This window comes from Streptomyces sp. NPDC017890, assembly GCF_044328675.1.
GTDB lineage: Bacteria > Actinomycetota > Actinomycetes > Streptomycetales > Streptomycetaceae > Streptomyces.
The window spans coordinates 1-40,894 of record NZ_JBIRHU010000038.1; the positions used below are offsets into that span (position 1 = coordinate 1).

Annotated in this window: 39 protein-coding genes, 1 tRNA gene and 1 pseudogene; 33 read left to right on the plus strand and 8 right to left on the minus strand. The window is 70.5% G+C overall.

The features are described from left to right. The first annotated feature begins 576 nt into the window (after positions 1-576). Entirely contained in the window at positions 577-1,410 is an 834-nt protein-coding gene (locus ACH4F2_RS33280) for a PIG-L family deacetylase (RefSeq protein WP_398136470.1), read from the plus strand. A 455-nt stretch (positions 1,411-1,865) separates the two neighbouring features. Here the strand turns inward: ACH4F2_RS33280 and ACH4F2_RS33285 are convergent. Further along, positions 1,866-1,937, minus strand: a tRNA-Arg gene (locus ACH4F2_RS33285). A 201-nt stretch (positions 1,938-2,138) separates the two neighbouring features. Here ACH4F2_RS33285 and ACH4F2_RS33290 point away from each other — a divergent pair. From ACH4F2_RS33290 to ACH4F2_RS33410, 25 genes are all read left to right on the plus strand, one after another. Continuing rightward, positions 2,139-2,600, plus strand: coding sequence for a response regulator (locus ACH4F2_RS33290; protein WP_398136471.1), 462 nt, complete (start codon positions 2,139-2,141; stop codon positions 2,598-2,600). Between the two features lie 115 nt (positions 2,601-2,715). Then, a complete protein-coding gene (nrtL, locus tag ACH4F2_RS33295) occupies positions 2,716-3,768 on the plus strand; it encodes an ArgS-related anticodon-binding protein NrtL (protein WP_398136472.1) in 1,053 nt (350 codons plus the stop codon). Between the two features lie 18 nt (positions 3,769-3,786). Then, a complete protein-coding gene (gene lysA, locus ACH4F2_RS33300) occupies positions 3,787-5,178 on the plus strand; it encodes a diaminopimelate decarboxylase (RefSeq protein ID WP_398136473.1) in 1,392 nt (463 codons plus the stop codon). A 185-nt stretch (positions 5,179-5,363) separates the two neighbouring features. Then, entirely contained in the window at positions 5,364-6,656 is a 1,293-nt protein-coding gene (locus ACH4F2_RS33305; RefSeq protein ID WP_398136474.1) for a homoserine dehydrogenase, read from the plus strand. Positions 6,657-6,662: 6 nt separating this feature from the next. Next, positions 6,663-7,721, plus strand: coding sequence for a threonine synthase (gene thrC / locus ACH4F2_RS33310; protein WP_398136475.1), 1,059 nt, complete (start codon positions 6,663-6,665; stop codon positions 7,719-7,721). 333 nt (positions 7,722-8,054) lie between these two features. After that, the gene (gene thrB, locus ACH4F2_RS33315) at positions 8,055-8,984 is read left to right on the plus strand and encodes a homoserine kinase (protein WP_398136476.1); all 930 of its coding nucleotides are present in this window, start codon (positions 8,055-8,057) and stop codon (positions 8,982-8,984) included. A 429-nt stretch (positions 8,985-9,413) separates the two neighbouring features. Further along, entirely contained in the window at positions 9,414-11,504 is a 2,091-nt protein-coding gene (gene rho / locus ACH4F2_RS33320) for a transcription termination factor Rho (RefSeq protein WP_398136477.1), read from the plus strand. A 432-nt stretch (positions 11,505-11,936) separates the two neighbouring features. Then, positions 11,937-13,073 (plus strand): LCP family protein, encoded by a 1,137-nt coding sequence (locus ACH4F2_RS33325; RefSeq protein WP_398136478.1) that lies wholly within the window; start codon positions 11,937-11,939, stop codon positions 13,071-13,073. Positions 13,074-13,222: 149 nt separating this feature from the next. Further along, positions 13,223-13,447: a 50S ribosomal protein L31 gene (gene rpmE, locus ACH4F2_RS33330; protein WP_398136479.1), complete on the plus strand. Its 225-nt coding sequence runs from the start codon at positions 13,223-13,225 to the stop codon at positions 13,445-13,447. A 108-nt stretch (positions 13,448-13,555) separates the two neighbouring features. Continuing rightward, the gene (gene prfA, locus ACH4F2_RS33335) at positions 13,556-14,632 is read left to right on the plus strand and encodes a peptide chain release factor 1 (RefSeq protein WP_398136480.1); all 1,077 of its coding nucleotides are present in this window, start codon (positions 13,556-13,558) and stop codon (positions 14,630-14,632) included. Positions 14,633-14,683: 51 nt separating this feature from the next. Beyond that, a complete protein-coding gene (gene prmC / locus ACH4F2_RS33340) occupies positions 14,684-15,529 on the plus strand; it encodes a peptide chain release factor N(5)-glutamine methyltransferase (RefSeq protein ID WP_398136481.1) in 846 nt (281 codons plus the stop codon). 50 nt (positions 15,530-15,579) lie between these two features. Then, a complete protein-coding gene (locus ACH4F2_RS33345; RefSeq protein ID WP_398136482.1) occupies positions 15,580-16,227 on the plus strand; it encodes an L-threonylcarbamoyladenylate synthase in 648 nt (215 codons plus the stop codon). Next, positions 16,224-16,904: a protein-tyrosine-phosphatase gene (locus ACH4F2_RS33350; protein WP_398136483.1), complete on the plus strand. Its 681-nt coding sequence runs from the start codon at positions 16,224-16,226 to the stop codon at positions 16,902-16,904. The genes ACH4F2_RS33345 and ACH4F2_RS33350 overlap by 4 nt, the downstream gene beginning before the upstream one ends. 88 nt (positions 16,905-16,992) lie before the next feature. Next, entirely contained in the window at positions 16,993-18,249 is a 1,257-nt protein-coding gene (gene glyA, locus ACH4F2_RS33355) for a serine hydroxymethyltransferase (RefSeq protein ID WP_398136484.1), read from the plus strand. 130 nt (positions 18,250-18,379) lie between these two features. Then, the gene (locus tag ACH4F2_RS33360) at positions 18,380-19,717 is read left to right on the plus strand and encodes an MraY family glycosyltransferase (RefSeq protein ID WP_398136485.1); all 1,338 of its coding nucleotides are present in this window, start codon (positions 18,380-18,382) and stop codon (positions 19,715-19,717) included. A gap of 289 nt (positions 19,718-20,006) precedes the next feature. After that, positions 20,007-20,441, plus strand: a complete 435-nt coding sequence (locus ACH4F2_RS33365; protein ID WP_398136486.1) for a hypothetical protein — start codon at positions 20,007-20,009, stop codon at positions 20,439-20,441. A gap of 210 nt (positions 20,442-20,651) precedes the next feature. Continuing rightward, a complete protein-coding gene (atpB, locus tag ACH4F2_RS33370; protein ID WP_398136487.1) occupies positions 20,652-21,491 on the plus strand; it encodes a F0F1 ATP synthase subunit A in 840 nt (279 codons plus the stop codon). Positions 21,492-21,561: 70 nt separating this feature from the next. Further along, on the plus strand, positions 21,562-21,786 hold the full coding sequence (gene atpE / locus ACH4F2_RS33375; RefSeq protein ID WP_030545783.1) for an ATP synthase F0 subunit C: 225 nt from the start codon (positions 21,562-21,564) through the stop codon (positions 21,784-21,786). A gap of 40 nt (positions 21,787-21,826) precedes the next feature. After that, on the plus strand, positions 21,827-22,387 hold the full coding sequence (locus ACH4F2_RS33380) for a F0F1 ATP synthase subunit B (RefSeq protein WP_356604592.1): 561 nt from the start codon (positions 21,827-21,829) through the stop codon (positions 22,385-22,387). Positions 22,388-22,392: 5 nt separating this feature from the next. Then, positions 22,393-23,208, plus strand: a complete 816-nt coding sequence (locus tag ACH4F2_RS33385) for a F0F1 ATP synthase subunit delta (RefSeq protein WP_398136505.1) — start codon at positions 22,393-22,395, stop codon at positions 23,206-23,208. 155 nt (positions 23,209-23,363) lie between these two features. Then, a complete protein-coding gene (atpA, locus tag ACH4F2_RS33390) occupies positions 23,364-24,953 on the plus strand; it encodes a F0F1 ATP synthase subunit alpha (RefSeq protein ID WP_398136488.1) in 1,590 nt (529 codons plus the stop codon). A 21-nt stretch (positions 24,954-24,974) separates the two neighbouring features. Then, complete coding sequence (locus ACH4F2_RS33395) at positions 24,975-25,892, plus strand: F0F1 ATP synthase subunit gamma (protein ID WP_398136489.1); 918 nt, start codon at positions 24,975-24,977, stop codon at positions 25,890-25,892. Further along, on the plus strand, positions 25,892-27,328 hold the full coding sequence (atpD, locus tag ACH4F2_RS33400) for a F0F1 ATP synthase subunit beta (RefSeq protein ID WP_398136490.1): 1,437 nt from the start codon (positions 25,892-25,894) through the stop codon (positions 27,326-27,328). The genes ACH4F2_RS33395 and atpD overlap by 1 nt, the downstream gene beginning before the upstream one ends. 130 nt (positions 27,329-27,458) lie before the next feature. Continuing rightward, positions 27,459-27,833 (plus strand): F0F1 ATP synthase subunit epsilon, encoded by a 375-nt coding sequence (locus ACH4F2_RS33405; RefSeq protein ID WP_064729863.1) that lies wholly within the window; start codon positions 27,459-27,461, stop codon positions 27,831-27,833. Between the two features lie 142 nt (positions 27,834-27,975). Further along, positions 27,976-28,422 (plus strand): DUF2550 domain-containing protein, encoded by a 447-nt coding sequence (locus ACH4F2_RS33410; RefSeq protein WP_398136491.1) that lies wholly within the window; start codon positions 27,976-27,978, stop codon positions 28,420-28,422. Between the two features lie 137 nt (positions 28,423-28,559). On the opposite strand, the gene ACH4F2_RS33415 is transcribed toward ACH4F2_RS33410, so the two are convergent. The 3 genes from ACH4F2_RS33415 to ACH4F2_RS33425 all read right to left on the minus strand — a co-directional run bounded on the left by ACH4F2_RS33415 (position 28,560) and on the right by ACH4F2_RS33425 (position 31,578). Beyond that, on the minus strand, positions 28,560-30,389 hold the full coding sequence (locus ACH4F2_RS33415; RefSeq protein ID WP_398136492.1) for a glycosyl hydrolase family 18 protein: 1,830 nt from the start codon (positions 30,387-30,389) through the stop codon (positions 28,560-28,562). Between the two features lie 454 nt (positions 30,390-30,843). Continuing rightward, the gene (locus ACH4F2_RS33420) at positions 30,844-31,158 is read right to left on the minus strand and encodes a hypothetical protein (RefSeq protein ID WP_398136493.1); all 315 of its coding nucleotides are present in this window, start codon (positions 31,156-31,158) and stop codon (positions 30,844-30,846) included. Positions 31,159-31,341: 183 nt separating this feature from the next. Continuing rightward, entirely contained in the window at positions 31,342-31,578 is a 237-nt protein-coding gene (locus tag ACH4F2_RS33425; RefSeq protein WP_398136494.1) for a hypothetical protein, read from the minus strand. 361 nt (positions 31,579-31,939) lie between these two features. Between ACH4F2_RS33425 and ACH4F2_RS33430 the strand changes: the two genes are divergently transcribed. Beyond that, positions 31,940-32,224, plus strand: a complete 285-nt coding sequence (locus ACH4F2_RS33430) for a hypothetical protein (RefSeq protein ID WP_398136495.1) — start codon at positions 31,940-31,942, stop codon at positions 32,222-32,224. A 212-nt stretch (positions 32,225-32,436) separates the two neighbouring features. Here ACH4F2_RS33430 and ACH4F2_RS33435 read toward each other — a convergent pair whose 3' ends face one another. Together ACH4F2_RS33435 and ACH4F2_RS33440 are read right to left on the minus strand one after the other, a co-directional pair. After that, on the minus strand, positions 32,437-33,078 hold the full coding sequence (locus tag ACH4F2_RS33435; protein WP_398136496.1) for a response regulator: 642 nt from the start codon (positions 33,076-33,078) through the stop codon (positions 32,437-32,439). After that, on the minus strand, positions 33,075-34,271 hold the full coding sequence (locus ACH4F2_RS33440) for a sensor histidine kinase (protein WP_398136497.1): 1,197 nt from the start codon (positions 34,269-34,271) through the stop codon (positions 33,075-33,077). The genes ACH4F2_RS33435 and ACH4F2_RS33440 overlap by 4 nt, the downstream gene beginning before the upstream one ends. Positions 34,272-34,423: 152 nt before the next feature. On the opposite strand from ACH4F2_RS33440, the gene ACH4F2_RS33445 reads away from it, so the two are divergent. Together ACH4F2_RS33445 and ACH4F2_RS33450 are read left to right on the plus strand one after the other, a co-directional pair. Then, complete coding sequence (locus ACH4F2_RS33445; RefSeq protein WP_398136498.1) at positions 34,424-35,008, plus strand: hypothetical protein; 585 nt, start codon at positions 34,424-34,426, stop codon at positions 35,006-35,008. Beyond that, on the plus strand, positions 35,005-35,196 hold the full coding sequence (locus tag ACH4F2_RS33450; protein ID WP_398136499.1) for a DUF5708 family protein: 192 nt from the start codon (positions 35,005-35,007) through the stop codon (positions 35,194-35,196). The genes ACH4F2_RS33445 and ACH4F2_RS33450 overlap by 4 nt, the downstream gene beginning before the upstream one ends. On the opposite strand, the gene ACH4F2_RS33455 is transcribed toward ACH4F2_RS33450, so the two are convergent. Together ACH4F2_RS33455 and ACH4F2_RS33460 are read right to left on the minus strand one after the other, a co-directional pair. Then, positions 35,193-35,765: a cob(I)yrinic acid a,c-diamide adenosyltransferase gene (locus tag ACH4F2_RS33455; protein WP_398136500.1), complete on the minus strand. Its 573-nt coding sequence runs from the start codon at positions 35,763-35,765 to the stop codon at positions 35,193-35,195. The two genes, ACH4F2_RS33450 and ACH4F2_RS33455, sit on opposite strands and share 4 nt — an antisense overlap. 13 nt (positions 35,766-35,778) lie before the next feature. Next, positions 35,779-35,964, minus strand: a pseudogene (locus tag ACH4F2_RS33460) (ABC transporter permease); the annotation flags it as partial. Between the two features lie 108 nt (positions 35,965-36,072). Here ACH4F2_RS33460 and ACH4F2_RS33465 point away from each other — a divergent pair. The 4 genes from ACH4F2_RS33465 to ACH4F2_RS33480 all read left to right on the plus strand — a co-directional run bounded on the left by ACH4F2_RS33465 (position 36,073) and on the right by ACH4F2_RS33480 (position 40,737). After that, complete coding sequence (locus ACH4F2_RS33465) at positions 36,073-36,270, plus strand: hypothetical protein (protein ID WP_398136501.1); 198 nt, start codon at positions 36,073-36,075, stop codon at positions 36,268-36,270. Between the two features lie 154 nt (positions 36,271-36,424). Further along, positions 36,425-37,273: a 3-hydroxyacyl-CoA dehydrogenase family protein gene (locus ACH4F2_RS33470; RefSeq protein ID WP_398136502.1), complete on the plus strand. Its 849-nt coding sequence runs from the start codon at positions 36,425-36,427 to the stop codon at positions 37,271-37,273. 183 nt (positions 37,274-37,456) lie between these two features. Next, positions 37,457-37,780, plus strand: coding sequence for an STAS domain-containing protein (locus ACH4F2_RS33475; RefSeq protein ID WP_398136503.1), 324 nt, complete (start codon positions 37,457-37,459; stop codon positions 37,778-37,780). Positions 37,781-38,067: 287 nt separating this feature from the next. Beyond that, entirely contained in the window at positions 38,068-40,737 is a 2,670-nt protein-coding gene (locus tag ACH4F2_RS33480) for an ATP-binding protein (RefSeq protein WP_398136504.1), read from the plus strand. Positions 40,738-40,894 lie beyond the last annotated feature (157 nt).

Consider the following 40,894-nt stretch of genomic DNA (forward strand, 5'->3'; position numbering starts at 1 on the left):
GGGGTTTGCGCCCCCCGGGGGGGGGGGGGCGCCCCCCGCCCCCCCCCCCCCCCCCCCCCCGCGCGGCCCCCGGCGGGGGGGGGGGGGGGGGGGGGCGGGGCCCCCCCCCCCCCCCCCCGCAAGGAACCTGCCCACGCTCGGCGTTGAGATCCGCCCGTGGTCAGCTCGTAGAGCTGACCACGGGCTTCGTCGTTCTGCGCCCGGAGTGCCAGGAAGCGTTCGAACCGGCTCGTGAGACCCCCTGTGCCAAGCGCTATGAGCATCGGTTCCTCAGGCCGCTCGGCGGCCAGTCCCAGCGATGTCTGCCGCGGTCCCGCCGCGCGGCCTCGCCCAGCGCTGCGACGAGGGCAGTGATCGTCGGACTCGCGGCCCCGACGCCCGGAAGACCGAGGCGCGCAGTGGGAACAACCGATTCGCCCGGCACGGTTGCACCGACCGAAGGACCGGCGCCACACGGATGGCGAACACCGGCCCGCGAGCGCGTCCGCCCACCAGGATCCGGGCCCGAGGACGCGACGGGCCCACCGCATCCCGCCGCGTAAGGACCAGGACGTATTCCTACAGAAGGACTGTTTCATGACTGACCGGCCCCTGACGCTCATGGCAGTACACGCCCACCCCGACGACGAAGCCACCGGAACCGGAGGAGTTCTCGCGCGGTACGCGGCGGAAGGCATCCGCACCGTTCTCGTGACGTGTACCGACGGCGGTTGCGGTGACGGACCGGGAGGCGTGAAGCCGGGCGATCCCGGCCACGATCCGGTCGCCGTCGCCGCCATGCGCCGTAAGGAACTCGAGGCGAGCTGTGAGGTCCTGAAGGTCAGCGATCTGGAGATGCTGGACTACGCCGACTCCGGGATGGTGGGCTGGCCCAGCAACGACGCCCCCGGATCGTTCTGGCAGACCCCCGTGGAGGAAGGCGCGGCCCGTCTCGCGGAACTCATACGGCACTATCGGCCCGACGTGGTCGTCACCTACGACGAGAACGGCTTCTACGGCCACCCCGACCACATCCAGGCCCACCGCATCACGATGGCGGCGCTGGAGATGACTGAGCCGGTGCCGAAGGTGTACTGGACGACGATGCCCCGCTCGACGATGCAGCGGTTCGGGGAGACCATGAGTGAATTCCAGGAGGAGATGCCGGAGCCGGACCCTGCCGAGGCCGCCGCGCTGGCGGAGATCGGCCTCCCCGACGACGAGATCACTACGTGGGTGGACACCACCGCGTTCAGCGGTCAGAAGTTCGATGCGCTGGCCGCGCACGCCAGCCAGGGCGAGAACATCTTCTTCCTCAAGATGGGCAAGGAGCGATTCGGCGAGCTGATGGGCATGGAGACCTTCCTGCGTGTCAAGGACGCCACCGGCGCGATCGTGCCCGAGAACGACCTCTTCGCCGGACTGCGCTGATTCTCCCGCCCGGCCCGGGGACCGGCAGCCAACGGTCTCGACGGGCCGGCCCTCCCCGTCCCACTCCGAGGAGCGACCGCGTCCAGGTGGACCAGCCTCCGGTTCCCGGCCACGCCGACCACCACTAGCGACGTTCGCGCCTTTGCATGCAGCGGCTGGCGGTGCTTCAGAGGCGGGCTAGTTGCCAGGATGCCCGTTGCTTCAGTATCGATCGCCTCGTCTGGCGCCGGGTCGCCAGGCGAGGCGAGTCATGGCAGGTGGTTGGGTGTTGGCCTGCGTAGCGTCCAGGTTGGGAATTCGGTGCTCACCAGCGGCGATGCTTCAAGATCCCGTCCACGCCTCGTCCACAGACCCCGACATACGCCCGCTCAGGGCGGCACACGCCTGCACATACGCGAAGACCCCGGCCTCAGCGTTTCCGCTGGTGACGGGGTCTTTGGGCACCTCATACAGGGTGCCCCCGGCAGGATTCGAACCTGCGCACACGGCTCCGGAGGCCGTTGCTCTATCCCCTGAGCTACGGGGGCGTGTCGGTCGCGGTCGGTGTTGCTTGCGGCGACGGGTAGAACACTACCAGCTCCCCCGGGGTGGTCATGAACGGGTTTTCGCGGGTCGTGGGGTGTCCCGTGGGCCTCTCGGGGCGTCAGTCGCGGGGGCGTTGTCCCCCGCACGGGGTGGAAGTGGGGAAAACCCGGACGCGGTGGCCGGTCCGGACCTACTCTCGAGTTGTGCCTAGGGCGTCTGGCCGGGTTCTTGTTGTCGACGACAACAAGGTCATCCGGCAGCTGATCAGGGTCAATCTCGAGCTGGAGGGCTTCGAGGTCGTGACCGCGGCCGATGGTGCCGAGTGTCTTGAAGTCGTCCATCAGGTCCGGCCCGACGTCGTCACGCTGGACGTGGTCATGCCTCGGCTGGACGGGGTGCGGGCCGTTGCCCAGCTGCGTGCCGATCCGCTCACGCGGGCGCTTCCGATCGCCATCGTCAGTGCTTGTACGCCCTACGAGGTCGACGCCGGGTTCGCTGCCGGGGCCGACGCCTTTCTGTCCAAGCCGTTCGAACCCGCCGAGCTCGTCGCTCTCGTACGACAGCTGGTCGAGCGGAAGGCCTGCGGGAGTGCGGCCTCCTTCCGGACGGCGCTCGGTGCGGCCGGGGAGAGTGAAGCGCCGGCTCAGGCCGAGTCGGCCGGGTGACTCCACCCACCTTCACCCACCCCCACCCACGGGCGAAGGGGCGCTCCGTCCATATAGCGGGACCAGTTCCAAACCTGTTCGCCTACCCACCCCCCTCCTCCCATACGCTTGACCCGTGACCCCCGTAGAGCTCTCCCGCACCGTGCTGCACGCGGTGCGTCGCGCCGTCGACGCGGGTGCGCTGGACGTGACCGTCCCGGCGCGGGCCGCGGTCGCACCGCCGGGACCCGGCGGGTGCGGGGACTACGCCACCAACATCGCCCTCCAACTCGCCCGGCCGGCCGGGCAGCCGCCGCGCCGCGTCGCCGAGGTGCTGCGGCCGTATCTCGTCGACGTCGACGGCATCACCGACGTCGTCCTGACCGGCCCCGGGTTCCTCAACATCAGCCTCCACGACACCGCGCCCACCGGCCTCGTCGAGGAGATCCTGCGGTACGGGGACCGGTACGGGTACGCCGACGGGCCCGGCGGAGGAAGCGGCCGCATCGTGCAGCTGCACTGCCCCCACGACCTCCGTGCCGTCGTCGTCGCCGAAGCAGCCGCGAGCGTCCTGCGCTCCCAGGGCGCCCTCGTCCGCACCAGCTGTGTCGCCCCGCCCGAGCCCGAGTGGACCGCCACCCTCGGCGTACGCGTCGACGCGGCCGGCCCGGCGCCCGCCGCCTTGCCGGTCAACGTCCGGCCCGTCCCGGCCCCCGCCGACCCGCTCGTCCTCGGTCGTGACGCCGGCCGCTGGGCCCTGCTCCACCCCGCCGCCCACGACCGGCCCCGGATCGGCGACGAGCACCTCGTGCAGCGCGAGAGCAACCCCCTCTTCCGCGTGCGGTACGCCCACGCCCGCACCCGCGCCCTGACCCGCAACGCCGCCGATCTCCGCTTCGCCGCCGAGCCCGGTCCGCTGACCGGCACGGCGCAGGACCTCCTCGCCGCCCTCGCCGACCACCCCCGTGTCCTCGCCGCCGCCGCGGCACACCGCGCCCCCGACCGGGTCGCCCGGCACCTCGTCACCGTCGCCGATGCCGCGCTGCCCCTCCTGCCCACCGTGCTGCCCCGCGGCGGGGAGAAACCCTCGGCCGCCCACCGTGCCCGGCTGGCGCTCGCCGAAGCCGTCGGGGCGGTGCTGGCCGGTGGCCTGTCCCTCCTCGGTATCGACGCACCCGACCACCTCTGAGAGAGCGCAGTAGACGACATGAGCCGTTCCGCACACCCCGCCGGGCCCCGTCACGCCGACGTCCTCCCCGAAGGGCATTACTCGGCCCCGCCCGCCGACCTCAACGTCCTCGACGCCAAGGTCTGGGCGCAGACCGTCGACCGGGACGCGGACGGAGTCGTCACCGTCGGCGGGATCACCGTCACGCGGCTCGCCGAGGAGTACGGCACCCCCGCCTACGTCCTCGACGAGGCCGACTTCCGGGCCCGGGCGCGGGCCTGGCGCACCGCGTTCGGCGCGGACGCCGACGTCTTCTACGCGGGCAAGGCCTTCCTGTCGCGCGCGGTCGTGCGGTGGCTGGACGAGGAGGGGCTGAACCTCGACGTGTGCTCGGGGGGCGAGCTGGCCACCGCGCTCTCCGCCGGGATGCCCGCCGACCGCATCGCCTTCCACGGCAACAACAAGTCGCCCCAGGAGATCGAGCGGGCCGTCCGCGCCGGCGTCGGGCGGATCGTGCTCGACTCCTTCCAGGAGATCGTGCGCGTCGCCCACATCGCCCAGTCGCTCGGCAAGCGGCAGCGCGTGCAGATCCGTATCACCGTCGGGGTCGAGGCCCACACGCACGAGTTCATCGCCACCGCCCACGAGGACCAGAAGTTCGGGATCCCGCTCGCCGGCGGGCAGGCGGCGGAAGCCGTGCGGCGGGCGCTCCAGCTCGACGGGCTCGAGGTCATCGGCATCCACTCGCACATCGGGTCGCAGATCTTCGACATGTCCGGGTTCGAGGTCGCCGCCCACCGGGTGGTCGGGCTCCTCAAGGACATCCGTGACGAGCACGGCGTCGAGCTGCCCGAGATCGACCTCGGCGGCGGGCTCGGAATCGCGTACACGAGCGATGACGATCCCCGCGAGCCGCACGAGATCGCCAAGAAGCTCACCGAGATCGTCACGCGGGAGTGCGAGGGTGCGAAGCTGCGCACGCCCCGTATCTCCGTCGAGCCCGGACGCGCCATCGTCGGGCCCACCGCCTTCACGCTCTACGAGGTCGGCACCGTCAAGCCGCTCGACGGGCTGCGTACGTACGTCTCCGTCGACGGCGGCATGTCCGACAACATCCGCACCGCGCTGTACGACGCCGAGTACAGCGTCGCCCTCGTCTCCCGCACCTCCGACGCCGAGTCCATGCTCGTGCGGGTCGTCGGCAAGCACTGCGAGAGCGGTGACATCGTGGTCAAGGACGCCTTCCTGCCGGGCGACCTGGCACCCGGCGACCTCATCGCCGTCCCGGCGACCGGGGCGTACTGCCGTTCCATGGCCAGCAACTACAACCACGCGCTGCGTCCGCCCGTCGTCGCCGTCCGGGACGGCGAGGCGCGGGTCATCGTCCGGCGGGAGACCGAGGAGGATCTGCTGCGCCTCGACGTCGGGTGAGAACCCGCAGGCGACCAGGGGGACCGGGCGGCCGGGCGACGGGGGACCAGGCGGGGCGGAAGATCTTTCGCCGTCCACCCCTGCGAAAATGAAATAAACGTCTCACGATCCGGACGAAAGGCAGAAAATCCCGTCCGGTGCGTGAGACTGGTCCAACCGTAGACGGTATGAGGAAACGAGGTCGGATGATGCGTACGCGTCCGCTGAAGGTGGCGCTGCTGGGCTGTGGAGTGGTCGGCTCAGAGGTGGCGCGCATCATGACGACGCACGCCGACGACCTCGCCGCCCGGATCGGGGCCCCGGTGGAGCTCGCGGGCGTGGCGGTGCGGCGGCCCGACAGGGTGCGGGAGGGCATCGACCCCGCCCTCGTCACCACCGACGCCACCGCCCTCGTCAAGCGCGGGGACATCGACGTCGTCGTCGAGGTCATCGGCGGGATCGAGCCCGCCCGGACCCTCATCACCACCGCCTTCGAGCACGGCGCCTCCGTCGTCTCCGCCAACAAGGCGCTGCTCGCGCAGGACGGCGCGACGCTGCACGCCGCGGCGGACGCGAACGGCAAGGACCTGTACTACGAGGCCGCCGTCGCCGGTGCCATCCCGCTGATCCGGCCGCTGCGCGAGTCCCTCGCCGGCGACAAGGTCAACCGGGTGCTCGGCATCGTCAACGGGACGACCAACTTCATCCTCGACGCCATGGACACCACCGGCGCCGGGTACCAGGAGGCGCTCGACGAGGCCACCGCCCTCGGGTACGCGGAAGCCGACCCGACCGCCGACGTCGAGGGCTTCGACGCCGCCGCCAAGGCCGCCATCCTCGCCGGGATCGCCTTCCACACGCGCGTGCGCCTCGACGACGTCTACCGCGAGGGGATGACCGAGGTGACCGCCGCCGACTTCGCCTCCGCCAAGGAGATGGGCTGCACCATCAAGCTCCTCGCCATCTGCGAGCGGGCCGCCGACGGCGGCTCCGTCACCGCGCGCGTGCACCCCGCGATGATCCCGCTCAGCCACCCGCTGGCGAACGTCCGCGGGGCCTACAACGCCGTGTTCGTCGAGTCCGACGCGGCGGGGCAGCTCATGTTCTACGGGCCCGGCGCCGGCGGCTCGCCGACCGCGTCCGCCGTACTCGGCGACCTCGTCGCCGTGTGCCGCAACCGGCTGGGCGGCGCGACCGGACCCGGCGAGTCCGCGTACGCCGCGCTGCCCGTCTCGCCGATGGGCGACGTCGTCACGCGGTACCACATCAGCCTCGACGTGGCCGACAAACCGGGCGTGCTCGCCCAGGTCGCGACCGTGTTCGCGGAGCACGGTGTCTCCATCGACACCGTGCGGCAGTCCGGCAAGGACGGCGAGGCCTCCCTCGTCGTCGTCACCCACCGTGCGTCCGACGCCGCCCTCGGCGGTACCGTCGAGGCGCTGCGCAAGCTCGACACCGTGCGGGGTGTCGCCAGCATCATGCGGGTTGAAGGAGAGTAACCAGCAATGACCCACCAGTGGCGCGGAATCATCGAGGAGTACCGGGACCGGCTGCCCGTCTCCGACAGCACGCCCGTCGTGACGCTCCGCGAGGGCGGCACGCCGCTCGTGCCCGCGCAGGTGCTCTCCGAGCGCACGGGCTGCGAGGTCCACCTCAAGGTGGAGGGTGCGAACCCGACCGGGTCCTTCAAGGACCGTGGCATGACCATGGCCATCAGCAAGGCCAAGGAGGAGGGCGCGCAGGCCGTCATCTGCGCCTCCACGGGCAACACGTCCGCCTCCGCCGCCGCGTACGGCGTACGGGCCGGGATGGTCTCCGCCGTCCTCGTTCCGCAGGGCAAGATCGCGCTCGGCAAGATGGGCCAGGCCCTCGTGCACGGCGCGAAGATCCTCCAGGTCGACGGCAACTTCGACGACTGCCTCACGCTCGCCCGCGCGCTCAGCGACAACTACCCCGTGGCGCTGGTCAATTCGGTCAACCCGGTACGTATAGAGGGGCAGAAGACGGCCGCCTTCGAGATCGTGGACATGCTCGGCGACGCCCCCGACATCCACGTCCTTCCGGTCGGCAACGCGGGCAACATCACCGCGTACTGGAAGGGGTACAAGGAGTACGCCGCCGACGGGATCAGCACCAGGACGCCGCGCATGTGGGGATTCCAGGCCTCCGGCAGCGCCCCGATCGTGCGCGGCGAGGTCGTCAAGGACCCGTCGACCATCGCCACCGCCATCCGCATCGGCAACCCCGCCTCGTGGGACTTCGCGCTCGCCGCGCGGGACGAGTCCGGCGGTGCCATCGACGAGGTGACCGACCGTGAGATCCTGCGCGCCTACCGGCTGTTGGCCTCCCAGGAGGGCGTCTTCGTGGAGCCAGCGTCCGCCGCGTCGGTGGCCGGTCTGCTGAAGGCCGCCGAGCAGGGCAAGGTCGACCCGGGGCAGCGGATCGTGTGCACCGTCACCGGCAACGGGCTGAAGGACCCGGACTGGGCCGTCGCCGGTGCCCCGCAGCCGGTCACCGTCCCGGTCGACGCGGCGACGGCGGCCGAGCGGCTCGGTCTGGTCTGAGGGACTCCCTCCCGGTGAAGCGCGCCCAGCGTACGGGGGCGTAAGCGACGTCCAGCCGGGAAAGTCACCTACAGGGGGTGCACAGGGGGCTTACGACACGCATCGTGCGCCTCCTGTGCGCCCTATGTCGCCACAGAACCTTCCTTCGATAGGCTGTACCGAACCCGCCCGCCGCATATGCCGCGGTGCCGCGCCGTCCCCGCGGTCGGGAAACGGCCGGGAGCCGTGGGGCAGGCAGTGGTCGGCCGTTGGGCAGGCAGCGGAGGGCCCGAGGTTCCGTAAGTCATCGAATGTCATTCGACAGTCACGCAGCTCAAGGAGAGTCATCAAGCGATGGCCGGTCCAGCGTTCCGCGCCGCCGCCGTCCGGGTGCGCGTCCCCGCCACCAGCGCCAATCTCGGCCCGGGCTTCGACGCCCTGGGCCTCGCGCTGGGCTTGTACGACGACGTGGTCGTCCGGGTGGCCGACTCAGGGCTGCACATCGACATCGCGGGTGAGGGCAGCGAGACGCTGCCGCGCGACGAGAAGCACCTCCTCGTCCGCTCCCTGCGCACCGCCTTCGACCTCCTGGGCGGACAGCCCCGCGGCCTGGAGATCGTCTGCGCCAACCGCATCCCGCACGGCCGCGGCCTCGGTTCCTCCTCCGCCGCCATCTGCGCCGGCATCGTCGCGGCGCGCGCGGTGACCATAGGCGGCGAGGCCCGCCTCGACGACACCGCGCTGCTCGACCTCGCCACCGAGATCGAGGGCCACCCCGACAACGTGGCGGCCTGTCTGCTGGGCGGCTTCACCCTGTCCTGGATGGAGTCCGGCGCCGCCCGGGCGATCAGTCTGGAGCCCTCCGATTCCATCGTTCCGGTGGTTTTCGTACCCGGAAAGCCGGTACTGACCCAGACCGCGCGCGGCCTGCTCCCGCGCAGCGTCCCGCACGTCGACGCCGCCACCAACGCCGGCCGCGCCGCACTGCTCGTCGAAGCGCTCACCAGGCGCCCCGAACTGCTGCTGCCGGCCACCGAGGACCGCCTCCACCAGGAGTACCGCGCGCCGGCCATGCCGGAGAGCGCGGCGCTGGTGGAACGGCTGCGCGCAGACGGCATTCCCGCGGTGATCTCGGGCGCCGGGCCCACGGTGATGGCCCTCGCCGACGCCGACACGGCCGACAAGGTCGAGGCGTCGGCGGGCACGGACTGGGCGGCCAACCGGCTCAGCCTGGACCGGCAGGGCGCGAGCGTCCTGCCACTGGCGGCCTCGAGCGACATTTAGACGCGCACGGTTGCCGGATTTCGAGAGGGGGAATATTTGTTGGATCCGGTAGTGTTAATCTCAAGTCTGCACCCGACCCCACCATGGCGAGGTGCCTCGTGTCCCCGTCCGGGACAGACATTCTTCCGGGAGCCCCCCAAGCCGCACTGTGTGGTGGATGCCGTACGTGATCAGTACGGCCGACACGGACACTGAGCGGCCCGCCCGTGGGGGTACCCCCTCTGGGGGAGCTTCGGAACCGGTGCCACCACACCGCAGGACACAGACACCAGGTGCCGCGGCCAGGGGAAGCGCCATCACCAGATATCTCTTCCGCCGTTCAGGCGGACCACCGCCCCGGCACGGTTCGCACAGCAAGGACCGAAGTCGGACAGCACAACCGGTCGCCGAGCCAGACAGGCCGACGTCCGCTCCAGGGAAGGACCCTTCGTGAGCGACACCACCGATCTGATGGGCGCACGTGTCGAGGAGACCGCTGCCGCGCCCTCCACGGACGCCTCCGCGCCTGCCACCGGTGCCGGCTCCCGGCGGCGCCGCGGTACCGGCCTCGAGGGCATGGTGCTGGCCGAGCTGCAGCAGGTCGCATCAGGCCTCGGCATCAGGGGCACCGCGCGTATGCGCAAGAGCCAGCTGATCGAGGTCATCAAGGAGGCGCAGGCCGCGGGCGGCGCCCCCGCCAAGGCCGCGTCCGCCGCGGCGGACACCGCCGGCGAGACCAAGCCGAAGCGCCGCAGCACCTCCCGGGCCCGTACGGGCGACGAGGCCCCCGCCGAGAAGGCGGAGAAGGCCGGCCGGGCCGAGAAGAAGACGGACCGGGCGGCCGCCGACAAGGCCGCCGCCCAGCAGCAGATCGACATCCCCGGCCAGCCGTCCCCCAAGGTCTCGCCCTCGGCCGACCAGGCCGGCGCCCCCGCCGACGACGCCCCCTCCGAGCGACGTCGCCGCCGGGCCACCGCCGACGCGGGCAGCCCCTCCGCCGCCACCGAGACGGTGGCCGTCGAGACGAAGAGCGAGCCGAAGGCCGAGTCCTCCGCCCAGCAGCAGGGCCAGGGCCAGGGCGACGCCCGCTCCGACGGCGAGGGCGGCGAGGGCCGCCGTCGCGACCGCCGGGAGCGCGGCGACCGCGACCGTGACCGTGGTGACCGCGATCGCGGTGACCGCGGACGCGACCGCGACCGCCGGGGCAAGGGCGACGACCAGCAGAACCAGGGCGGAGGCCAGCAGCGCCGGCAGCAGGGCGGCGGCCAGGACCGTCAGCAGCGGGCCGACGAGGACGGGGACGACTTCGACGGCGGACGCCGCGGCCGTCGTGGCCGCTACCGCGACCGCCGGGGCCGCCGCGGACGCGACGAGATCCAGGAGCCGCAGGTCAACGAGGACGACGTCCTCATCCCGGTGGCCGGCATCCTCGACATCCTCGACAACTACGCGTTCATCCGGACCTCCGGCTACCTGCCCGGCCCCAACGACGTGTACGTCTCCCTCGCCCAGGTCCGCAAGAACGGCCTGCGCAAGGGCGACCACATCACCGGTGCCGTGCGCCAGCCCAAGGAGGGCGAGCGCCGCGAGAAGTTCAACGCGCTGGTGCGCCTGGACTCCGTCAACGGCATGGCGCCCGAACACGGCCGCGGACGGCCGGAGTTCAACAAGCTGACGCCGCTCTACCCGCAGGACCGCCTCCGTCTGGAGACGGACCCCGGCGTCCTCACCACCCGCATCATCGACCTCGTCGCGCCGATCGGTAAGGGCCAGCGCGGTCTGATCGTGGCCCCGCCGAAGACCGGCAAGACCATGATCATGCAGGCGATCGCCAACGCGATCACGCACAACAACCCCGAGTGCCACCTGATGGTCGTCCTGGTCGACGAGCGTCCGGAAGAGGTCACCGACATGCAGCGGTCGGTGAAGGGCGAGGTCATCTCCTCGACCTTCGACCGTCCCGCCGAGGACCACACCACGGTCGCCGAGCTCGCCATCGAGCGTGCCAAGCGCCTGGTGGAGCTGGGTCACGACGTGGTCGTCCTGCTCGACTCGATCACCCGCCTGGGCCGTGCGTACAACCTCGCCGCCCCGGCCTCCGGCCGCATCCTGTCCGGTGGTGTCGACTCGACCGCCCTGTACCCGCCGAAGCGCTTCTTCGGTGCGGCCCGGAACATCGAGGACGGCGGCTCGCTGACCATCCTCGCCACCGCCCTGGTGGACACCGGGTCCCGCATGGACGAGGTCATCTTCGAGGAGTTCAAGGGCACCGGCAACGCCGAGCTCAAGCTCGACCGGAAGCTCGCCGACAAGCGCATCTTCCCGGCGGTGGACGTCGACGCGTCCGGCACCCGCAAGGAAGAGATCCTGCTCGGCAGCGACGAACTCGCCATCACCTGGAAGCTGCGTCGCGTGCTGCACGCGCTCGACCAGCAGCAGGCGATCGAGCTGCTCCTCGACAAGATGAAGCAGACCAAGTCGAACGCCGAGTTCCTGATGCAGATCCAGAAGACGACCCCGACGCCGGGCAACGGCGACTGAGGCCGACCGACCGGCACGCATCGCCGAAAGGGCCGCTCCCGTACGGGGAGCGGCCCTTTCGCGTCCGCCCGGCCACCCGTGCCGCTCCGGGCGGACGCGTGGCCCGCCCCCCCCGTGCCGCCCCGGCGTTGCGGAAACGAGACCTTTGCCACACGGAACGTCACCGGCCGGACGGCGGCCACTGGCCGACACCGGGCAAAACCCGCAGGTGAACGCCGTCCGCGTACAGCGTGCGGATACGCACCGGACACGCGCCGGACACGCTCCGTACCCGCGGTGCGCCGGTAGCCCACAGAGCGCTGTGCAACCCTGTGCCGGGTTTCTCCGTCTCAGTCACGGAGGGACGATGGTGAGGTACCGGCCAAATCGCCGGAGCCGGCCAGTCCGACCCTGAGCGCAGGGGGTAGCCGACCGCAGAGGACCGAGGAGCACATGTCCGCCGAGAGCACGCCGGATCCCGCCATACCCGGGAAGTCCCCCGGGCCCCGTCACCGGGGCAAGGGGCGCCGCCGCAAGCCGCGCAGCGGGCGGCGCAAGGGCCTGCTGGTCGCGGCCTGGACCGCCGCGGGCGTCGTGGTCCTGGGCGGTACCGGCGCCGGCGTCCTGTTCTTCAAGCTCAACGGCAACCTCCAGAGCGTCGACATCGACCAGGTCCTCGGCGCCGACCGGCCCGAGAAGGCCGACAACGGCTCCGAGAACATCCTCGTCCTCGGCTCCGACACCCGCACCGGCGGCAACCAGGAGCTGGGCGGCGGCACCGACGACGGCACGGCCCGCTCCGACACGGCGATGGTCGTGCACGTCCACAGGGGCCACAAGAAGGCCAGCGTGGTCTCCATCCCGCGCGACACCCTCGTCGACCGCCCCGAGTGCACCGGCGCCGACGGCGACGAGCACCCCGCCGCCGACGACGTGATGTTCAACTCCGCCTACTCCACCGGCGGTGGCGCCTGCGCCGTGAAGACCGTGGAGTCCATCAGCGGTCTGCGCATGGACCACTACCTGGAGGTCGACTTCAGCGGCTTCCAGCAACTCGTCGACGACCTCGGCGGCGTCGAGGTCACCACCAGCGAGGACATCAAGGACCCCGACAGCCACCTGGACCTGCCGGCCGGCACCCACACGCTCGACGGCGAGCAGGCCCTCGGCCTGGTCCGCACCCGGCACGCCGTCGGCGACGGCTCCGACCTCGGCCGCATCCAGCTCCAGCAGGCCTTCGTCAAGGCCCTGGCCGAGCAGGTCAAGGACATCGGCCTGCTCGGCAACCCCAAGAAGCTGTACGACATCGCCGACACCGCCACCAAGACGCTGACCACCGACTCGGACCTCGGCTCGGTGAACTCCCTGATGTCCTTCGCGAGCGGCCTCAAGGGCATCGACGCCTCGAACATGAACATGGTCACCATGCCGGTCGTCTACGACCCCGCGGACGCCAACCGCGTCCTGGTGGAGAAGACCAAGGCCGACCAGGTGTGGACGGCCCTGAAGAACGACAGGCCCGTCCCGGCGGCCGCGACGGAGGGCACCGCGTCGGGCGGAGCCAAGGGCGTGGTGAACAGCGCCCCGTAGAGGCGCGGCCGGGCGCGGGGAATAGACGACCGCAACCCCCGGTTTTGGGAGAAGACGCCAGTCCTGGCAGACTGGTACGTCGGCCCCGGTTCACGCTCCCGCATCCCGCGGTAGCGACCCGGCGCCCTCCAGGAACAGTAGGAGACACCTTGAAGCGCGACACCCACCCCGAGTACGTCGAGACGCAGGTCAGCTGCACCTGTGGCGCGTCGTTCACCACCCGCAGCACCATCCAGAGCGGCACCATCCGCGCCGAGGTCTGCTCCGAGTGCCACCCGTTCTACACGGGCAAGCAGAAGATCCTCGACACCGGTGGCCGTGTGGCCCGCTTCGAGGCCCGCTTCGGCAAGGCTGCCGCCGGCTCCAAGAAGTAGCGAGGCACCGATCGCCGGTCCACGGCCGCGCCCCCAGCCGGGGGAGCGCCGGGACCGGCGTTTTTGGTCGCCCGTCTTCCCCTTCCCAAGCAGTAGCAGGAGCCCAAGATGTTCGAGGCCGTCGAGGAACTCGTCGCCGAGCACGCCGACCTGGAGAAGAAGCTCGCCGACCCGTCGGTCCACTCCGACCAGGCCAACGCGCGCAAGCTGAACAAGCGTTACGCCGAGCTCACCCCGATCGTCGCCACGTTCCGCTCCTGGAAGCAGACCGGCGACGACATGGAGACGGCGCGCGAGTTCGCCGCCGACGACCCCGACTTCGCCGCCGAGGTCAAGGAGCTGGACAAGCAGCGCGACGAGCTCACCGAGAAGCTCCGCCTCCTGCTCGTCCCCCGCGACCCCAGTGACGACAAGGACGTCATCCTGGAGATCAAGGCGGGCGCGGGCGGCGACGAGTCGGCGCTCTTCGCCGGCGACCTGCTGCGCATGTACCTGCGCTACGCCGAGCGGGTCGGCTGGAAGACCGAGATCATCGACGCCACCGAGTCCGAGCTGGGCGGCTACAAGGACGTCCAGGTCGCCGTGAAGACCAAGGGCGGCCAGGGCGCCACCGAGCCCGGGCAGGGCGTCTGGGCGCGGCTGAAGTACGAGGGCGGCGTGCACCGCGTGCAGCGGGTCCCCGCGACCGAGTCCCAGGGCCGCATCCACACCTCCGCGGCCGGTGTGCTCGTCACGCCCGAGGCCGAGGAGATCGACGTCGAGATCAACCCCAACGATCTCCGCATCGACGTGTACCGGTCCTCCGGCCCCGGAGGCCAGTCCGTCAACACCACCGACTCCGCCGTGCGCATCACGCACATTCCGACCGGAGTCGTCGCCTCCTGCCAGAACGAGAAGAGCCAGCTGCAGAACAAGGAGCAGGCGATGCGTATCCTGCGCTCGAGGCTGCTCGCGGCGGCGCAGGAGGAGGCGGAGAAGGAGGCCGCGGACGCGCGCCGCAGCCAGGTCCGCACCGTCGACCGCTCCGAGAAGATCCGTACGTACAACTTCCCGGAGAACCGCATCTCGGACCACCGCGTCGGCTTCAAGGCGTACAACCTGGACCAGGTCCTGGACGGCGACATCGACCCGGTGATCCAGGCCTGCGTCGACGCGGACTCGGCGGCCAAGCTCGCCGCCGCGTAGGCACCGCCGCACCACTCGCACCGGACCACAGCTCAGCCCCGGAGGACCAGCGTGAACCTGCTGCTCGCGGAGGTGGCCCAGGCCACCCAGCGGCTGGCCGACGCCGGCGTGCCCTCGCCGCGCACCGACGCGGAGGAGCTCGCCGCCCATCTGCACGGCGTCAAGCGGGGCGAGCTGCACACCGTGCCGGACGCGGACTTCGACGCCCGGTACTGGGAGGTGATCGCCCGCCGCGAGGCGCGCGAACCGCTCCAGCACATCACCGGACGCGCCTACTTCCGCTACCTGGAGCTCCAGGTGGGCCCCGGCGTCTTCGTGCCCCGCCCCGAGACCGAGTCCGTCGTCGGCTGGGCCATAGACGCCGTACGCGCCATGGACGTCGTCGAGCCCTGCATCGTCGACCTGTGCACCGGCTCGGGCGCCATCGCGCTCGCGCTCGCCCAGGAGGTGCCGCGCTCGCGCGTGTACGCCGTGGAGCTGTCCGAGGACGCCCTGGTGTGGACGCGCAAGAACATGGAGGGGTCCAGGGTCGAACTGCGCCAGGGCGACGCCCTGACGGCCTTCCCGGACCTCGACGGCCAGGTCGACCTGGTCGTCTCCAACCCGCCGTACATCCCCCTCACCGAGTGGGAGTACGTCGCCCCCGAGGCCCGCGACCACGACCCCCAGCTGGCCCTGTTCTCCGGCGAGGACGGCCTCGACCTCATCCGCGGCCTGGAGCGCACCGCGCACCGCCTGCTGCGCCCCGGCGGCGTGGTCGTCGTCGAGCACGCCGACACCCAGGGCGGCCAGGTGCCGTGGATCTTCACCGAGGAGCGGGGCTGGGCCGACGCGGCCGACCACCCCGACCTCAACAACCGCCCCCGGTTCGCGACCGCCCGCAAGGCGATGCCGTGAGCATCCCCCCGACTTCAACCCCGCAGTACGTGTACGAGGAGGCCCGCTAGATGGCACGGCGATACGACACCAACGACGCGACCGACCGTGTGACCGGTCTGCGCGAGGCCGCGTCCGCCGTCCGCCGTGGCGAGCTCGTGGTCCTGCCGACGGACACGGTGTACGGCATCGGCGCCGACGCCTTCACCGGGGAGGCCGTCGCCGACCTGCTGGACGCCAAGGGCCGGGGGCGCAACATGCCCACCCCCGTCCTCATCGGCTCGCCGAACACCCTGCACGGCCTGGTCACCGACTTCTCCGAGCTGGCCTGGGAGCTGGTCGACGCCTTCTGGCCGGGCGCGCTGACGCTCGTCGCCCGGCACCAGCCGTCCCTCCAGTGGGACCTCGGCGACACCCGCGGCACGGTCGCCGTCCGCATGCCGCTGCACCCCGTCGCCATCGAGCTGCTCACCGAGGTCGGCCCCATGGCCGTCTCCTCCGCCAACCTCACCGGCCACCCGGCGCCCGAGGACTGCGACGCCGCCCAGCAGATGCTCGGCGACTCCGTCTCCGTCTACCTCGACGGCGGCCCCACCCCCGGCAACGTCCCGTCGTCCATCGTCGACGTCACCCGCGAGGTGCCCGTGCTGCTGCGCGCGGGCGCGTTGTCGGCGGAGGAGCTGCGCAAGGTGGTACCCGACCTCGAGGTGGCGAATTGACGGCCCCTGAGACGGGGCGTGGCATAGGCGACGGGGAACGCGCCGCGGAGATCACGACAACGTTCGTCGGGCTCCCGCGCGACAGCTTCCGCATCCTCCACGTCAGCACCGGCAACGTCTGCCGCTCGCCCATCACCGAGCGGCTGACCCGGCATTTCGTGAAGGAGCGGCTCGGCGTGCTGGGCGGCGGACTCATCGTGGAGAGCGCGGGCACCTGGGGCCACGAGGGCGCGCCCATGGAGTCGAACGCGGAGACGGTCCTCGCGGACTTCGGCGCGGACGCGGCCGGCTTCACCGGCCGTGAGCTGCTCGACGAGCACGTGATCCGCGCGGACCTCGTGCTGACGGCGACCCGGGACCACCGGGCGCAGGTCATCTCCATGGGGCACTCGGCCGGACTGCGCACCTTCACCCTCAAGGAGTTCACCCGCCTGGTGAACGCCATCGACCCGGCCACACTGCCGCCCCTGGAGGACGGGGTGGTCACCCGTGCGCGCGCCCTGGTCCGCGCCGCCGCCGCGCTGCGCGGGTGGCTGCTGGCCCCCACGGTGGAGGCGGACGAGGTGTACGACCCGTACGGGGCGCCGTTGCCGTTCTTCCGTTCGGTCGGGGACGAGATACATCAGGCGCTGGATCCGGTGGTGACGGCGTTGACGGGGGTTCCCGCGCGGGCGTAGGCGTGGACGGCCCGCGACGCCGGGCGTCTTCGGGCCCCCGGGCCTACATTGGTCGTACGTCACCGTCGACGCACGCCCGGAGCGCACCATGTCGGTCACCCGCGACCTCCTCGAGGCCGATGACAGCACGCTCGGGGTCCTGCTGCGCCAGGACCCCGAACTGGCGGAGATCCTGCTCGCCGAACGCCGCCGGCAGTCGACGGCGCTCCAGCTGATCGCTGCCGAGAACTTCACGTCCCCCGCCGTGCTCGCCGCCCTCGGCTCCCCGCTGGCCAACAAGTACGCCGAGGGCTACCCGGGCGCCCGGCACCACGGAGGCTGCGAGATCGTCGACGTCGCCGAGCGGCTCGCGGTGGAGCGGGCCCAGGACCTCTTCGGCGCCGAGCACGCCAACGTGCAGTCCCACTCCGGCTCCTCCGCCGTGCTGGCCGCCTACGCGGCGCTCCTGCGCCCGGGCGACACCGTCCTCGCCCTCGGCCTGTCGTACGGCGGCCACCTCACGCACGGGTCGCCGGCGAACTTCTCCGGCCGCTGGTTCGACTTCGTCGGCTACGGCGTGGACGCGGAGACCGGCCTCGTCGACTACGACCAGGTACGCACCCTGGCCCGTACGCACCGGCCCAAGGCGATCGTGTGCGGCTCCATCGCCTACCCCCGCCACCTCGACTACGCCTTCTTCCGCGACGTCGCCGACGAGGTGGGCGCCTACCTCGTCGCGGACGCCGCTCACCCGATCGGGCTGGTAGCCGGGGGAGCGGCGCCCAGTCCGGTGCCGTACGCCGACATCGTGTGCGCCACCACGCACAAGGTCCTGCGCGGGCCGCGCGGCGGCATGATCCTGTGCGGGAGCGAACTGGCCGAGCGGGTCGACCGGGCCGTCTTCCCGTTCACCCAGGGCGGTGCGCAGATGAACACCATCGCCGCCAAGGCGGTCGCGTTCGGCGAGGCGGCGACCCCGGCCTTCGCCGCGTACGCCCATCAGGTGATCGCCAACGCCCGGGCGCTCGCGGCCCACCTGGCCGCCGAGGGTCTGGGCGTCACCACCGGCGGCACCGACACCCACCTGGTCACCGCCGACCCCGCCCCGCTCGGCGTCGACGGGAGGACCGCGCGGGGCCGGCTCGCGGCGGCCGGGATCGTCCTGGACTGCTGCGCGCTGCCGCACGGCGACGCCCGGGGGCTGCGGCTGGGCACCGCGGCCGTGACCACGCAGGGCATGGGGGAGCGGGAGATGCGGGCGGTGGCCACCCTGCTCGCCGGGGTGCTACGGGGCGGGACGGACGCCGTCGCGGCGCGCGACGACGTACGGGATCTGGTCACGGAGTTCCCGCCGTATCCGGACTGAGGACGGGTAGGCGCACACGCGTGCACAGCCGCACGTGCAACCATCGTCGCTACCCGGAAGTCCCCAACCGTATGCGCGCATCGCTAGGGTGAGGGGCTGAGGATGGCCAGCGAGACCTGTGGGGAAGCCTGTGCGTGAATACCTGCTGACGCTCTGCATCACGGCCGCGGTGACGTATCTGCTGACAGGGCCGGTACGGAAGTTCGCGATCGTGGCGGGGGCGATGCCGGAGATCCGGGCACGTGACGTGCACCGGGAACCCACTCCGCGGCTCGGCGGGATCGCCATGTTCTTCGGACTCTGCGCGGGCCTGCTGGTAGCCGATCACCTCACCAATCTCAGTGAGGTTTTCGAGAACTCGAACGAGCCGCGGGCCCTGCTCTCCGGTGCGGCCCTGATCTGGCTGATCGGCGTCCTGGACGACAAGTTCGAGATCGACGCCCTGATCAAGCTGGGCGGCCAGATGATCGCCGCCGGCGTGATGGTGGTGCAGGGCCTGACCATCCTGTGGATCCCGGTGCCCTGGGTCGGCACGGTGGCGCTCACGCAGTGGCAGGGCACCCTGCTGACGGTGGCGCTGGTCGTCATCACCATCAACGCGGTCAACTTCGTGGACGGCCTGGACGGTCTCGCGGCCGGCATGGTGTGCATCGCGGCGGCGGCGTTCTTCATGTACGCCTACCGGATCTGGTACTCGTACGGCATCGAGGCCGCGGCCCCGGCCTCGCTGTTCGCGGCCATCCTCATGGGCATGTGCCTGGGCTTCCTGCCGCACAACATGCACCCCGCCCGGATCTTCATGGGCGACTCCGGCTCGATGCTGATCGGCCTGGTGCTGGCGGCCGGCGCGATCTCGGTCACCGGACAGGTCGACCCGGACGTGATGAAGCTGTTCTCCGGCTCCGAGCGCAACACCGTGCACCAGATGGTGCCCGTCTACATTCCGCTGCTGATGCCGCTGACCATCATCGCCATCCCGGCCGCCGACCTGATCCTGGCGATCGTCCGGCGGACCTGGCGCGGCCAGTCGCCGTTCGCCGCGGACCGGGGGCACCTGCACCACCGGCTGCTGGAGATCGGGCACTCGCACAGCCGCGCGGTGCTGATCATGTACTTCTTCTCGGCGCTGATCGCGTTCGGGGCGCTCGCCTACTCCGTGAACGCCGCTTCCATGTGGATCGTGCTGAGCGTCGTCTTCCTCAGCGCGATCGGCCTGGTGCTGCTCCTGCTGCCGCGCTTCACGCCCCGTGCCCCGCGCTGGGCCGAGCGCTTCGTGCCGCCCCGCTACCGCCGCCGCAAGGCGGTGGCGGCCGTCGAGGCCGAGCCGGCCGCGGACGAGACGGATGAGGTGGGCGCGACCGGCGACAAGGACGAGACGGACGAGCGTGTTCCGGTCGCGGCGGGCGTCTCGGGTGTCTCCCGCGTCAACGGGGCCACCGCCATCGGCCCCCGTTCGCGTACAAGGTAAGAATCTGACTAGAGCATTGCCAACTCGTGGGGGAACGAAGTGCCCCTTTACCAGACAAATGGGCGCAGTGATTGCACAAACGCGCACTGTCACTCTCATGTGTGACAGCAAGCACACCCTCAGGTAAAGACCTCATCAAATAGTTTGTGATACGGTTCACGAGAACCCCCGGGTAGAGCCTAAGGACCGTAGTGCGACGGTCTCTTGGGCGTGAGGACTCGGTCCGGCCCGGGATTACGCTCGTCCATGACGACACCTGCCCCCTGTGTGTGAAAGCGGAGTTGCCGCCATGCCGTCCAATGACGTCCGGATCCTGCTTCAGGCTGCCGTGCCCACGGCTGCCGTCGGCGCTGTAGCCGCCGTCGTCAGCGCTGTGGTCGCCGGCGGCAAGGGGGCGGTCGGAGCCGTCGTCGCGACAGTGGTGGCGATGCTCTTCATGGGGATCGGGCTCTACGTCCTGCAGCGCACCGCCAAATCGCTTCCGCACCTCTTCCAGGCGATGGGCCTGATGCTCTACGCGGCACAGATCCTGCTGCTGTTCGTCTTCCTCGCCGCGTTCAAGAACACGACGCTGTTCAACCCCCGGTCCTTCGCGATCACCTTGGTGGCCGTCACGCTCGCGTGGATCGCCGCGCAGACGCGTGCCCACATGAAGGCCAAGATCCTCTATGTCGAACCCGACTCGACGAACGAAAAGTCCGAAAAGACGGGCCACTCGTCGTGAGGGGTAGGGCCGGGATAAAGAGGCATGTGAAGTCCTGCTATCGTCCGGTGCCAACTGCGGCATCGCGGGCGTGGGCATTCGAGCTGCCGCCTGCTCATTCGCGAGGCGAGATGCCCCACAGCCGCCCCCACATCCGTAACACCAGTCCCGTGCCGAACCGCGGTCACGCACCGCGCCGACACAACGAGGTTGCCGTACCCATGCGCCACGATGAAGGAGCCCGCGGTGAGTGCTGACCCGACGCAGGTGCTCGCCTTCGAGACCGACTGCCACATTTTCGACGGATGTGGCTTCCCGGCTCCCGGCCTGCACTCGTTCCTCTTCGAGCCGCTCTGGGGCAACGCAGACGGCAACGGCCTGTACTTCAACAAGCCGATGCTCCTGGCCCTGCTCGGCTCGGTCATCATCGTGGGCTTCTTCTGGGCCGCGTTCGGCAAGGCGAAGATCGTCCCGGGCAAGCTCCAGATGGTCGCCGAGGCCGGCTACGACTTCATCCGCCGCGGTGTCGTCTACGAGACCCTCGGCAAGAAGGAAGGCGAGAAGTACGTCCCGCTGGTCGTGACGCTCTTCTTCTTCATCTGGATGATGAACCTCTGGTCGATCATCCCGGTCGCCCAGTTCCCGGTGACGTCGATCATCGCCTACCCCGCCGGTATGGCCCTGATCGTCTACGTCCTCTGGGTGTCGCTCACCTTCAAGCGCCACGGGTTCGTGGGCTTCTTCAAGAACGTCACGGGCTACGACAAGTCGCTCGGCGGGGTCCTGCCGCTCGCGATGACCATCGAGTTCTTCTCGAACCTCATCGTCCGTCCGTTCACCCACGCCGTCCGGCTCTTCGCGAACATGTTCGCGGGCCACACGCTGCTGCTGCTCTTCACGATCGCCAGCTGGTACCTGCTGAACGGCATCGGCATCGCCTACGCCGGGGTCTCGTTCGTGATGACGATCATCATGACGGCCTTCGAGCTCTTCATCCAGGCCGTGCAGGCATACGTGTTCGTGCTGCTGACCTGCACCTACATCCAGGGCGCGCTCGCCGAGCACCACTGAGTCGCCCGGCCCACCCCCAGCCGTCCGGTGGCCAACCCCCACCGGTCCGTAAAGAAAAGGAAGAACTGGCATGTCCCAGACCCTTGCTGCCGTCGAAGGTTCGCTCAGCTCCGTCGGTTACGGCCTGGCCGCCATTGGCCCCGGCGTCGGCGTCGGCATCATCTTCGGTAACGGCACCCAGGCCCTCGCCCGCCAGCCCGAGGCGGCCGGCCTCATCCGCGCCAACCAGATCCTGGGCTTCGCCTTCTGTGAGGCGCTCGCCCTGATCGGTCTCGTCATGCCGTTCGTCTACTAAGACGACCTGACGACCGTCCCTTTCGACGAAAGGCACTGATGTGACATCCGCCCTGGTTTTCCTGGCGGCTGAGGGGGAGAAGGAAAATCCCCTCATTCCGCCGTGGCCGGAAGTTGTCATCGGCCTCATCGCTTTCGTCATCGTCTTCGGCTTCCTCGCCAAGAAGCTGCTCCCGAACATCAACAAGGTTCTGGAAGAGCGTCGCGAGGCCATCGAGGGCGGTATCGAGAAGGCCGAGGCCGCACAGACCGAGGCCCAGAGCGTCCTCGAGCAGTACAAGGCCCAGCTCGCCGAGGCCCGGCACGAGGCCGCGCGCCTGCGCCAGGAGGCACAGGAGCAGGGCGCCACGCTCATCGCCGAGATGCGCGCGGAAGGCCAGCGGCAGCGTGAGGAGATCATCGCCGCCGGTCACGCCCAGATCCAGGCCGACCGCAAGGCCGCCGCGTCCGCGCTGCGCCAGGACGTCGGACAGCTGGCCACTCAGCTGGCCGGCAAGCTCGTCGGCGAGTCCCTCGAGGACCACGCCCGGCAGAGCCGCGTCATCGACCGCTTCCTGGACGAGCTGGACGACAAGGCGACGACGGCAGAGGCAACCCGATGAGTGGGATGCACGGAGCGAGCCGCGAGGCTCTGGCCGCCGCACGCGAGCGTCTGGACGCGCTGACGGACTCCACGTCCGTGGACGCGGGCTCGCTCGCCGACGAGCTGGCCGCCGTCACGGCGCTGCTCCACCGCGAGGTGTCGCTGCGTCGGGTCCTCACCGACCCGGCGCAGGGCGGCGAGGCCAAGGCCGAGCTCGCCCAGCGTCTCCTCGGCACCCAGGTCAGCGGTCCCGCCGCCGATCTGGTGTCCGGCATGGTGCGCTCCCGCTGGTCGCAGTCCCGCGACCTGGTGGACGCGCTGGAGGAGCTGGCGAGCATCGCCGACCTCACCGCCGCGCAGAAGCGGGGCCGGCTCGACAACGTCGAGGACGAGCTGTTCCGGTTCGGCCGGATCGTCGCCTCGAACACCGAGCTGCGCGCCGCGCTGACCAACCGCTCGGCCCCGACCTCGGCCAAGGGCGAGCTGCTGCGCGGCCTGCTCGGCGGCCGTGCGGAGCGGACCACCGAGCGACTGGTGACGCGCCTTGTCACCGCGCCGCGGGGACGTAGCCTGGAGTCGGGACTCGAATCCCTGTCCAAGCTCGCCGCCGACCGGCGGGACCGGATGGTCGCCGTCGTCACCTCGGCGGTGCCGTTGAGCGACACGCAGAAGCAGCGCCTCGGCGCGGCCCTCGCGAAGGTCTACGGCCGTCCGATGCACCTCAACCTCGACGTGGACCCCGAGGTTCTCGGCGGGATCCGGGTGCAGGTCGGTGACGAGGTCATCAACGGCTCCATCGCGGACCGCCTGGAGGACGCCGGCCGCCGCATGGCGAGCTGACGCTCCGCGCCACAACAGCACAACAAGCAGTACGTACTTACGACGGCCCTGGTTGGGCCGTGCAGAGGATTCACCTCTTTTTGGGGGGAGTCCCCGACTCGTGGAATACCCCCCAAGTGAAACTTCGGGCCCAACAAGGAGAGCAGGGAACTCAGATGGCGGAGCTCACGATCCGGCCGGAGGAGATCCGGGACGCACTGGAGAACTTCGTCCAGTCGTACAAGCCGGACGCGGCCTCGCGCGAGGAGGTCGGTACGGTCACCCTTGCCGGCGACGGCATCGCGAAGGTCGAGGGTCTCCCCTCGGCCATGGCCAACGAACTGCTGAAGTTCGAGGACGGCACCCTCGGCCTCGCCCTCAACCTCGAGGAGCGCGAGATCGGTTGCGTCGTCCTCGGTGAGTTCAGCGGAATCGAGGAGGGCCAGCCGGTCACCCGTACCGGTGAGGTCCTGTCGGTCGCCGTGGGCGAGGGCTACCTCGGCCGCGTCGTCGACCCCCTCGGCAACCCGATCGACGGCCTCGGCGAGATCGAGACCGAGGGCCGCCGCGCCCTCGAGCTGCAGGCCCCCACCGTCATGCAGCGCAAGTCGGTGCACGAGCCGATGGAGACGGGCTACAAGGCCGTCGACGCCATGACCCCGATCGGCCGCGGTCAGCGTCAGCTGATCATCGGCGACCGCCAGACCGGCAAGACCGCGCTGGCCGTCGACACGATCATCAACCAGCGTGACAACTGGCGCACCGGCGACCCGAGCAAGCAGGTCCGCTGCATCTACGTCGCCATCGGCCAGAAGGGCTCGACCATCGCGTCGGTCCGCGGCGCGCTGGAGGAGAACGGCGCGCTGGAGTACACGACCATCGTGGCCGCCCCGGCGTCCGACCCCGCCGGCTACAAGTACCTGGCGCCGTACACCGGCTCGGCCATCGGCCAGCAGTGGATGTACGAGGGCAAGCACGTCCTGATCATCTTCGACGACCTGTCGAAGCAGGCCGACGCCTACCGCGCCGTGTCGCTGCTGCTGCGCCGTCCGCCGGGCCGCGAGGCCTACCCGGGCGACGTCTTCTACCTGCACTCCCGTCTGCTGGAGCGCTGCGCGAAGCTCTCCGACGCCGAGGGCGCCGGTTCGATGACGGGTCTGCCGATCGTCGAGACCAAGGCCAACGACGTGTCGGCGTTCATCCCGACCAACGTCATCTCCATCACCGACGGCCAGTGCTTCCTGGAGTCCGACCTGTTCAACGCCGGCCAGCGTCCGGCCCTGAACGTCGGTATCTCGGTCTCCCGCGTCGGTGGCTCCGCCCAGCACAAGGCCATGAAGCAGGTCTCCGGCCGTCTGCGCGTGGACCTCGCCCAGTTCCGTGAGCTCGAGGCGTTCGCCGCCTTCGGTTCCGACCTGGACGCCGCGTCGAAGTCGCAGCTGGAGCGCGGTCAGCGCATGGTCGAGCTGCTGAAGCAGGACCAGTACCAGCCGATGGCCACCGAGGACCAGGTCGTCTCCGTCTGGGCCGGCACCACCGGCAAGATGGACGAGGTGCCGGTCGTCGACATCCGCCGCTTCGAGAAGGAGCTCCTCGAGTACCTGCACCGCCAGGAGCAGGGCCTCATGACCTCCATCCGCGAGGGCGGCAAGATGTCCGACGACACCCTGCAGGCCGTCGCCGAGGCGATCGCGGCGTTCAAGAAGCAGTTCGAGACCTCGGACGGCAGGCTGCTCGGCGAGGACGCCCCGTCCGCCGCCAAGTGACGTAAGGAAGGGACCTGACTCATGGGAGCCCAGCTCCGGGTCTACAAGCGTCGCATCCGATCCGTCACCGCGACCAAGAAGATCACCAAGGCGATGGAGATGATCGCCGCCTCGCGCGTCGTCAAGGCGCAGCGCAAGGTGGCGGCCTCCACGCCGTACGCGCAGGAACTGACCCGCGCGGTCACGGCGGTCGGAACGGGTTCGAACACCAAGCACGCGCTGACCACGGAGGCGGAGAACCCGACCCGTGCCGCGGTCCTGCTCCTCACGAGCGACCGCGGCCTGGCCGGCGCCTTCAACTCCAACGCCATCAAGGCGGCGGAACAGCTGACCGAGCGCCTCGAGCGCGAGGGCAGGCAGGTCGACACGTACATCGTCGGCCGGCGCGGTCTCGCCCACTACAACTTCCGTGAGCGCAAGGTCGCGGAGTCGTTCGCGGGCTTCACCGACGAGCCGACGTACGCGGACGCCAAGAAGGTCGCGGCGCCGCTGATCGAGGCCATCGAGAAGGAGACGGCGGAGGGCGGCGTGGACGAGCTCCACATCGTCTACACCGAGTTCGTCTCGATGATGACCCAGACGGCGGTCGGCTCGCGGCTGCTGCCGCTGAGCCTCGAAGAGGTGGCGAAGGAGTCGGGCACGAAGGACGAGATCCTTCCGCTGTACGACTTCGAGCCGTCGGCGGAGGACGTCCTCGACGCCCTGCTGCCGCGCTACGTCGAAAGCCGCGTCTACAACGCGCTGCTGCAGTCGGCCGCTTCCAAGCACGCCGCCACGCGGCGCGCGATGAAGTCGGCCACCGACAACGCGGGCGAGCTGATCAACACGCTCTCCCGTCTTGCCAACGCGGCCCGCCAGGCCGAAATCACCCAGGAAATCAGCGAGATCGTCGGTGGCGCCAGTGCCCTGGCCGACGCGAACGCGGGGAGTGACAACTAATGACCACCACTGTTGAGACCGCGACGGCCACGGGCCGCGTCGCCCGGGTCATCGGCCCGGTCGTCGACGTGGAGTTCCCCGTCGACGCGATGCCGGAGATCTACAACGCGCTGCACGTCGAGGTCGCCGACCCGGCGAAGGCGGGCGAGCTGAAGACGCTGACCCTGGAGGTCGCCCAGCACCTGGGTGACGGCCTGGTCCGCACCATCTCCATGCAGCCCACCGACGGTCTGGTCCGCCAGGCCCCGGTGACCGACACGGGCACGGCCATCTCCGTCCCCGTCGGCGACTTCACCAAGGGCAAGGTGTTCAACACCCTCGGTGAGGTGCTGAACGTCGACGAGCAGTACACGGGTGAGCGCTGGCCGATCCACCGCAAGGCGCCCAACTTCGACGAGCTCGAGTCGAAGACCGAGATGTTCGAGACCGGCGTCAAGGTCATCGACCTGCTGACCCCGTACGTCAAGGGCGGCAAGATCGGTCTGTTCGGCGGTGCCGGCGTCGGCAAGACGGTGCTCATCCAGGAGATGATCTACCGCGTCGCCAACAACCACGACGGTGTCTCCGTGTTCGCCGGTGTCGGTGAGCGCACCCGTGAGGGCAACGACCTCATCGACGAGATGAGCGAGTCCGGCGTCATCGACAAGACCGCGCTGGTCTTCGGTCAGATGGACGAGCCGCCGGGCACCCGTCTGCGCGTCGCGCTGGCCGGCCTGACCATGGCCGAGTACTTCCGCGACGTCCAGAAGCAGGACGTGCTGTTCTTCATCGACAACATCTTCCGCTTCACCCAGGCGGGCTCCGAGGTGTCGACCCTGCTCGGCCGCATGCCCTCCGCGGTGGGCTACCAGCCGAACCTGGCCGACGAGATGGGTCTCCTCCAGGAGCGCATCACCTCGACCCGTGGTCACTCGATCACCTCGATGCAGGCGATCTACGTCCCCGCGGACGACCTGACCGACCCGGCCCCGGCCACCACCTTCGCCCACCTCGACGCGACGACGGTGCTCTCCCGTCCGATCTCGGAGAAGGGCATCTACCCGGCCGTGGACCCGCTGGACTCGACGTCCCGCATCCTCGACCCGCGGTACATCGCGGCGGACCACTACCAGGCCGCGATGCGCGTGAAGAACATCCTGCAGAAGTACAAGGACCTGCAGGACATCATCGCGATCCTCGGTATCGACGAGCTCGGCGAGGAGGACAAGCTCGTCGTCCACCGTGCCCGTCGCGTGGAGCGCTTCCTGTCCCAGAACACCCACGTCGCCAAGCAGTTCACCGGCGTGGACGGTTCGGACGTGCCGCTGGACGAGTCGATCGCGGCGTTCAACTCGATCTGCGACGGCGAGTACGACCACTTCCCGGAGCAGGCGTTCTTCATGTGCGGTGGCATCGAGGACCTGAAGAACAACGCCAAGGAGCTGGGCGTCTCCTGAGCCTCGTGCTCGCGGTGAGCCCCAGGGCTCACACCGGAGGGGGCGGGCGCGTCCCGTCCCCTCCGTCACGCCCCTTAGACTTGTAACCAACACCCGGCTCTCCCGCCGGGTGGTGACCCGAGGAGCCACCTTGGCTGCTGATCTGCACGTCGCGCTGGTCGCGGCCGACCGAGAGGTCTGGTCCGGCGAGGCCACCCTGGTCGTCGCGCGCACCACGTCCGGCGACATCGGCGTCATGCCCGGTCACCAGCCGCTGCTCGGTGTGCTGGAGTCGGGCCCGGTGACCATCCGTACGAGTGACGGTGGGACGGTCGTCGCCGCGGTGCACGGCGGTTTCATCTCGTTCGCCGACAACAAGCTGTCACTGCTGGCCGAGATCGCCGAGCTGTCGGACGAGATCGACGTACAGCGCGCGGAGCGGGAGCTCGAGCGCGCGAAGGCGGAGGGCGACGCCCACGCCGAGCGTCGCGCGGACGTCCGACTGCGCGCGGCGGCGGGACGCTGATCCACAGTACTGTGCGATAGCGTCGTGCTATGACGTCACTCAGCCGCGGCTGGGACCGGAGCGATCCGGACCCGGCCGCGGCTGAGGCAGATCCGGGTGTTTTTTCCGTTCCGTTACCTAGGAGACGAGGAGGTCGGTGTCGATGGCCCTCGCTCTGACTGTGTGCGGAATTGTCGTGGCCCTGGTGGTGATCGGGCTCTTCGTCTTCGGTCTGCGCCGCCGGCTGATCCAGCGGTCGGGCGGCACCTTCGACTGCTCCCTGCGCTGGGACGCCCCCGAAGAGGGCGACGCCGGCGGCAAGGGCTGGTCCTACGGTGTGGCCCGTTACAACGGCGACCGGGTCGAGTGGTACCGGGTCTTCTCGTACTCTCCCCGCCCGCGCCGGGTCCTGGAGCGCTCCGCGATCGAGGTGGCCGGCCGCCGGGTCCCCGACGGCGAGGAGGAGCTGGCGCTGCTCTCCGACGCCGTCGTCCTGGCCTGTATGCACCGGGGCACGCGCCTCGAACTGGCGATGAGCGACGACGCGCTGACCGGATTCCTCGCGTGGCTCGAGGCGGCACCTCCCGGACAGAGGGTGAACGTCGCGTAGAGCGACGTTCAGCCCCGCTGGGTGGGAGTGCCCCCGGCAGCGGAGCTGCTGGGGGAGGGTGAACGTCGCGTAGCCGCGTTCGCCCTCCACCGGGCAGACCCCGGGGAGGGTGAACGCGGCTCGGAACCGGCCGGGGACTACTTCAGACCGCTGTCGATGGCGCTCACCAGCTCGCCGTTCGCGGTGTCACCGCTGAACTCCCAGAAGAAGGCACCGCCCAGGCCCTGCTGCTCGGCCCAGTTCATCTTCGACGTGATGGTGGCGGGGGTGTCGTAGGACCACCAGTTGCTGCCGCAGTGCGCGTACGCCGTGCCGGCGATCGTGCCGGTGGCCGGGCAGCTGTTCTTGAGGACCTTGTAGTCCTCGATGCCCGTCTCGTACGTGCCCGCCGCCGGGCCGGTGGCCGTGCCGCCGGGCGCGGACTGGGTGACGCCGGTCCAGCCGCGGCCGTAGAAGCCGATGCCGAGGAGCAGCTTGTCGGCCGGCACGCCCTTCGCCTTGAACTTGGCGATCGCGTCGGCGGAGTTGAAGCCCTGCTGCGGGATGCCGTCGTACGAGGTCAGCGGCGAGTGCGGAGCGGTCGGGCCGTTCTTCGCCCACGCGCCGAAGAAGTCGTACGTCATCACGTTGTACCAGTCGATGTACTGCGCGGCGGCGCCGTAGTCGGCCGCGTCGATCTTGCCGCCGTCGGTCGCGTCGGCGGTGGTGGCGGCGGTGACCAGGTCGTCGCCGAACTCGGCCCGCATGGCCTTCATCATGTTGCTGAAGGCGTTGGGGGCGCTGGTCTCGTCACAGCTGAGACCGCAGGCGTTCGGGTACTCCCAGTCCAGGTCGATGCCGTCGAAGACGTCGGCCCAGCGCGGGTCCTCGACCAGGTCGTGGCAGGACTTCGCGAAGGCGGCCGGGTTCTTCACGGCGTCGGGGAAGCCGCCGGACCAGGTCCAGCCGCCGAAGGACCAGATGACCTTGATGTGCGGGTACTCGGCCTTCAGCTTGCGCAGCTGGTTGAAGCTGCCGCGCAGGGGCTGGTCCCAGGTGTCGGCGACGCCGTCGACGGACTGGTCCGCGGTGTAGGCCTTCTCGTAGTCGGCGTACGCGTCACCGATGGTGCACTTGCCGCCCTGGACGTTGCCGAAGGCGTAGTTGATGTGCGTGATCTTGTCGGCGGAGCCGGACGTGACCAGGTTCTTCACGTGGTAGTTGCGTCCGTAGACGCCCCAGTTGGTGAAGTACCCCAGCTTGACCTCTTCGCCGCCACCCGGGTTGCCGCCGCCGTCACCGCCGGTGGTGGTGACCTTCACGGCGCCGCTGACCGGGCCGGTCTGGTCGGCGGTGTCGCGGGCCTGGACGGTGTACGAGTAGTCGGTGCCCTTGGTGAGGGCGCTGTCCGTGTACGAGGTGCCGGTCACGGTGGCGACCTTGGCGCCGCCGCGCAGGACGTCGTAGTTCTTGACGCCCTTGTCGTCGGTCGCCGCCGACCAGGACAGCTTCACCGAGGTGTCGGTGATCCCCGAAGCGGTGGGAGTGCCGGGGGCGGACGGGGCCGCGTCGCCGGGAATCTCCGGGCCGCCGTCGCAGCTGCCGCCGTTGAGCTTGCAGTTGGACGGGGAGCCGGGGCCGCTGCCGTTGAAGCCGAAGGTGACCGTCGCCCCGGGGGCGAGGGTCCCGTTCCAGCCGAGGTTCTTGGCGGTCCAGTGGTCACCGGAGTTGGTGACCGTGGCGTCCCAGGCGGAGGTGACCTTGGTGCCGGTGGGGAAGTCCCACTGGACGTTCCAGGAGCTGATGGTCGTGGTGCCGGTGTTCTTCACGGTCCACTTGCCGCCGAAGCCGGTGCCCCAGTCCGAGGTCTTGGCGAAGGTGGCCGTCGCGCTCGTGGCCGCCTGTGCCGGACTCGCCAGTCCGACCAGCCCGGCCATGGGGAGCGCCAGGGTGGCGGCGAGTGCCGCGGCTCTGTGTCTGAAGCGCATGAAGCGCCTCCTTATGGGGAGTTGTTGTTGTGGGCATGACTGAGCCTCATGCCCGCAGTGCCGCGAGAATAGAAAGGTCTGGACCATAGGTCAATAGGTCTGGACCACTGTTCCGATGCGGCCTTCCCCCGGCTGCCCCCGGTGGTGACTGGAATCGGTCCGCGTCCGACTCGCAGGCGAGAAGTGGGGGGTTGGGAGCCGTTCGGCGGCGTGACCTCGGCCGACGGGCGGGGCGGCCCGTATCCCGGGCGGCTGCGTGAGTCATCACGCGCAGGGCCCGGCGGTACCCGCCGTGGTCGCGCGCGGAGGTCCAAAAACGGCGGAGCGGCCCCCGGGCATGAAAGCCCGGGAGCCGCTCGGCTCGCGTTCAGCGAGTGCGGAGTCCACCGCGGCCCTTGTCGGTGCCGCGGCCGGGTGAAGCCGTCGGGTGAGGACGGCTCGCCCGGGAGTCGACTCAGCGGTACTCGTGGTGCCGGTCGTCCGAGTCCTTGTCCGAGACGAGGAAGTTGGTCGTGGCGCTGTTGTCGTCCTCGTCGACGACGGTGATCTCGGTCTCCTCCTCCTCCTTGGTGTTCTCGGAGCAGTCGATGTTGTTGTTGGCCGACGACAGGATCGGGATGTCGATGACCTCGAGGGGCAGGCAGCTGAGGACCTGCGAGTTGTTCTCGAACTTCGCGGTGTCGTCGTCGGCGGCAGCGGCCGTGCCGGCGGCGCCACCGGCCATGACCAGCGCGGTGACGGTGCAGGCGAGCGCCTTCTTGAGAGCCATGGGGTTTCCTCCTGAATGGGGTCTGACGAACTAGAGGCAGGCGAATTCCTGAGGACATCGCCCGCACTCTGTGGTGACCGCGTCTTGCGGCTGCCAATCCGTCCTCCGGCAGCACGTTCCCGACGCGACTACTCAATGAACGAAGCCGCGGTCGGGCGGGTGTTGCTCCGACGGAGTGAAGCCTTATTCGTATGCCAGGGACGTGGTCGTCATTTCTTCATGATGATCGGAACAGTCGATCGTCGTGCCCGAAGTCGACGCGATCGGAAGGTCGAGAACTTCGATGTTCACGCAGGAGAGGATCTGGGTCTTGTTCACGTAGTACTTCACGGGCTCTTCTCCCGCGTGAGCGGTTCCGGCCTGCAGTGCCGCCAAGGGCACCGCGCACAAAGAGAGAAAGGCCAGACGAGTGCTCAACATTCCTTGGGTCCTGTCTGGGTCGGGGACGGGGGCTGGGCACCTGCGCATGACAAGAAGTTCTCACCGGCCGCAGTTACCTGCGGCCGAACAATACTGAGCGTGCAGGCGGAGGCAAAGAAACGCGAAACCTGGTAGCCCGTCGGCGCCGGAGGCGAGGATCGGGTCCGGGGCCCTGGTTCCGCAATTCACTCCGTTGGAGCAGAACTCGCGGGGTATGGATTCGTTGCATTGGTAGCCGCACGGAAAGCACAGTCAAGTCCGGCTGAGCTTGTCCAAGCCCGGTACAACTGCCGATTGTGTGACGCCCATCAGTGGGCACATGCCTTCGGTGATCACACACCCCACTCAGGAGGAAACCCGCATGGCTCTCAAGAAGGCTCTCGCCTGCACCGTCACCGCGCTCGTCATGGCCGGTGGCGCCGCCGGCACGGCCGCGGCCGCCGACGACGACACCTCGAAGTTCGAGAACAACTCGCAGGTCCTCAGCTGCGACGTCGTCGAGGTCATCGACATCCCGATCCTGTCGTCGGCCAACAACAACATCGACTGCTCCGAGAACAACAAGGAGGAGGACGAGAGGGAGCTGACCATCGTCGACGAGGAGGACAACAGCGCCGAGGCCAACTTCCTCCTCAAGAAGGACTAATACCTCTGACCGGTGGCCGGGCGAGCCGTCACTGACAGCTTTCCCGGCCCGGCCCAGAGGCGACAGGTCAGGTTGGCAAGCCTTTCCCAGCGGCCCCCGTTCCTCTTCGGGGGCCACTTTCTTGTGCCCTGAGCCTCCGGCAGGTGCTCGGCGCGGGTGTGCAGAGGGGGCCGAACGCCCGGGCCCGGCCCGGGGCGCGACCAGGACAGCCCCTAGACGCCCAACTCCTGTGCCAGCACCGCCGCCTGCACCCGACTGCGCAGTTCCAGCTTCCCCAGCAGTCGGCTGACGTGCGTCTTGACCGTGGCCTCGGCCATGTCCAGCCGTTCGGCGATCGCGGCGTTGGACAGTCCCTCACCGAGACAGGCCAGGACCTCACGCTCGCGCCGGGTCAGATTCCCCAGCACCGCCGGATCGGCGGCCGGCTCCCGGGCGGGCTTCGCGGCGAACTCCGCGATCAGACGCCGGGTGACGGCCGGGGCGACGATCCCCTCCCCGCCCGCCACCGTGCGCACGGCCGCCAGGAGGTCCTTCGCCTCCGTGTTCTTCAGCAGGAAACCTGCGGCCCCCGCCCGCAGCGCCCCGAACACGTACTCGTCCAGGTCGAACGTGGTCAGTACCAGGACGTCGGCGAGCCGCTCCGCGACCACCAGCCGGGTCGCCGACACCCCGTCCAGACGCGGCATCTGGACGTCCATCAGCACCAGGTCGGGCCGCAGCTCGCGGGCCAGCGCCACCGCCTGCTCGCCGTCCGCGGCCTCCCCGACCACGTCGATGTCCGGTGCGCTGCCCAGGATCAGCACCAGTCCCGCGCGGACGGCGGACTGGTCCTCGGCGACGAGGACGCGGATCATGGCAGGTCTCCTTCGGTCAGGGGCAGGGTGGCGCGTACGGTCCAGATCTTGCCGCCGGCCGAGTCGGGGTCCGCCACCGGACCGGCCTCGAAGGTGCCGTGCAGCAGCGCGGCCCGCTCCCGCATGCCGACCAGGCCGGCGCCGGAGCCGGGCGCGCGCGGGGCTTCCCGGTCGCCGTACGGGCTGGACACCAGGAGGCGCAGGACGTCGTCGTGCCGGGTGAGCTGGACCCGTACCGTCCCCCGCGCGGCGTGCTTGAGCGCGTTGGTCAGCGACTCCTGCACGATCCGGTACGCGGCCAGCTCGACCGGCGCGGGCAGGTCCTCGCCGGGCGCCGACTCCAGAGTGACGTCGAGTCCGTTGGCGCGGGCGCCGTCGACCAGCGCGCCCAGGCCGTCGAGGGTGGGGGTGGCGGCCGGCTCCTTGTCCGCGCCGTCGTCCCGCAGGATGCCGATCAGCCGTCTCATCTCGGCCAGCCCTTCGACACTGTTCTCGCGGATGACGCCGAGCGCCTGCCGGGTGGTCGCCGGGTCGTCCAGGGAGAGGGCGGCCGTGGAGTGGATGGCGATCGCGGAGAGGTGGTTGGCGACCATGTCGTGCAGCTCGCGGGCCATCCGGGAGCGCTCCGCGGTCACCGCCTGGACCCGGTCCATCTCGGCCAGCAGCGCGGTCTGCTGGGCCCGCAGCAAGGCGGCGTCGGCGGTCTCCCGGTGGTTGCGCACGATCAGACCGGTGGAGGCCGGCGCGAACGACACCACCCCGACGGCGACACCGATCAGCAGCGCCTCGGGCGCCCGCCAGAGCGCGAACGGCACCACCGTCGCGGCCACCGTGAGCAGCCCGGTGATCCACGGGGTGCGGCGGGCCAGGGCGGGCGGGCCGTACAGCACGGCGGCGTACATCACGTCGGTGTACATGATCACCGTGACGAGGCTGCCCTGGGTGAAGAGGTCCGTGACCAGCGCGGCCGTGCCGACCAGCAGGCCGGTGCGCGGCGCGGCCCGGCGCAGCAGCTCGCAGCCCGCCATGACGGCGAGCGGGACCAGCAGCGGCCAGCCGCCGGCGAACAGCACGTACGCCTCGTCGGCGGGCCGGATGCCCAGGCCGATGCCCCACAGCAGCAGCCCGCCGAGCAGGCCGGCCGACGCGGCGTACACGTCGAAGCGGCGCGGGCGGGGGAGTCGTGGGGCCATGCCACCATCCAACACGGCCCGCGTCCCGCCCGCCTGATCCCGGGGGACGGTCCTGTGCTGCATCTTTCGATGTACCGGAGGTTCGTCACCGGCGACGACGACCCGGCCCGATCCGGACGGCAGCCTGGAAGAGCGATCGAAAGGAGCGAACAGTGATCGTCACCCTGATCATCGTCTGCGAGATCGGCTTCTGGGTACTGCTGGCGGCCGGACTGTCCGTCCGATACCTGCTGAAAAGGGAACGCGCGGGTATGGCGCTGCTGCTGTGCGAGCCGCTGCTCGAAGTCGTGCTCCTGGTGGTCACCGCTCTGGACCTGAAGAACGGTGCCGACCCGAGCTGGAAGCACGGCCTGGCGGCCCTGTACATCGGCTACACCGTGGGCCACGGCCACCGCACCGTGAAATGGCTCGACGGCCACGCCGCCCACCGGCTGGCCGGGGCGTCGAAACCGGTCGGCCCGCCGCGCTACGGCATGGCCCGCGCCCTGCACGAGGGCAAGGTGTGGCTCGGTACGCTGATCGCCGCCGCCGTGGCGACCGCGCTGCTCCAGGCCGCCATGTGGTACGTCGACGACCCGAGCCGCACCGGCTCCCTGGAGAGCTGGCAGTACACGGCCTGGCGCGCGGCCGGCATCCACGGCCTGATCGCGCTGACGTACGCGATCTGGCCGAAGAAGGCCCCGGCCGTTACGGCGCCGGCCACGTCCGAGCCCGAGAAGGAAGGGGCGGACCGATGAGGCGGCCGCCGGAGCGGAACGTGTGGGAGGGGAGCGCCACCTTCCTGATCGGCCTCGTCCTGTGGCTGACCACCGGGGGCGTGGAGGTCCCCGTCGTCACCCCGACCAAGGTCGGGATCGTGATGATGTGCTTCGGCGGCGCGCAGACCGCGTGGGGCCTGTTCCGGTCCGCTCGCCGACGGGCCTAGCGCTCGCCGCCCGGCACCCACAGCACGTCTCCGACCTCCTTGTTGGCCACCCGGGCCAGGATGAAAAGGAGGTCGGAGAGCCGGTTGAGGTAGGTCGCCGCCAGCGGGTTCATCGACTCGCCGTGGACCTCCAGCGCCGCCCACGTGGAGCGCTCGGCCCGGCGGACCACCGTGCACGCCTGGTGCAGCAGGGCCGCACCGGGCGTGCCGCCGGGCAGGATGAAGGAGCGGAGCTTCTCCACCTCGGCCAGGAACCGGTCGCAGTCCGCCTCCAGCTTGTCGACGTAGAACTGCTCGACCCGCAGGGGCGGGAACTCCGGGTTCTCCACCACCGGCGTGGACAGGTCCGCGCCCACGTCGAACAGGTCGTTCTGGACGCGGACGAGGACCTTGACGACCTCCTCGTGCAGGCCGCCGAGGGCGATCGCCGTGCCGATCACCGCGTTCGCCTCGTTGGCGTCGGCGTACGCGGAGATCCGCAGGTCGGTCTTGGGGACCCGGCTCATGTCACCGAGGGCGGTGGTGCCCTGGTCGCCGGTCCGGGTGTAGATGCGCGTCAGGTTGACCATGAGGCCAGCGTAGTTACGCCCCGGCGGTACGGAAGACGCGTGTGCCCACCGTCACGGCCAGTGCGGTGAAGGCGACGGCGACCAGGGTGCCGTACAGCATGTGCGCCGTCGCGCAGCTGCCGACGTACGCGTCCCGTACCGCGTCGACCAGGTAGCGGAACGGCATCAGGTGCGAGAGCCCGTCCAGCCGGGCCGGTCCCGGCGGCCTGGAGCGGACCCTGCGCGAGGAGACCGGCGGCGCGGACGACGACACGACGCCCGCGCTGATGGCAGGTCAGGTCAACCGACCGCACGGCGCGGCACGGTCATGGTGACCATCGGGCAGCGCATGGCCGTCGGCGGGGAACCGTCGGAGGACTCCCGCGACGTCCTCCTGCTGATGGACGGGACGGAGGTCCTGCTGAGCGAGAAGGCGCTCAACTACGCCGTACGAGGCGCGGACTGGCGCCCGGAGGGCACCGCTCGGTGTGATGTCCGTCATTTGAGACGTGACGCGCGTTACTAACCGGTCACACAGCCCTTCGCTCCCGATAATCTCCGGCCGAGAAGACATGAGCCTGTGCGGCGGATCAGGTCGCTGGAAAGTGGCAGACCCCGCGTACGCGGCGCGAGGCGCCGGACAGGCCCTCAAGGACAGCCTGTATCAGGGGAGTCGCACAGTGGCACGGAAGCTCGCCGTCATCGGAGCCGGTCTCATGGGGTCCGGAATCGCCCAGGTCTCCGCCCAGGCGGGCTGGGACGTCGTCCTGCGCGACGTCACCGACGAGGCGCTGCGGCGCGGCACCGACGGCATCAGGGCCTCGTACGACAAGTTCGTCGCCAAGGGGAAGCTCGCCGCCGACGACGCCGGGGCGGCCCTCGCGCGCATCACCACGACCACCGACCTGGACGCCGTCGCCGACGCGGACGTCGTCGTCGAGGCCGTCTTCGAGAAGCTGGAGGTCAAGCACGAGATCTTCCGCGCGCTCGACAAGCTGGTGAAGGACGAGGCGATCCTCGCGTCCAACACCTCCGCCATCCCGATCACCAAGATCGCGGCCGTGACGGAGCGCCCCGAGCGGGTCGTCGGCGCCCACTTCTTCTCACCGGTCCCGATGATGCAGCTGTGCGAGCTGGTGCGCGGCTACAAGACCAGTGACGAAACGCTCGCCACCGCACGGGAGTTCGCCGAGTCCACCGGCAAGACCTGCATCGTCGTCAACCGGGACGTCGCCGGCTTCGTGACCACCCGCCTCATCTCCGCCCTCGTCGTCGAGGCCGCGAAGCTGTACGAGTCGGGCGTCGCCACCGCCGAGGACATCGACCTCGCCTGCAAGTTGGGCTTCGGCCACGCCATGGGGCCGCTGGCCACCGCCGACCTGACGGGCGTCGACATCCTGCTGCACGCCACCGGCAACATCTACACCGAGTCCCAGGACGAGAAGTTCGCCCCGCCGGAGCTGATGCGCCGGATGGTGGACGCCGGTGACATCGGCCGCAAGAGCGGGCAGGGCTTCTACAAGCACTGAGGTCGCATCAGCCCCGGAAACGTCACACGCCGGGGTGAATTCGGTATCGGTTCGCTTACAGGCAGCAACCTCCGATCGTTTCGGCCAGTCAGAGGGTGCAACACCTGATATCGCCGAGAGACCGCACGAAGAACCGTCACGAAGAATCGAAGAGACGACAAAGACGCACGCCGGGGAGCGCATATGCACATCAAGGGCGACCACGTCGAGATGGTCGTCGGGGGCCGCCTCGACGTCCGCAGCGCGGCGGACGCCCGTACGGTCCTGCACTCGGCCGTCGACGACGGAGTCGGCGACCTGGTGCTGGACCTGTCCGAACTGGACTCCTGGGACGCCACCGGACTCGGCGTGATCATGGGGGCCCACCGGCGGGCCGGCCGCTGCGGCCGGCGGCTGGTGCTGCGGGACGTACCGCCGCAGATGCAGCGCCTGCTGGTGGCCACCCGGCTGCACCGGATCCTGGCCATCGAGGGCGGCATCGGCGTGGAGACCCTGCCCCGGGTGTGACGCCACGGACCGGTGTGACCCGGTGGGCCGGGGAGACCCGGACACCACTCGGCGAACCGTCCGACAAACGCCCGACACACGCAATCCTCACGAGACTGTGACGTCTTGGACGGGTCGGTACCCCGGACTGTCGGAGATACTGAGCGAAGGTTTAGGGTCTGGCTGCCCGCCGTATCGAGAACCCACTGGCGGGCCCGGACCAGAAGCGACAGCGCGGTGTGCGGCAAGGCCGGGAGGGGTGGCCCCGACCGGGGCCCGCACACGACGCTTTTGGGGGGCTTGAACCTATGGACCCGAACAACCGGGGACCCGAGGAGCACGGCCAAGACGGCGGCCACCAGGCGCCGCGCCCGCGCCCGCCCAGGGACCCCCTCACATCCGACTTCGGACAGCACACGCCCGCGCTCGCCCGCACGGTGCAGCTGGTGTCCGGCGACTTCCTGCTCACCGTCAACCCCGTCGACGGCAGCGAGATCGAGGTCTGCCCGCCCGCGGAGCGGCCCGCCAGGCCCGAGAAGCTCACCACGGCCGAACGCGCCGAGGCCGAACGCGCCGCCCGGCCGCCCGTCCCGCCGGGACCGGTCCGGACCGTGCTGGGCCTGCTGGCCCGCGACGACGAACGCGAACGACTGGTGCGGCTGCTCGCCCGCGGCCGTTCCGTCCGCCTCACCGGCCCCGCCGGCTCCGGCCGCACCAGCCTCCTCGACGTCGTCGCCGAGGACTGCGCGGGCCTCGCACCCGACGGCGTCGTCCGGCTCAGCGGCTTCCACCGCACGGCCGACGACCTGCTCCACGACCTCTTCTACGCCGTCCACCGCGCGCCCCTGCACCGCCCGGAGCGCGACGAACTCCTCGGCCGGCTCCGTGAGGTCGGCGCCGTCGTCGTCCTGGACGACGTCGAGTTCGGCGGCGCCGCCCTCGACGAGCTGCTGGACGCCACCCCTGAGTGCGCCTTCCTCATCGGAGCGACCCCGGACGTGCCCGCGCCCTCCGCCGACTCGGCCGTCGAGGAGGTCTTCCTCACCGGCCTGGACCGCTCGGACGGCGTGGAACTGCTGGAGCGTGCCGCCGGCCGGACCCTCACCGAGGAGGAGGCCAACTGGGCCGGCGACCTCTGGTTCGAGTCCGAGGGCCTGCCGCTGCGCTTCGTCCAGGCCGGCGCCCTGCTGCGCCGGCGCGACCGGCAGCAGGCCGGCGCCGACGCCGTCGACGAGTTCGGCGTCTTCGCCGACGCCCGCCCGGCCGACGACACGCCCTACGACGCCGCCGAGACCGACGACGTGCCCCTGCCGTCCCTCGGTGAGGCCGCCGCGCCCGCGCCGCTGCTCGCCTCCCGGCTGAGCTCCTCCGCGCGCACCACCCTGGAGTTCGCCGTCGCGCTCGGCGGCGAGGTGCCGCACCAGGCGCATCTGCCCGCCCTGGTCGGAGACACCCACGCGGACGCCGCCCTCGGCGAGCTGGCCGACTGCGGGCTGGTCTCGCCGGTCGGCTCCCGCTACCGGCTCGCCGCCGGGGTGCTCACCCAGCTGGAGAGCGCCGGATACGCCGACGGCGTACGGGAGAAGGCACTGGCCGCCGCCCAGCACTACGCCTGGTGGACCGGCCACCCCTCGGTCACCCCGGAGCGGGTCTGCGCCGAGGCCGACGCCGTCCTGGCCGCCCTCGCCGTGCTGGTGCCGGCGGCGCCGGTGGGCGACGAGGAGAGCCCCGCCGTCCAGCTGGCCCGCACCGCGGCGCCCGCGTTCGCCGCCGGGCTGCACTGGAGCGCCTGGCAGCGGGCGCTGCGCTCCGGCACCGAGGCCTCCCGGCTCGCCGGTGACGTCGCGGAACAGGCCTACTTCCACCACGAACTCGGCGTCCTCGCGCTGTGCGAGGGACAGCTCGACCGGGCCCGCGCCGAGCTGGAGGCCTCCATCGGGCTGCGCGGCGCGCTCTCCGACAAGCGCGGGGCCGTCGCCGGCCGCCGTGCCCTCGCGCTGGTCGCCGACCGGAGCGGGGACACGCCCGGCCTCGGCACCGGCGCGGGCGCGTTCGGCGCAGCGGGGGCCGCGGCCGGACTCGGCGTCCTCGGCCTCGGCCCGACCGCGGGGGAGGAGGTGCCCGACGCGCGGCACGAGGAGTCGGCGTCGCCTCCCGCGGGCGTACCCGCGCCCTTCCCGCCGCTCCAGCCGCCTCCGCAGTCACCGACCCTGGTCACCAGCCGGGACCCGTCCACCGGGCCGTCCCGCAAGGCGGGCATCAACATCAAGGGCTTCGCGCGGCGCAATCTGGTGGCCGCCGGCGCGGGTGCGCTGCTCGTCGCCGTGCTCGGCACGGTGGTGACCCTCGGCGCCACGTCCGAGAACGACGCCGGTGACCCCTCCGACCAGGTCGGCGTCAACCCGTCGGCCAGCCAGGGCGTCGACGACGGCAGCCTGGGCGCGGACCGGCCGAGGGACGACGGCGAGGGCTCGGACGACATCGGCGGGGCGACCGGCCGGCCGACCGACCCCGGTCCGGACGGCACCCTCGGTACCTCGGACGACCCGACGCCGACGGATTCGGCACCGCCGTCGGACGGCGCGAGCGACTCGGGCGAGCCCGACGAGCCGGGTCCGGGGGATCCGGGCGAGTCGGACGAGCCGGACGACCCGTCCTCGCCGGTCAAGCCGCCCACGTCCAACGAGCCGCCACCGGACCCGACCTCGCCGAAGCCGACCGACACCGAGCCGGATCCCGACCCCACGCCGACGGACGAGCCCAGCACCCCCGGGAACACGCCGACCGAGACGGATCCGCCCGCGCCGTCGACCCCGGAGACGTCCAACAGCGCCAGCGGGCCCGGCACGCCGCCCACCACCGCCGGCTCCCCGGCCGGCACCGCGACCGCCTCGCAGAGCAGCACCGCGACCAGCGGCACGGGAACGGGCCCGGGGACGCCGAGCGGATCCGGATCGGCGACCAGTCAGATCATCTGACGCCTCCCGGGGGCGTCATGGGACAGCACGGGAGGGGCGGGGGGGGGGGGGGGGCCCCCCCCCCCCCCCCCAACCCCCCCCCCCCGGCCCCCCCCCCCGCCCAAAACAAAAAAACCCCAGAAACAACAAAAACCACCCCACGCAAATTTAGAAAAAA

What these genes read in the sequence shown, in the direction of transcription:
- ACH4F2_RS33280 (WP_398136470.1), top strand. Translation starts at nt 577, where the DNA reads ATGACTGACCGGCCCCTGACGCTCATGGCAGTACACGCCCACCCCGAC.
- lysA (WP_398136473.1), top strand. Translation starts at nt 3,787, where the DNA reads ATGAGCCGTTCCGCACACCCCGCCGGGCCCCGTCACGCCGACGTCCTC.
- ACH4F2_RS33305 (WP_398136474.1), top strand. Translation starts at nt 5,364, where the DNA reads ATGATGCGTACGCGTCCGCTGAAGGTGGCGCTGCTGGGCTGTGGAGTG.
- thrC (WP_398136475.1), top strand. Translation starts at nt 6,663, where the DNA reads ATGACCCACCAGTGGCGCGGAATCATCGAGGAGTACCGGGACCGGCTG.
- thrB (WP_398136476.1), top strand. Translation starts at nt 8,055, where the DNA reads ATGGCCGGTCCAGCGTTCCGCGCCGCCGCCGTCCGGGTGCGCGTCCCC.
- ACH4F2_RS33325 (WP_398136478.1), top strand. Translation starts at nt 11,937, where the DNA reads ATGTCCGCCGAGAGCACGCCGGATCCCGCCATACCCGGGAAGTCCCCC.
- prfA (WP_398136480.1), top strand. Translation starts at nt 13,556, where the DNA reads ATGTTCGAGGCCGTCGAGGAACTCGTCGCCGAGCACGCCGACCTGGAG.
- ACH4F2_RS33345 (WP_398136482.1), top strand. Translation starts at nt 15,580, where the DNA reads ATGGCACGGCGATACGACACCAACGACGCGACCGACCGTGTGACCGGT.
- glyA (WP_398136484.1), top strand. Translation starts at nt 16,993, where the DNA reads ATGTCGGTCACCCGCGACCTCCTCGAGGCCGATGACAGCACGCTCGGG.
- ACH4F2_RS33365 (WP_398136486.1), top strand. Translation starts at nt 20,007, where the DNA reads ATGCCGTCCAATGACGTCCGGATCCTGCTTCAGGCTGCCGTGCCCACG.
- atpB (WP_398136487.1), top strand. Translation starts at nt 20,652, where the DNA reads ATGAAGGAGCCCGCGGTGAGTGCTGACCCGACGCAGGTGCTCGCCTTC.
- atpE (WP_030545783.1), top strand. Translation starts at nt 21,562, where the DNA reads ATGTCCCAGACCCTTGCTGCCGTCGAAGGTTCGCTCAGCTCCGTCGGT.
- ACH4F2_RS33385 (WP_398136505.1), top strand. Translation starts at nt 22,393, where the DNA reads ATGCACGGAGCGAGCCGCGAGGCTCTGGCCGCCGCACGCGAGCGTCTG.
- atpA (WP_398136488.1), top strand. Translation starts at nt 23,364, where the DNA reads ATGGCGGAGCTCACGATCCGGCCGGAGGAGATCCGGGACGCACTGGAG.
- ACH4F2_RS33395 (WP_398136489.1), top strand. Translation starts at nt 24,975, where the DNA reads ATGGGAGCCCAGCTCCGGGTCTACAAGCGTCGCATCCGATCCGTCACC.
- atpD (WP_398136490.1), top strand. Translation starts at nt 25,892, where the DNA reads ATGACCACCACTGTTGAGACCGCGACGGCCACGGGCCGCGTCGCCCGG.
- ACH4F2_RS33410 (WP_398136491.1), top strand. Translation starts at nt 27,976, where the DNA reads ATGGCCCTCGCTCTGACTGTGTGCGGAATTGTCGTGGCCCTGGTGGTG.
- ACH4F2_RS33415 (WP_398136492.1), bottom strand. Translation starts at nt 30,389, where the DNA reads ATGCGCTTCAGACACAGAGCCGCGGCACTCGCCGCCACCCTGGCGCTC.
- ACH4F2_RS33420 (WP_398136493.1), bottom strand. Translation starts at nt 31,158, where the DNA reads ATGGCTCTCAAGAAGGCGCTCGCCTGCACCGTCACCGCGCTGGTCATG.
- ACH4F2_RS33425 (WP_398136494.1), bottom strand. Translation starts at nt 31,578, where the DNA reads ATGTTGAGCACTCGTCTGGCCTTTCTCTCTTTGTGCGCGGTGCCCTTG.
- ACH4F2_RS33430 (WP_398136495.1), top strand. Translation starts at nt 31,940, where the DNA reads ATGGCTCTCAAGAAGGCTCTCGCCTGCACCGTCACCGCGCTCGTCATG.
- ACH4F2_RS33435 (WP_398136496.1), bottom strand. Translation starts at nt 33,078, where the DNA reads ATGATCCGCGTCCTCGTCGCCGAGGACCAGTCCGCCGTCCGCGCGGGA.
- ACH4F2_RS33440 (WP_398136497.1), bottom strand. Translation starts at nt 34,271, where the DNA reads ATGGCCCCACGACTCCCCCGCCCGCGCCGCTTCGACGTGTACGCCGCG.
- ACH4F2_RS33450 (WP_398136499.1), top strand. Translation starts at nt 35,005, where the DNA reads ATGAGGCGGCCGCCGGAGCGGAACGTGTGGGAGGGGAGCGCCACCTTC.
- ACH4F2_RS33455 (WP_398136500.1), bottom strand. Translation starts at nt 35,765, where the DNA reads ATGGTCAACCTGACGCGCATCTACACCCGGACCGGCGACCAGGGCACC.
- ACH4F2_RS33465 (WP_398136501.1), top strand. Translation starts at nt 36,073, where the DNA reads ATGGTGACCATCGGGCAGCGCATGGCCGTCGGCGGGGAACCGTCGGAG.
- ACH4F2_RS33475 (WP_398136503.1), top strand. Translation starts at nt 37,457, where the DNA reads ATGCACATCAAGGGCGACCACGTCGAGATGGTCGTCGGGGGCCGCCTC.
- ACH4F2_RS33480 (WP_398136504.1), top strand. Translation starts at nt 38,068, where the DNA reads ATGGACCCGAACAACCGGGGACCCGAGGAGCACGGCCAAGACGGCGGC.